The organism is Vibrio sp. Hep-1b-8 (assembly GCF_006124995.1).
Classification (GTDB): Bacteria; Pseudomonadota; Gammaproteobacteria; order Enterobacterales; family Vibrionaceae; genus Vibrio.
Window position 1 is genome coordinate 1 of the sequence record NZ_QEWN01000088.1, and the last position, 54,346, is coordinate 54,346.

At 44.6% G+C, this 54,346-nt stretch carries 53 protein-coding genes and 2 pseudogenes; 31 read left to right on the forward strand and 24 right to left on the reverse strand.

Annotation, left to right across the window (positions count from 1 at the left end; translation table 11 throughout):
- On the reverse strand, positions 1 to 768 hold a 768-nt coding region (locus tag DA100_RS09265), incomplete at its 3' end, for an IS110 family transposase (protein WP_138971880.1).
- A gap of 234 nt (positions 769 to 1,002) precedes the next feature.
- On the reverse strand, positions 1,003 to 1,377 hold the full coding sequence (locus tag DA100_RS09270) for a hypothetical protein (RefSeq protein ID WP_138971881.1): 375 nt from the start codon (positions 1,375 to 1,377) through the stop codon (positions 1,003 to 1,005).
- Positions 1,378 to 1,580: 203 nt separating this feature from the next.
- Between DA100_RS09270 and DA100_RS09275 the strand changes: the two genes are divergently transcribed.
- The 4 genes from DA100_RS09275 to DA100_RS21500 all read left to right on the forward strand — a co-directional run bounded on the left by DA100_RS09275 (position 1,581) and on the right by DA100_RS21500 (position 3,446).
- The gene (locus tag DA100_RS09275) at positions 1,581 to 1,913 is read left to right on the forward strand and encodes a type II toxin-antitoxin system RelE/ParE family toxin (RefSeq protein ID WP_138971882.1); all 333 of its coding nucleotides are present in this window, start codon (positions 1,581 to 1,583) and stop codon (positions 1,911 to 1,913) included.
- Complete coding sequence (locus DA100_RS09280) at positions 1,900 to 2,214, forward strand: DNA-binding transcriptional regulator (protein ID WP_138971883.1); 315 nt, start codon at positions 1,900 to 1,902, stop codon at positions 2,212 to 2,214. Before DA100_RS09275 ends, DA100_RS09280 begins: the two co-directional genes overlap by 14 nt.
- A gap of 619 nt (positions 2,215 to 2,833) precedes the next feature.
- On the forward strand, positions 2,834 to 3,355 hold the full coding sequence (locus DA100_RS09290; protein ID WP_138971884.1) for a hypothetical protein: 522 nt from the start codon (positions 2,834 to 2,836) through the stop codon (positions 3,353 to 3,355).
- On the forward strand, positions 3,315 to 3,446 hold the full coding sequence (locus DA100_RS21500) for a hypothetical protein (protein WP_275660970.1): 132 nt from the start codon (positions 3,315 to 3,317) through the stop codon (positions 3,444 to 3,446). Before DA100_RS09290 ends, DA100_RS21500 begins: the two co-directional genes overlap by 41 nt.
- Before the next feature lie 68 nt (positions 3,447 to 3,514).
- On the opposite strand, the pseudogene DA100_RS09295 reads toward DA100_RS21500, so the two are convergent.
- From DA100_RS09295 to DA100_RS09305, 3 genes and pseudogenes are all read right to left on the reverse strand, one after another.
- Positions 3,515 to 3,621 (reverse strand): annotated as a pseudogene (locus tag DA100_RS09295) (type II toxin-antitoxin system mRNA interferase toxin, RelE/StbE family); the annotation flags it as partial.
- Entirely contained in the window at positions 3,611 to 4,021 is a 411-nt protein-coding gene (locus tag DA100_RS09300) for a helix-turn-helix domain-containing protein (protein WP_138971885.1), read from the reverse strand. The gene DA100_RS09300 and the pseudogene DA100_RS09295, both read right to left, overlap by 11 nt.
- A gap of 377 nt (positions 4,022 to 4,398) precedes the next feature.
- Positions 4,399 to 4,755, reverse strand: a complete 357-nt coding sequence (locus DA100_RS09305) for a hypothetical protein (protein WP_138971886.1) — start codon at positions 4,753 to 4,755, stop codon at positions 4,399 to 4,401.
- Between the two features lie 255 nt (positions 4,756 to 5,010).
- Here DA100_RS09305 and ccoN point away from each other — a divergent pair, with 255 nt between their 5' ends.
- The 11 genes from ccoN (at position 5,011) to ttcA (ending at position 15,034) form a co-directional block, all read left to right on the forward strand.
- Positions 5,011 to 6,438 (forward strand): cytochrome-c oxidase, cbb3-type subunit I, encoded by a 1,428-nt coding sequence (ccoN, locus tag DA100_RS09310; RefSeq protein ID WP_171052191.1) that lies wholly within the window; start codon positions 5,011 to 5,013, stop codon positions 6,436 to 6,438.
- Positions 6,439 to 6,451: 13 nt separating this feature from the next.
- Positions 6,452 to 7,072 (forward strand): cytochrome-c oxidase, cbb3-type subunit II, encoded by a 621-nt coding sequence (gene ccoO / locus DA100_RS09315; protein ID WP_006878897.1) that lies wholly within the window; start codon positions 6,452 to 6,454, stop codon positions 7,070 to 7,072.
- A gap of 14 nt (positions 7,073 to 7,086) precedes the next feature.
- Entirely contained in the window at positions 7,087 to 7,263 is a 177-nt protein-coding gene (locus tag DA100_RS09320; RefSeq protein WP_006878898.1) for a CcoQ/FixQ family Cbb3-type cytochrome c oxidase assembly chaperone, read from the forward strand.
- Positions 7,260 to 8,237 carry a cytochrome-c oxidase, cbb3-type subunit III gene (gene ccoP / locus DA100_RS09325; protein WP_138971888.1) on the forward strand — a complete coding sequence of 326 codons (978 nt, stop codon included), beginning with the start codon at positions 7,260 to 7,262 and terminating at the stop codon, positions 8,235 to 8,237. The genes DA100_RS09320 and ccoP overlap by 4 nt, the downstream gene beginning before the upstream one ends.
- Positions 8,238 to 8,344: 107 nt before the next feature.
- Positions 8,345 to 8,824, forward strand: a complete 480-nt coding sequence (locus DA100_RS09330; RefSeq protein WP_006878900.1) for a FixH family protein — start codon at positions 8,345 to 8,347, stop codon at positions 8,822 to 8,824.
- A 6-nt stretch (positions 8,825 to 8,830) separates the two neighbouring features.
- Positions 8,831 to 11,203, forward strand: coding sequence for a heavy metal translocating P-type ATPase (locus tag DA100_RS09335; protein ID WP_138971889.1), 2,373 nt, complete (start codon positions 8,831 to 8,833; stop codon positions 11,201 to 11,203).
- Positions 11,204 to 11,368: a cbb3-type cytochrome oxidase assembly protein CcoS gene (gene ccoS / locus DA100_RS09340; RefSeq protein ID WP_138971890.1), complete on the forward strand. Its 165-nt coding sequence runs from the start codon at positions 11,204 to 11,206 to the stop codon at positions 11,366 to 11,368.
- Positions 11,365 to 12,039: a sulfite exporter TauE/SafE family protein gene (locus DA100_RS09345; protein ID WP_138971891.1), complete on the forward strand. Its 675-nt coding sequence runs from the start codon at positions 11,365 to 11,367 to the stop codon at positions 12,037 to 12,039. The genes ccoS and DA100_RS09345 overlap by 4 nt, the downstream gene beginning before the upstream one ends.
- A gap of 88 nt (positions 12,040 to 12,127) precedes the next feature.
- Positions 12,128 to 12,877, forward strand: coding sequence for an FNR family transcription factor (locus DA100_RS09350; protein WP_138971892.1), 750 nt, complete (start codon positions 12,128 to 12,130; stop codon positions 12,875 to 12,877).
- A 142-nt stretch (positions 12,878 to 13,019) separates the two neighbouring features.
- Positions 13,020 to 13,967 (forward strand): universal stress protein UspE, encoded by a 948-nt coding sequence (gene uspE, locus DA100_RS09355; protein WP_138971893.1) that lies wholly within the window; start codon positions 13,020 to 13,022, stop codon positions 13,965 to 13,967.
- Between the two features lie 134 nt (positions 13,968 to 14,101).
- On the forward strand, positions 14,102 to 15,034 hold the full coding sequence (gene ttcA, locus DA100_RS09360; protein ID WP_138971894.1) for a tRNA 2-thiocytidine(32) synthetase TtcA: 933 nt from the start codon (positions 14,102 to 14,104) through the stop codon (positions 15,032 to 15,034).
- Between the two features lie 50 nt (positions 15,035 to 15,084).
- On the opposite strand, the gene DA100_RS09365 is transcribed toward ttcA, so the two are convergent.
- From DA100_RS09365 to DA100_RS09375, 3 genes are read right to left on the reverse strand one after another with little or no spacing between them, the layout of a single operon-like run.
- The gene (locus tag DA100_RS09365) at positions 15,085 to 15,744 is read right to left on the reverse strand and encodes a DUF2987 domain-containing protein (protein WP_138971895.1); all 660 of its coding nucleotides are present in this window, start codon (positions 15,742 to 15,744) and stop codon (positions 15,085 to 15,087) included.
- A 12-nt stretch (positions 15,745 to 15,756) separates the two neighbouring features.
- Positions 15,757 to 16,602, reverse strand: a complete 846-nt coding sequence (locus tag DA100_RS09370; protein WP_138971925.1) for a glucosaminidase domain-containing protein — start codon at positions 16,600 to 16,602, stop codon at positions 15,757 to 15,759.
- Positions 16,595 to 17,398: a hypothetical protein gene (locus DA100_RS09375; protein ID WP_138971896.1), complete on the reverse strand. Its 804-nt coding sequence runs from the start codon at positions 17,396 to 17,398 to the stop codon at positions 16,595 to 16,597. Before DA100_RS09375 ends, DA100_RS09370 begins: the two co-directional genes overlap by 8 nt.
- 379 nt (positions 17,399 to 17,777) lie before the next feature.
- Here DA100_RS09375 and potA point away from each other — a divergent pair, with 379 nt between their 5' ends.
- The 6 genes from potA to DA100_RS09405 all read left to right on the forward strand — a co-directional run bounded on the left by potA (position 17,778) and on the right by DA100_RS09405 (position 23,734).
- Positions 17,778 to 18,911, forward strand: coding sequence for a spermidine/putrescine ABC transporter ATP-binding protein PotA (gene potA, locus DA100_RS09380; RefSeq protein WP_138971926.1), 1,134 nt, complete (start codon positions 17,778 to 17,780; stop codon positions 18,909 to 18,911).
- A complete protein-coding gene (gene potB / locus DA100_RS09385) occupies positions 18,892 to 19,752 on the forward strand; it encodes a spermidine/putrescine ABC transporter permease PotB (RefSeq protein WP_138971897.1) in 861 nt (286 codons plus the stop codon). The genes potA and potB overlap by 20 nt, the downstream gene beginning before the upstream one ends.
- Complete coding sequence (gene potC, locus DA100_RS09390) at positions 19,752 to 20,522, forward strand: spermidine/putrescine ABC transporter permease PotC (RefSeq protein ID WP_138971898.1); 771 nt, start codon at positions 19,752 to 19,754, stop codon at positions 20,520 to 20,522. Before potB ends, potC begins: the two co-directional genes overlap by 1 nt.
- A 76-nt stretch (positions 20,523 to 20,598) precedes the next feature.
- Positions 20,599 to 21,633, forward strand: coding sequence for an extracellular solute-binding protein (locus DA100_RS09395; protein ID WP_138971899.1), 1,035 nt, complete (start codon positions 20,599 to 20,601; stop codon positions 21,631 to 21,633).
- 173 nt (positions 21,634 to 21,806) lie between these two features.
- Complete coding sequence (locus tag DA100_RS09400) at positions 21,807 to 22,844, forward strand: extracellular solute-binding protein (protein ID WP_138971900.1); 1,038 nt, start codon at positions 21,807 to 21,809, stop codon at positions 22,842 to 22,844.
- A gap of 98 nt (positions 22,845 to 22,942) precedes the next feature.
- Positions 22,943 to 23,734 (forward strand): GGDEF domain-containing protein, encoded by a 792-nt coding sequence (locus DA100_RS09405; RefSeq protein ID WP_240800900.1) that lies wholly within the window; start codon positions 22,943 to 22,945, stop codon positions 23,732 to 23,734.
- Positions 23,735 to 23,755: 21 nt separating this feature from the next.
- Here the strand turns inward: DA100_RS09405 and cobB are convergent, their stop codons facing one another.
- The 11 genes and pseudogenes from cobB to DA100_RS09460 form a co-directional block, all read right to left on the reverse strand.
- On the reverse strand, positions 23,756 to 24,493 hold the full coding sequence (gene cobB, locus DA100_RS09410) for a Sir2 family NAD+-dependent deacetylase (RefSeq protein ID WP_138971901.1): 738 nt from the start codon (positions 24,491 to 24,493) through the stop codon (positions 23,756 to 23,758).
- Positions 24,494 to 24,662: 169 nt separating this feature from the next.
- Positions 24,663 to 25,640, reverse strand: a pseudogene (locus tag DA100_RS09415) (ammonium transporter); the annotation flags it as partial.
- Between the two features lie 27 nt (positions 25,641 to 25,667).
- Complete coding sequence (locus tag DA100_RS09420; protein ID WP_138971902.1) at positions 25,668 to 26,084, reverse strand: hypothetical protein; 417 nt, start codon at positions 26,082 to 26,084, stop codon at positions 25,668 to 25,670.
- Positions 26,071 to 27,117 (reverse strand): formate dehydrogenase subunit gamma, encoded by a 1,047-nt coding sequence (locus DA100_RS09425; RefSeq protein ID WP_138971903.1) that lies wholly within the window; start codon positions 27,115 to 27,117, stop codon positions 26,071 to 26,073. Before DA100_RS09425 ends, DA100_RS09420 begins: the two co-directional genes overlap by 14 nt.
- A gap of 14 nt (positions 27,118 to 27,131) precedes the next feature.
- Positions 27,132 to 27,740, reverse strand: coding sequence for a formate dehydrogenase FDH3 subunit beta (fdh3B, locus tag DA100_RS09430; protein ID WP_006878919.1), 609 nt, complete (start codon positions 27,738 to 27,740; stop codon positions 27,132 to 27,134).
- Positions 27,741 to 27,751: 11 nt separating this feature from the next.
- Positions 27,752 to 30,607, reverse strand: coding sequence for a formate dehydrogenase subunit alpha (locus DA100_RS09435; protein ID WP_138971904.1), 2,856 nt, complete (start codon positions 30,605 to 30,607; stop codon positions 27,752 to 27,754).
- 11 nt (positions 30,608 to 30,618) lie between these two features.
- On the reverse strand, positions 30,619 to 30,816 hold the full coding sequence (locus DA100_RS09440) for a twin-arginine translocation signal domain-containing protein (RefSeq protein ID WP_138971905.1): 198 nt from the start codon (positions 30,814 to 30,816) through the stop codon (positions 30,619 to 30,621).
- 46 nt (positions 30,817 to 30,862) lie between these two features.
- Positions 30,863 to 31,498: a molecular chaperone gene (locus DA100_RS09445; RefSeq protein WP_138971906.1), complete on the reverse strand. Its 636-nt coding sequence runs from the start codon at positions 31,496 to 31,498 to the stop codon at positions 30,863 to 30,865.
- Between the two features lie 11 nt (positions 31,499 to 31,509).
- Entirely contained in the window at positions 31,510 to 33,174 is a 1,665-nt protein-coding gene (locus DA100_RS09450) for a 4Fe-4S dicluster domain-containing protein (RefSeq protein WP_138971907.1), read from the reverse strand.
- Positions 33,175 to 33,352: 178 nt separating this feature from the next.
- Positions 33,353 to 33,859, reverse strand: coding sequence for a DUF3306 domain-containing protein (locus DA100_RS09455; protein ID WP_138971908.1), 507 nt, complete (start codon positions 33,857 to 33,859; stop codon positions 33,353 to 33,355).
- A complete protein-coding gene (locus DA100_RS09460) occupies positions 33,849 to 34,295 on the reverse strand; it encodes a DUF3305 domain-containing protein (RefSeq protein WP_171052192.1) in 447 nt (148 codons plus the stop codon). Before DA100_RS09460 ends, DA100_RS09455 begins: the two co-directional genes overlap by 11 nt.
- Positions 34,296 to 34,497: 202 nt before the next feature.
- On the opposite strand from DA100_RS09460, the gene fdhD reads away from it, so the two are divergent.
- Entirely contained in the window at positions 34,498 to 35,328 is an 831-nt protein-coding gene (fdhD, locus tag DA100_RS09465; RefSeq protein ID WP_138971910.1) for a formate dehydrogenase accessory sulfurtransferase FdhD, read from the forward strand.
- A 227-nt stretch (positions 35,329 to 35,555) separates the two neighbouring features.
- On the opposite strand, the gene DA100_RS09470 is transcribed toward fdhD, so the two are convergent.
- Positions 35,556 to 37,148 carry an ABC-F family ATPase gene (locus DA100_RS09470; RefSeq protein ID WP_138971911.1) on the reverse strand — a complete coding sequence of 531 codons (1,593 nt, stop codon included), beginning with the start codon at positions 37,146 to 37,148 and terminating at the stop codon, positions 35,556 to 35,558.
- A gap of 190 nt (positions 37,149 to 37,338) precedes the next feature.
- Positions 37,339 to 37,893: an outer membrane beta-barrel protein gene (locus DA100_RS09475; protein WP_138971912.1), complete on the reverse strand. Its 555-nt coding sequence runs from the start codon at positions 37,891 to 37,893 to the stop codon at positions 37,339 to 37,341.
- 369 nt (positions 37,894 to 38,262) lie between these two features.
- Here DA100_RS09475 and DA100_RS09480 point away from each other — a divergent pair, with 369 nt between their 5' ends.
- Both DA100_RS09480 and DA100_RS09485 read left to right on the forward strand, forming a co-directional pair.
- A complete protein-coding gene (locus tag DA100_RS09480) occupies positions 38,263 to 40,608 on the forward strand; it encodes an ATP-binding protein (RefSeq protein WP_138971913.1) in 2,346 nt (781 codons plus the stop codon).
- 1 nt (position 40,609) lies between these two features.
- Positions 40,610 to 41,488, forward strand: coding sequence for a mechanosensitive ion channel domain-containing protein (locus tag DA100_RS09485; protein ID WP_138971914.1), 879 nt, complete (start codon positions 40,610 to 40,612; stop codon positions 41,486 to 41,488).
- 45 nt (positions 41,489 to 41,533) lie between these two features.
- On the opposite strand, the gene DA100_RS09490 is transcribed toward DA100_RS09485, so the two are convergent.
- Together DA100_RS09490 and DA100_RS09495 are read right to left on the reverse strand one after the other, a co-directional pair.
- The gene (locus DA100_RS09490) at positions 41,534 to 43,573 is read right to left on the reverse strand and encodes a cache domain-containing protein (RefSeq protein ID WP_138971915.1); all 2,040 of its coding nucleotides are present in this window, start codon (positions 43,571 to 43,573) and stop codon (positions 41,534 to 41,536) included.
- Positions 43,563 to 45,011 carry a sigma-54 dependent transcriptional regulator gene (locus DA100_RS09495; RefSeq protein ID WP_138971916.1) on the reverse strand — a complete coding sequence of 483 codons (1,449 nt, stop codon included), beginning with the start codon at positions 45,009 to 45,011 and terminating at the stop codon, positions 43,563 to 43,565. Before DA100_RS09495 ends, DA100_RS09490 begins: the two co-directional genes overlap by 11 nt.
- Before the next feature lie 257 nt (positions 45,012 to 45,268).
- Here DA100_RS09495 and DA100_RS09500 point away from each other — a divergent pair, with 257 nt between their 5' ends.
- The 7 genes from DA100_RS09500 to DA100_RS09530 all read left to right on the forward strand — a co-directional run bounded on the left by DA100_RS09500 (position 45,269) and on the right by DA100_RS09530 (position 52,970).
- Entirely contained in the window at positions 45,269 to 46,087 is an 819-nt protein-coding gene (locus DA100_RS09500) for a substrate-binding domain-containing protein (protein WP_138971917.1), read from the forward strand.
- 6 nt (positions 46,088 to 46,093) lie between these two features.
- Positions 46,094 to 46,792, forward strand: coding sequence for an ABC transporter permease (locus DA100_RS09505; RefSeq protein ID WP_138971918.1), 699 nt, complete (start codon positions 46,094 to 46,096; stop codon positions 46,790 to 46,792).
- 9 nt (positions 46,793 to 46,801) lie between these two features.
- Positions 46,802 to 47,518: an energy-coupling factor ABC transporter ATP-binding protein gene (locus DA100_RS09510; RefSeq protein WP_138971919.1), complete on the forward strand. Its 717-nt coding sequence runs from the start codon at positions 46,802 to 46,804 to the stop codon at positions 47,516 to 47,518.
- On the forward strand, positions 47,496 to 48,080 hold the full coding sequence (gene mobA / locus DA100_RS09515) for a molybdenum cofactor guanylyltransferase MobA (protein WP_138971920.1): 585 nt from the start codon (positions 47,496 to 47,498) through the stop codon (positions 48,078 to 48,080). The genes DA100_RS09510 and mobA overlap by 23 nt, the downstream gene beginning before the upstream one ends.
- A complete protein-coding gene (locus tag DA100_RS09520; RefSeq protein WP_138971921.1) occupies positions 48,080 to 49,849 on the forward strand; it encodes a bifunctional molybdopterin-guanine dinucleotide biosynthesis adaptor protein MobB/molybdopterin molybdotransferase MoeA in 1,770 nt (589 codons plus the stop codon). The genes mobA and DA100_RS09520 overlap by 1 nt, the downstream gene beginning before the upstream one ends.
- A gap of 58 nt (positions 49,850 to 49,907) precedes the next feature.
- Complete coding sequence (locus DA100_RS09525; protein ID WP_138971922.1) at positions 49,908 to 50,174, forward strand: DUF2960 domain-containing protein; 267 nt, start codon at positions 49,908 to 49,910, stop codon at positions 50,172 to 50,174.
- A gap of 303 nt (positions 50,175 to 50,477) precedes the next feature.
- Entirely contained in the window at positions 50,478 to 52,970 is a 2,493-nt protein-coding gene (locus tag DA100_RS09530) for an EAL domain-containing protein (RefSeq protein ID WP_138971923.1), read from the forward strand.
- A gap of 43 nt (positions 52,971 to 53,013) precedes the next feature.
- On the opposite strand, the gene DA100_RS09535 is transcribed toward DA100_RS09530, so the two are convergent.
- A complete protein-coding gene (locus tag DA100_RS09535) occupies positions 53,014 to 54,327 on the reverse strand; it encodes an IS4 family transposase (RefSeq protein ID WP_138971924.1) in 1,314 nt (437 codons plus the stop codon).
- Positions 54,328 to 54,346: the final 19 nt, after the last annotated feature.

The following is a 54,346-nucleotide window of genomic DNA, read 5'->3' on the forward strand; positions in this document are numbered from 1 at the left end:
ATGTTGAACAGGAGTTAATCCCAGACAGGCAGAAGCATGTCGTCCTTTTGAAAAATGGTCTTTTTGGCTGAGGGCAATTTTCAATAAAGCCGCACAAATAGGGCCGACACCTTCTAATGCTTGTAGGCGTTTGCACAATAGGTCTTGAGATGTAGTGACTTTCAGTTTTTGTGTAATGTTATCGATTTGGTGAACTAAATCGACGAATCGGTCATACATCATTGCTAGGGTTTCCCTGAATGTCCAGGTGAGACTATTTTCAGCCTCTTCGAGTATGAGGGGGATTTCGGTCCTAAGCGCAAAATCGCCTTTGTTGATAGGGAAGCCAAACTCAAGTAACAGCGCTCTTAATTGATTTGCGGAGCTGACTTTCTGTCGGACAAGCAATTCGCGAATATGAACAATAGATTGTTGGCACTGGTCTTCAATATTAAGTATTCGGCAAGCTTTCACGTTAGGTTGCATAGCGGCGATAGCGATGGCTAAAGCATCATTAGCATCTGTTTTTTGACCTTGCCGGAATGCAGAGACTCGTTTAGGAGCGATGGCTTTTACTTTATGACCGAGTTTAATAGCTAGTCGTCCCCAGTGATGAGCGGTCGCGCAAGATTCCATGGCAATGAGCGATGCTTTTTCTTTGATAAGAAGCTCTGTAAGTTTTTTTCGAGAGACTTCTTTGTTGAAAATAATTCTTCCATGTCGATCCATCTTACAAACTTGGAAAACGTTTTTTGCTAAGTCGATAGCGAGCACCGTAGAATGAGTCATGTGTTGGCTTCCTTGTAAAAGTGTCGTTACTTATTACGTTACTCCCGAGGGAGATAGGGAGTCCATACATCTTGGCATTTTTGATGTCATTGCTGGTATGGTAGCGTTGCTTTCCTCAGAGAAGCCAGGCCACAAGGGCTGGCTTTTTTATCGGCGAGGGTCGGGGAGTGATGGGTTGCTTTCAATGCACTTAAACTTCGTATGCACAAGCGTGTCTCAGCACTTATAAAACGGTTATGACTTCTTAGGTAATTGACCCACGTTGTTGTAAGAGCGCTTTGGACCTTTAGGCTCGTAGGTAAAGGCTTTGGGTAAGCCGTCGTATAACACGATGTAATGCTCATCCCAGACACGAACACCGACGAGATAGAAGTTAGGTTTAAGCGCTATCCAGGTATTGCCATCATCAAGGCTATAACTCGTGAAACCAACCAATTTTACCCGTTGGTAGTTATCGCATTCACTTGCCTTAATCGTGCCTTGAAATAGCGCCTCTTTGGCATCACCGTTTTTAAGCAAGCAGGGCACTTGGATCGTTTTCCCTTGGTAATCCAAACCTTTGTCGTCAACACATTGACCGACATGACTCTTAACGTATCGAAACTGCATAATTATAATAACTGTGCATATATACAGTTATTCTGATGTATAGAGTCAACTTTGCAAACCAGATAAAAAATGAGTTACTTAAATTTAGTGGGTATCCAGGGCGCGGGTTTACGTCGATAGCCGCCACCAGAAAAGGCCTTCGTGAACCCGAAATCCTTACTAGCACCCTTGCTATCTATACGTAAACTACGTACACTTTGCGTATGAAAAGTGTATTTGTTGAATCAAGCATATTCGAAAAGTACCGAGCTCAGTACCTGAGTGACGACGAATTCCGACTGTTCCAGGCGGAACTGATGTCGAACCCCAAACAAGGGGATGTCATCCAAGGTACGGGGGGGCTACGTAAGATTCGAGTGGCGACTAAAGGCAAGGGGAAACGCGGGGGCTCTCGTGTGATCTACTATTTCCTTGATGAAAAGCGACGATTCTATTTGCTGACCATTTATGGCAAAAACGAAATGTCTGATTTAACCACGGATCAAAAGAAACAGTTAAAAGCTTTTATGGAGGCATGGCGCAATGAGCAATCGTGATCTATTTGCTGAATTAAGTTCAGCCCTTGTTGAAGCAAAAGCGCACTCAGAAGGCAAAGTGACGCTAAAAACGCATCCAGTGAGTGATCTCGCTGAACTCAACATCTCACCAGAGGAAATCATTAGCCTTCGTGAGCAGTTCAATATGTCTCGTGGTGTGTTTGCACGTTTACTGCACACCTCATCGCGTACGTTAGAAAACTGGGAGCAAGGACGCAGTGCGCCGAATGGACAAGCCGTGACGCTACTTAAGCTGGTGCAGCGTCACCCAGAAACCCTGTCGCATATTGCCGAGCTCTAACATCCTCCCCAAATTCAAAGACGTCGCATCAGCGGCGTTTTTTATGCCGGTTCGAAAATGGCTCCAACTCTTACTACTTGAACTTCGCCGGTACCCAGGGCTTAGGCGCAAGACGTCGGCCACCACGGAACGGAGGCAAATTGGGCACCGGTGGCGTAGGGCACGGATCATTCAATCGTGATGAAGTTATTTTTGACGTTTTCTACGGGTACAAGGATAAGTTGAAGTCTAATCGAATTTAAAAGATAAAAATGATGACACTTCTTTCGTTGTGAAAGCTGGAGAAAGTCGAATAATCAATTATTCAGAGAGTTTCCATGGGAAAAAGCACATTGAAAAATTTCCAGTTACTCGGCTACCCATCGACTTATTTGTAAAGGTGTTATCAAGTGAGAGCTTTGTAGAATTAAAATTGGCATACTTTGATGTTGCAACCAATCGACTGCACGTGCGCTTTCCCTCGGTGGATATTCATGATGTTACGTTCAAGATTCTAGGTGACTATAAGAAACCCTCATTCAATGGGTATGTATCGTTGTAGCTCACACAACATTAAATTCTTGGGGGCATCCCACAGAATGTACCTACAACTTAGCCACTGCTTGATACTGTTTGTAATATGTACGCCAATATAGACAAACAGGGCACGACTTTGACGAGCTGGATCCTTCAAGATTTCGATATTGGTGATATTTCATGTCAAATCATCGAATTCACCGTTGAACATCATGACTATGTCATGGTGTTTAACCTTGTGAATGCCACTCGAACCGACGACATGATCAATGAAAAAGCCGATGAGCTTGGCATTGAATATCGAGAGCACAGTTATGAAGTCAAATTCGACCTCAAAGCGAACTTTGAGTCAGATAACTTTTTTGATAAGCCTGATGTCGCGCTCTCAGTCACCGCGATGCGTGAGCTTGGTTACATCATCAAAGAGCTGCTCGATTTCCACTATCGAAACAGCAATGCTGAAGCTTATCTCTGTGTTGCTGAAAGTGACAAACTCAAGCGCTTTTATGATCGGCTTGCCAAGCTCTATAGCAAAGAGTTACACTTTGTAGTAACAAACAACTTAGGTGAGGAGGCTTTAGGTTATGAAATCACAACCCCAAGCTACAAAAGCGAAAGCCGCTAAAGTCGAAGCGATGAAGAAAATCAAAGCCGCCTATAGCCAAGCTAAGAAAGAAGGTAAGGTGAAATCCTACCAAATCTCCCCGAATCCATAAACGTCGCATAAGCGGCGTTTTTTATACTGGCTCACCAATCCCCATAGAAACATTATTCAGCGTCATCAATCATCCAGGCGTTCGACCAGCTTTTCTTGAACTGTTGCTGTACGGTCGCGCCGAGCTTCTTCCATTCTTTGAGTGCGCTCTTTTTGAAATCGAGTTTATAAGTCATTAACTTTGGTAAATAGTGACATTACAACTTTGCGCCTACAACCTCTGTCAATCTCAGCGATCATCCATTGACGCAGAGTCTCTTTAGATACAGCGAGGTTGTGTTGTTCTGAGAGTTTCTCTAGAGCGAGCGTTGGTGAGAAATCAGAATAGTAGTTGTGAATGATCTTTAGTATTTCAGCTTTAAAATCTTCAGAGTAACGCCGGTTACTAGGACGACCACGAGCAGCGTGTGCGAGACTTTGAGCTCCTAAAGTGGAGAATCGATTGAGTAAGCGCCGGATATGACGAGCAGACACATTTAGAATAACTGCAGCATCAACTTGACGTAATCGCTTTTCACGGACGTCAGATAAAACCTTAAATCGATAAATATCTTTTTCACTCATCGTAATCAACATCGGTTAAAGCCTCAAAAGCAAACATATTGTTAATCTTAGGAGGACATTTTAAAGTGGCTAAAACCGGACATTACTAAATTGCCCTAACATTGCCAGTGCGTATTATGTACGTTATGTTAAATGGCGTACATGAGACAGCTAAGCTATTGCCCCGTTTGACTTACTCTACTGCGTTTATCGCCTAAGTTATTCAACATAATTGATTTACCATAAAATACCTAATAATCAGTAAGATAATCAAAGATTAATTTACTGATTATTAGCTTCTTTGCTAATAACCAAATTCCAGTTGGTTGTTTTTAGCTTGATTGCGCCGCTTCGGTCTGAGACAACGCCTCCAAATTAAGAATGGTTTCCAAGTACACTATAAACGGTGGTTAGAATCGTATTGTGGCTATCGGTTTGTGTGTATTACCAACGATGTTTAACTCTAAATCTTCTAATTTTTCAGCTTCGATTACCCAAGTGTTTACATCTTCAAGCACCTTAACTGAATTATCAGGCGAAATAATTTTCAAATCCGTTGTTGACTTGTTAATCAATAGGCGATCTTTTGTGCGCTTGGCGGCAAATTCGTTGCCGTTAACAGTAAAAGTACAGTTTGCTTTCAATCTGCAATCGATTATTTCCCCTTCGCTGAATGTGATCGTCCGCCAAATAAACGCTGTAAATAGTAGGGTTAACATGATGATTATTTGAACAAAACGTCCGCGCGTCAGTTTTTCAGCTGCCATTTAAGGGGTTCTCCGTGTAACAAACTTCAAAGTTTTAAAATAAAAGGCCAAAACCTGACCGACTGTAAGGTTACTACTCTGTCATTGAATTGTTAAATGCAGTATAGTTGGCGGCTGAAAATGCCACTTTTTTTAAAATCGGCAAGAATATTTAACCGACTGAATAGGTTCTATTTTCTTAACGGTTTGGGTGGCATTACGACATGTGTCGTGTTGGAAGTAAAGTGTAGTTAATTAGAAATTGGAAGCATGCAAATGAGCCAAGAAAAGCAGCTTGAACAAAACTACAACTATACAGTCGTTCGTCAGTTTACCTTAGTGACTATTCTCTGGGGTATTGTTGGCATGGCTGTTGGTGTTTTGATTGCCGCTCAATTAGTTTGGCCACAGCTAAACTTTGATACGCCGTGGTTGACGTACAGTCGCTTACGTCCTCTGCATACTAATGCGGTTATTTTCGCGTTTGGTACAAGTGCCCTATTCGCAACGTCTTATTACGTTGTTCAGCGTACCTGTCAAACTCGTCTATTTGGTGGCCCTCTTGTCGCCTTCACCTTCTGGGGTTGGCAAGCCATTATTTTAGCAGCAGCAATTACTCTGCCATTAGGTTTTACCTCTGGTAAAGAATACGCTGAGCTAGAATGGCCAATCGATATTGCCATCGCAGTTGTCTGGGTTTCTTATGCGATCGTGTTCTTCGGAACATTGATTACCCGTAAGACCTCTCACATCTACGTAGCAAACTGGTTTTTCGGTGCCTTTATTATCACTGTTGCGGTACTTCACATCGTAAACAGCATGGCAATCCCTGTCTCGATGGGTAAATCGTACTCGATTTATTCGGGCGCAGTGGATGCGATGGTACAGTGGTGGTACGGTCACAACGCAGTAGGTTTCCTACTGACGGCTGGTTTCCTAGGTATGATGTATTACTTCGTACCTAAGCAAGCTGAACGTCCAGTTTATTCCTACCGTCTGTCTATCGTTCACTTCTGGGCATTGGTTTCCCTGTACATTTGGGCAGGTCCTCACCACCTACATTACACTGCACTTCCGGACTGGACTCAGTCATTAGGTATGGTGATGTCACTTGTTCTATTCGCTCCTTCTTGGGGTGGTATGATTAACGGTATCATGACACTGTCAGGAGCATGGCACAAACTACGTTATGACCCTATCCTACGTTTCCTAATCGTGTCTCTATCGTTCTACGGCATGTCTACGTTCGAAGGTCCAATGATGTCTATTAAGACAGTTAACGCACTGTCTCACTACACAGACTGGACTGTCGGCCACGTACACTCTGGTGCATTAGGTTGGGTTGCTATGGTATCTATCGGTTCGGTATACCACCTAGTTCCTCGCCTATTCGGTCAAGAGCGCATGTACTCTGTTAGCCTAATCAATACGCACTTCTGGTTGGCAACTATCGGTACTGTACTGTACATCGTTGCAATGTGGATTTCGGGTGTTATGCAAGGTCTGATGTGGCGTGCAGTTAACTCTGACGGTACATTGACTTACAGCTTCGTTGAGTCAGTTCAAGCGTCTTACCCATTCTACTTCGTACGTTTCTTAGGTGGTTTCATCTTCCTAGCTGGTATGTTCCTAATGGCATACAACACGTACAAGACGGTAACAGCGCCAAAAGATAGCCTAAAAGCTATCCCACAGCCGGCATAAGGAGATTTAAAGAATGAGTTCTAATTCTAACAATCGCCACGAAATTGTTGAACGCAATGTCGGTTTACTCGCGATTCTTATCGTTTTTGCAATTAGTTTGGGTGCGCTTGTAGAAATCACACCACTAATTTTCCAAAAGCAAACTACCGAGCCTGTTGAGAACCTGCGTCCTTATACAGCGCTTGAAATGGAAGGTCGTGACGTTTACATCCGTGAAGGTTGTAACGTTTGTCACAGCCAGATGATTCGTCCATTCCGTTCTGAAACAGAGCGTTACGGTCACTACTCTGTTGCTGGTGAAAGTGTGTATGAGCACCCATTCCTATGGGGTTCTAAGCGTACAGGTCCAGACCTAGCACGCGTGGGCGGTCGTTACTCTGACGAGTGGCACCGTGTACACCTAATTGATCCTCGTGAGTTGGTTCCTGAGTCAAACATGCCTGGTTTCCCATGGCTTGAAGAGAACGTTCTTGATGGTAAGGATACTCAGAAGAAACTGACTATTTTCCGTGATCAATTTGGTGTTCCATACACTGACGAGCAGATCGCAAATGCGTCTAAAGATGTAGAAGGTAAAACTGAGATGGATGCCATCATCGCTTACCTTCAGTCTCTTGGTCACGCAATGAAGTAATTAAGGTGGTAAATATGGACATTGGTACTATTCACAGTATTTGGACCATAGTGCTTTTCGTGAGCTTCCTTGGTGTGGTTTGGTGGGCTTACGGTAAAAGCCGCAAGTCTCGTTTTGACGAAGCCGCTAATCTTGTATTCGCTGATGAAGAGCAAGCACCTTCAAAAGAACAAGGAGTGACTAAGCAATGACTACATTTTGGAGTCTTTGGATAATCATCATTACAGTCGGTACACTGCTCGGCTGTGCTGCAGTCCTTTATTGGTGCCTTAAAGATAAAATGGGCGTTGAAGAAGGTGCAGATATGGGGCACGAATACGATGGTATTCGTGAGTTGAACAACCCACTACCTAAGTGGTGGACCTATCTATTTGTTGGTACGTTTGTGTTTGCAGCGATTTACCTGACTCTTTACCCGGGTCTAGGTAACTTCAAGGGCGTCCTAGGTTGGCAGAGTTCTGACCAGACTGTTCGCTCTATCGAAGAGTCAAAAGCGTCTATCGCCGCTTCTCAACAGAACAAACATCTAGTTCAGTACGCTAAAGAGCTGGACGATGCAGAAGCCTACTTTGGCGAAGCATTCAAAAAGCTTGCGTACGTAGATGGTTCATCTGAACTGCGCTCTATCCCAGAAATTGCTGCGGATAACGAAGCAGTTAAAGTTGGTCAACGTCTGTTCCTGCAAAACTGTTCACAGTGTCACGGTTCTGATGCACGTGGTCAGAAAGGTTTCCCTAACCTGACTGATGATGCATGGCTATACGGTGGTGAGCCGCAAGCTATCGTGACGACAGTAATGCAAGGTCGTATCGGTCAAATGCCATCATGGAAAGACGCTCTGGGTGAGCAAGGTGTACAAGAAGTTGTTAGCTACACTCTTAGCCTATCTGGTCGTTCTGTGAATGCGCGTGAAGCTGAAGCTGGTAAAGCACGCTTTGTAGTGTGTGCAGCTTGTCACGGTACTGACGGTAAAGGTAACCCTGCTGTAGGTGCACCTGACCTAACAGACCAAAACTGGTTATTCGGTGGTTCTCGCGCTGATGTAACTGAAACAGTATTGAACGGTCGTTCTGGCGTAATGCCGGCTTGGAAAGACATTCTAGGCGAAGACAAAGTTCAGTTAGTTTCAGCTTACGTTTGGAGCCTGAGCAACTCGGAACAATAAGTTACATTTCAATAACAGCCCCTTACTTTCTATAGATGGTAATGGGGCTGTCTTTCCTTTACAGTTAAAACCCTAATTTCTTTCACTTTTTCATTGAGAACTTTTTTATGGTAAAGCCTTGGTATAAGCAGTTCTGGCCGTGGTTCCTAATCATTCTGCCGCTCACCGTTGTTGTATGGACAATTATCACAGTCATCGTCTTTTCGCAGAACTCTGTTTCGCTTGTGACTGAGGATTACTATAAAAAAGGTAAAGGGATTAATATCGACATTTCTAAGCAGAACGTAGCTAAAGACCTTGGTCTGAGCGCTGCAGCCTTCTCAGAAGGTAATGATGTCGTTATTCAATTTAATAAAGGTCAACTAGAGCACTATCCTGCAATCACTGTGATGTTTGCTCACCGTACTCTGCCTGACCGAGACTTCTCTAAGCTGCTGACATCTGATGCCAGTGGACAGTACCGCCTGAAATTGGACGATGAGCTACAAGGTCCTTGGTTTATCGAACTTACGCCACATGATAGCCAGTGGTTGCTTCAAGGTCGTGTTACCTTCCCTTCTTCTGCCCCTGTACAACTAGCGAATTAGTAGCTTATGTGTAAATCGTGTTATCACTGTGGTGAAGATGTACCAGCCAACACGGATTTTAAAGTAGAGATTCTCGGCGACATCAGGGAGATGTGTTGCCCGGGCTGTGAAACGGTCGCTCAGACAATCGTTGATAGCGGTCTGGTCTCTTACTACCAGTACAGAACCGCGCCTGCCGAAAAGGCGGATTTAGTTCCAGAACAACTTCAGGCATTGATTCATTATGATAATGATGATGTCCAATCGGAGTTTGTGCGTAATAGTGAACACTGCTCCGAAGTTACCTTGTCACTTGAAGGTGTCTCTTGTGCAGCGTGTGCCTGGCTGATCGAGAAACAAGTTTCTAATAAGTCAGGTGTTGTTTCGATTCGAGTCAACACCACTACCAACCGAGCGCTATTAGCGTGGGACAAGACGCAAGTTCGTCTCAGTGAATTGCTTTCGTTGATTCATCAACTTGGGTATAAAGCAGCGCCATTTGAAGCCGATAAGCAAGAAGCCGCTTATCACCAGCAAATGAAGCAGTATCTATATCGTTTGGGTATCGCAGGCCTGGCAACTATGCAGGTGATGATGCTGGCAGTGGCGCTCTATTTGGAAGTGTTTGGGGATTTAGAGCCTGAGTTTAAAAACTACCTCCGCTGGGTGAGCCTAATCTTTGCCACTCCAGTAATGCTCTACTCTGCTCTGCCGTTTTATATCAACGCGTGGCGAAGTATTCGCAGCCGTACACTCGGTATGGATGTCCCTGTATCCATTGCCATGATCTTCGCCTATTTCGCCAGCTTAGTCGCCACAGTGACGGAAAAAGGAGAAGTGTTCTTCGAATCTATTTCGATGTTTGCATTCTTCTTATTGGTTGGCCGTTTCTTGGAAATGCGCGCACGTCGTAAGGCTGCGGCTGCGAGTGGAAACTTGTTGAAGTTAATCCCTGCGATTGCGAACAAGTTAAATGGTGACCAAGTACCGGTGAAAACGTTGAAAGTCAGTGACCAGATCCGTGTTCTCCCCGGTGAACATATTCCTGCAGACGGTAAGATCATTTCTGGACGCGTCCACATCGACGAATCCATGCTTACAGGTGAGTCTTTACCTGTGGTCAAGCAAGTGGACGACTATGTGTTTGCAGGGACATTAAACGGTGAAGAATCGTTCGAACTTGAGGTGACCTCTTCAAAAGCCGATTCAATGATTTCGAATATTGTTCGTCTTCAGGATGAAGCGCAGCTATCTAAGCCAAAAATTGCAGAGATCGCTGATATTGTTGCACGCTATTTTGTAGCGGTGATCCTCATTATTGCCGCAGGCACTTGGTTTTTCTGGCACTCAAGTCGCCCAGATGACGCGTTCTGGATCATGCTGTCGGTACTTGTAGCGACCTGCCCATGTGCTTTGTCTCTGGCCACACCGACTGCACTAACTTGTGCGACGTCACGAATGGGTAACCTCGGTATCTTACTGCGTAAGAGTCATGTATTTGAGACCTTATGTAAGGTCAATCACCTGATTGTCGATAAGACTGGAACCTTAACTCTCGGTGATATTGAGATTAACGATGTTGAGCTGTTTGGTGAATGGGATAAACAACAAGCGCTCGCGATTGCTGCGTCGCTGGAATCCCATGCGAATCACCCTATCGCTCGTGCATTCAAACTTTATTCAGATGCAAATGTTAGCGTCGAAGACGTAGAAAACGTCATTGGCTCTGGTATTAAAGGTCGTTATAACGGCGCTGAAGTTAAGATTGGTAGTGCCCAGTTTGTACTTGGTGAACAGCAAACAGCGCAAGCTAACTCAGTGTACCTCTCGATTGATGCCGTTCATGTTGCAACCTTTAGCTACCGTGATCCGATTCGAGCGGAAGCGAAAGAGTTTGTGGAGAAGTTCCAGCGCTCGGGTGTCAAAATTACGCTTTTGACTGGCGATACCAGTGAAAACGCGCACCTTGTCGCGAGTAAAATTGGTATTCAAGACGTGGTTGCAGGTGCAAAACCACAAGATAAGCTGAATTATCTCAATAATGTTGACGCCAAAGACATTACCATGATGATTGGTGACGGCATTAATGATGCTCCTACGCTTGCCGGCGCTCATCTATCGGTGGCAATGGGCGGTGGTGCTGACGTCGCCAAAGCTTCCGCAGACATGGTGTTACTCGGTGACAGGCTTGACCGAATTTTGGCAGCTCGTGAACTGGCTTTGCAAACACGTAAGATCATTCGCGAAAACCTGGCTTGGTCGCTTGGTTACAACCTTTTGATCCTGCCACTTGCAGTTGCGGGATTTGTTGCCCCCTATTTTGCAGTTATCGGTATGTCTGCGAGCTCAATTATTGTAGTATCTAACTCTCTACGCTTGCTCAAAGAAAAAGGTAAATAGATGGAAAGCCTTTATATCCTCATCCCTATTGCTATCGTGCTGGTCTGTGTCGCTGTTGCGGTCTTTCTGTGGGCGGTAAGAAGTGAGCAATTTGAAGATCTTGAACGTCAAGGTCATAACATTTTGTTTGATGAAGACGAACGTAAAGAGAACCCGCCTAAGTGAGCATTGATTGGTTAGGTGCTTTTTTCATTGGCCTTGTGGGCGCTGGCCACTGCATGGGAATGTGTGGAGGTATCGCGTCCATGCTGACAATGGGACAATCGCAACCATCGAAATGGGTTCCGTTGTTCTATAACAGTGGTCGCTTAATTAGCTACGCTGTCATTGGCGCCATCGTAGGTGGCGCCTTTTCGACAATTTCACAAGTTAGCCAACTTAACGATGCATTGATTTGGTTAAGACTTGCCGCTGCGCTATTTATGGTTCTATTGGCCTGCTACATTGGTCGTTGGTGGCAAGGCTTACTTCACATCGAAAAACTTGGCCAAGTTATCTGGCGATTTATATCCCCCGCAGGTAAATCCTTGTTGCCACTGAAATCTTCACTCCATGCGCTTCCATTTGGATTTGTTTGGGGTTGGCTTCCATGTGGACTCGTGTATTCAACGTTAACATGGTCAGCCGTATCCGGAAGTGCACTCAACGGTGCGTTAGTCATGCTAGCATTTGGGGCCGGAACCCTACCCGCGATGCTACTTGTAGGACATGCAGCGACCTCACTCCATAAGCTGCAAAACTCTGATATATTTCGTCACATTGTTGCATTTACTATCTTAATCTATGGCCTATATACAGGCTATGGTGCACTCTCTTTACTTAACATTAGTTTTTAGTCGGCTGTTTTTATGCGCTTTTTTCCACTATCCTTTAGTCGTAATGGGTGCTAAAATATTGATGTATATCAAATAGTGAAAGGTTGTTATGATTTCTGAAAAGCCTGCAACAAAGCGCATTCAATCTGGTGGTTGTGCAATCCACTGTCAAGACTGTAGTATCAGTCAGCTTTGTATTCCGTTTACGCTCAATGAATCTGAACTCGATCAACTCGATCAGATCATCGAACGTAAAAAGCCAATCCAGAAAGGACAGGAATTGTTTAAAGCAGGAGATGACCTTAAATCTCTTTATGCAATCCGTTCAGGTACGATCAAAAGTTACACCATCACAGAACAAGGAGATGAGCAGATTACTGCTTTCCACCTAGCGGGTGACCTAGTAGGTTTTGATGCAATTACTGGTGATTTGCACCCTAGCTTTGCTCAAGCGCTAGAAACCTCGATGGTTTGTGAAATTCCGTACGAGATCCTTGATGACCTTTCAGGTAAAATGCCGAAATTACGTCAGCAAATCATGCGTTTGATGAGTAACGAAATCAAAGGCGATCAGGAGATGATTCTTCTGCTATCGAAAAAGAATGCCGAAGAGCGTTTAGCTGCATTCTTGTACAACCTTTCTACTCGTTTCTCTCAACGTGGTTTTAGTCCACGTGAATTCCGTCTAACCATGACTCGTGGTGATATCGGTAACTATCTAGGACTTACCGTCGAAACGATTTCTCGTCTCTTGGGCCGTTTCCAAAAGTCGGAAATTCTAAGTGTTAAGGGTAAATACATTACTATCCTTAACCACGATGCGCTTATGGAATTGGCGGGCGTTTCAAAAGAATCATAATAATTTTCAATGATGTAGCTCGTTTTTCAGCATGATGATGAGCTACATCAAACTTCTCTTACATTCCTCCAATTATTTCTAAAACTCTACGTCCAACTAAGCTACATTAATCATATGCCCTCCTCGTCTCTAAGGAGTCAATATGAGTATCTACAATAAGATTTTGGTCGTTGCTGACATAAATAAAGATGAACAGCCAGCCTTAGCTCGTGCTATGCAACTTGCAGCGAAAAGTCGATCTCCAAGCCGGGTAACCTTCTTTCTTTCTATCTACGATTTTTCCTATGACATGACGTCCATGTTATCTGTCGATGAACGCGACGCAATGCGTCGTGGAGTCATTCAGCAACGCAAACAATGGATGCGTAAAATCGCCAAAGATTACATTAATGACGACGTCGACTTCGATGTTCGCGTGGTATGGCACAACCGCCCTTATGAGGCGATTATTGCTGAGGTATTTGCCGGCGAACACGACATTGTTATTAAGGGGACACGTAAACACGATGTGCTGGAGTCTGTAATTTTTACTCCCACCGACTGGCATCTATTACGTAAATGTCCATGCCCAGTTCTGCTAGTGAAGAACGCTGATTGGCCCGAAGATTCTAGCATCTTGGCTTCAGTTCACGTTGGTTCAGAGAACGATACCCACCTTGGTCTAAACGATACCATGGTAGAACAGCTCAATAGTCTGACTGAGCGGTTAGGCGCGAAGCCTTATCTGGTCAATGCGTACCCTGTTACTCCAGCAAACATTACGATTGAGTTACCAGAATTCGATCCAGCGACCTATACCGACGCGGTACGTGGACATCACCTTACTGCGATGAAAGCTCTGCGTCAGAAACACGGTTATGACGAAGAACAAACCGTTGTAGAACAAGGATTGCCTGAAGACATCATTCCTGAGGCCGCTGAGCGACTCAATGCTGCGATGGTTATCATTGGCACAACGGGCAGAACAGGATTGTCAGCCGTCTTTATTGGTAACACGGCAGAGCACGTGATCGATAAGATTAATTGTGATGTGATGGCGTTGAAACCACAAGGTTATATCAGCCCGCTCGATCCAAAAACCGCTATCTAGTGCAAAGCCTCTCTCCGTCCCCTCTTTGAGGGGACTTTTTTTTGTTCTCCGCTGAATAGATCTAGCATCTGTTCCATTTATCCGTATCATACGCACTTCATTTTGTTTTGAAGATTGATGAAGACTGCAAGCTAATGACCGAGCCAACTCAAGAGCGTACTAAAGCTCAACAATATAATTTTAACAAGCTACAAAAGCGTATTCGCCGTAACACAGGCCAAGCGATCCAAGACTTCAATATGATTGAAGATGGAGACCGTATTATGGTGTGTCTGTCAGGCGGTAAAGACAGCTTCACTATGCTTGATATTCTGATGAGCTTGCAAAAGAGCGCGCCGATTTCATTCTCGCTTGTTGCCGTTAACCTCGATCAGAAACAACCGGGGTTCCCTGGTCACATTCTTCCTGAATACATTGAATCACTAGGCGTTGAGTACAAGATTGTTGAAGAAGACACTTACTCAATCGTTCAGGACAAGATTCCAGAAGGTAAAACGACCTGTTCGCTATGTTCTCGTTTACGCCGTGGTATTCTTTACCGCACGGCTAACGAGCTAGGTGCTACTAAAATTGCCCTCGGCCACCACCGTGACGACATTCTTGAGACACTGTTCCTCAACATGTTCCATGGCGGTAAAATGAAAGCGATGCCACCTAAGCTGGTTTCAGATAATGGCGAGCACGTGGTTATTCGTCCATTAGCGTACTGCCGCGAAAAAGATATCATTAAGTATTCTGAAATGCGTGAGTACCCGATCATCCCTTGTAACCTGTGTGGCTCTCAGCCGAACCTACAGCGTCAGAACATCAAACAGATGCTAAATGACTGGGATAAACGCTTCCCTGGCCGTATCGAGACGATGTTCCGTGCGATGCAAAATGTCGTACCAAGCCACCTTGCTGACTTCGAATTATTTGATTTCAAATCGATCGACAAAAACTCTGGTGTAATCAACGGTGGTGATATTGGTTTCGATAAAGAAGAAATGCCAACTCAGACTGTTCAAGACCCAGATATGGTTCACGAGTTTGATCCAAGCCTTAAGTTAGATGTAACTAACATCTAATTATCTGAAAGAATTAAAAAAGGGTCGCGATGCGACCCTTTTTGTTAAGTTTATTTTGCTCTTGGCAAGTAAGGCAGCACTCGGGCCGTTTCCTGCGGCAAAGTCATATAACCGCCCTCACCGATCTCATCAACTGATACCTGCGCTTTACCATCGACAATCGGCTTAGTCTTGCCGTTGGAGAAGGTAATTTCAGAGTTAAGCTTGTTAGGGAACTCAAGCGTTACCCCTTCGACGTCTGGCGTAAACCAGCTGGCAAACATCCCGCCTAACTGCTCAAGAATCGCCTGCATCTGAGGTAGTAATACTTTCACCTGATCGTAAGTGACACTGTCGCGCATCGGCTCTTTGGTCATGACTACCATAGAAAAATCACAACGCATGTCCATTGGCGTATGAACGAAGACCAATGGGTTTGCTGAGCGAAGGTTGTTGTCTAACGGGACAATCACCTCATTATAAGGCGAGACCTTTAACTCTTCGTAGTGCTCTTCTTTTTCCATCCACGCTTTCTCGATATTACACAACTGTTTTGTGTCTGCGTTGAGGAAGAAAAAACCTACTTTTACATCATCATGTCCCTGTTTCGCATTCTGCTTCATGTGTGAGTAGAGCTTTGAGTAGGTGAACATGTATTCTTGAGCTTGAGCAGGTAAAACAGCCGCACCCGTTAGCGCTGCGGCCAAAAACATTGACGTTACTTTCTTCATGAAATTATATACTTATTGTTTGACGATCGGATTTTCCCAGAAGCTCTGATTGTGCCTGATCATGCTTTGTAAATCGTTGACGTAGGCCTCACCTCGTTCAGAGTACTTCAGTAATCCATTGGACAGCGCCATTGCAGCCTCAGTATCAGTCAAGCTTTGTCCGGCAAGATGTCGTTGATAACGAATTTCTCTCAGCTCTTCATAAGCGTTATTGCGATTGACGTTCATAAAATAGCCGTAAATCGACTGCTGAACCGAACTGAACTTAGCCACTTCATGGGTCATGCCGTCGCCACGTTGAAGAGGGACAAGCCCACAACCTGACTGATAACACCATTGTCCAAAGTAGTTATTGGCTTCGGTGGCAAAACGCGAAGTGCCCCACGCCGATTCATTTGCGCCTTGAACCAAAACCAGTGCTTCAGGTATGACGTCGACACGGTGAAGCATATCGTCGAGCCACTGTTGCGATATTCCATCAGCAGGCATTTCAACATTGTAGAGCTTGCCTAAACGCTGCGCGTAAGACTTATCCGCATCGTCGAGCGATTGTTGCAAGTAGTTCTGCTGAATTGAATCTAAGCGCAGACGCTCGTTTCTCACTCTCTGGTTTTCGAGTGCGATACCAGGTCGAAGGTAGTCAAAGAATACCTGCTTCTTTTGTTTTACATCGGTGATGGCAGCAAAATTAGGCGCGCTACCTACAGCTGACGGCTTAACCTTCTGCTGCATCTCTGTTGCAACCGCTGCCACTCTCTTTTTTTCGCGCTCTTCTGCGGCATTTCGTTCGTACCCATAAAGAGAGCAGCCAGCAATAATACTCGCAGCAGCAATCGCTATAAATTCACTTTTACGCATTGAACACTTGTGGATCGTTGTCATTATCGTCTTCATCTTTTGGTCGGTCAGAGGCAATGATTTTTAGTTTGATGCCAAACATGTTGCGGTAAACAATCCCCTTAACATGGAAGAAAAACGGCAACACAAATATTAGACCTAAGCCGTAAAACATCATGCCGAGCACAAACATAATCGACACAACAATATAGATTCCCGCCAGAGCAAATATCTTTTTGTTCACCGCACGCAGAGAAAGCAGCAGTGATTGCATTGGGGGAACTTGTTTCTCACAGATTAAAAGCATCGAGTTACTGAATGCCAGCGACAAATACAAAGATAGGAACGGAAATATCATTCCTGCGATACCTTGTAGCAATAAGCTAAACAGTGTCGCCAGAATAACTGGAACTGTGTACTGCAGTCCCTTACCAATGTGGCGAGGTTTAGTCGTCAACCCTGCTGCATGACTCATCGCCATAAGACTGATACCTGCATAAATAGGCGCGCTAATCACTTCATAACTGAAGTTGGCGACCATGATAGCGTTGAAGATGCTCGGATCAAATGCGTCAGGATTGGTGAAAGCATTAAGGATAATACCAGGGTTACCCAGTTGAAGTTTTAACGCCACGTAGAAGATAGCTAACTGTATCGCTATCAAAATAATGATCGAAGGAGAAAATGAAAGGAAGTTCTTAACGGTATGCTGCCACGCTTCTTTAAACACATCCCCTGCTTTAAGGTCGTAGTCACCAGACAAAGCACGCTCTACGCTACCGCCCAAATTGAAGTCTTTTTCAATATCGTTATTCATTCTTGGATCCAGTGGTTGGTTGTACACAAACCGAACCAACTTGTTGATAAAAAATTAAGGCTATTATACTGCAACACTAAGCTGTCTAAAATCGAATCTCATTGATGAGCTTGCTTTCTCACATATTTGGATGATAATTAACCACTAATGTGCCATCTAATTGCATTTATCTTACTCTAAGGTAAAGAAAAATAACGCTCTTCTGCAGCCTTTAATCCATGTACAGAGAGTATGGTAAGGAATGTTTACTTTTACCTGCAAAATTTTTTCTGTTTCAGGATAAGAAAATGCTTTGAATTCACACTTTTGGTGATTATGATGCGCGCCTCTAATTTGTGTAACTACGGGTCATTAAGTTAAGTCACTTTAAATGACCAATGTGGGAGAAAAACAGACGTTGAACGCTAAACAAAATGCAGGACAACCAGTAGTTCGTCTTACTGGAATTAGCAAAAGTTTCGATGGTAAGGAAATCATCGCAAATCTTAACCTTGATGTTAATCATGGTGAGTTTCTAACGATTTTGGGCCCTTCTGGTTGTGGTAAAACAACCGTATTAAGAATGATCGCTGGTTTTGAAAGTGCTGACAATGGTCAGATCATTCTAGACAACCAAAATGTAACTCAAGTTCCTGCTGAGCAAAGGCACGTAAACACTGTTTTCCAGAGTTATGCACTATTTCCCCATATGACGGTGTTTGAAAACGTCGCTTTCGGTCTCCGCATGCAGAAAGTCAATGCAGCTGAAATCGAGCCTCGAGTGATGGATGCGTTACGTATGGTTCGCCTAGAAAAAATGGCTCAGCGTAAACCTCATCAGCTTTCAGGTGGTCAACAGCAACGTATCGCTATCGCTCGCGCCGTAGTGAACAAGCCAAAAGTACTCTTGCTTGACGAATCCCTATCTGCACTTGATTACAAACTGCGTAAACAGATGCAAATTGAGTTAAAACAATTACAGCGTCAGTTAGGTATTACCTTTATTTTCGTTACTCACGACCAAGAAGAAGCCTTATCGATGTCAGATCGCATCATCGTTATGCGCGACGGTGTTATCGAGCAAGACGGTTCACCACGTGAGATTTACGAAGAACCTAAGAATCTATTCGTTGCACGCTTTATCGGCGAGATCAACGTGTTCCACGCCACCATGATTGAGCGCATTGACGAAAAACGCGTTCGAGCTGAAATTGAAGGCGTAGAGTCCGTTGTATACTACGAAAAAGAAGCGTCAGCTGGTGACAAACTAACAGTACTACTTCGCCCAGAAGATTTACGTATCGAAGAGATTAAAGAATCAGAACAAGAAGGTATCGTTGGTCACGTTACTGAGCGTACCTACAAAGGTATGACGTTAGATTCTGTCATTGAACTGGAATCTGGCATGCGTGTGATGGTCAGCGAGTTCTTCAATGAAGATGATCCAGATGTGGATCACTCATTAGGTCAAAAAGTCGCTATCACTTGGGTTGAAAGCTGGGAGGTAGTACTCGATGAAAGCCAAGAAGCTTAGCCTTCAGAACGCAATCATTGCCTTAATTGTTGGTTGGCTAACACTGTTTGTGCTTGTGCCAAACGTAATGATTATTGGCACCAGTTTTCTGACTCGCGACGAAGCAAATCTGATCGAGATGACGTTTACTCTCGATAACTATTTCCGATTGCTTGATCCGTTGTACGCCAAAGTGCTATTGCACTCATTTTACATGGCTATTATTGCGACGTTACTGTGTTTAGTCATTGGTTATCCATTTGCTTACATCGTCGCTAAGATGCCAGAGAAATGGCGTCCATTTATGCTGTTTCTAGTGATTGTTCCATTTTGGACTAACTCACTTATCCGTACCTACGGACTTAAAATTGTGTTGGGTACTCAAGGTATTCTAAACCAATCGCTCATGGCGCTGGACATTATTGATAAACCACTTCGTCTTATGTACACAGAGACGGCAGTGATGATTGGTTTAGTCTATATCCTATTACCTTTTATGATTTTGCCCCTCTACTCGGCTATTGAGAAGTTGGACAACACATACATTGAAGCAGCGAAAGATTTAGGTGCGAACAAGTTTCAGACCATCACAAAAGTTATTCTACCACTAACAATGCCTGGCATTATCGGGGGTTGTTTGTTGGTGCTGTTGCCAGCTCTCGGTATGTTCTACATATCGGATCTACTGGGTGGAGCGAAGAATCTACTGATTGGTAACGTGATTAAGAGCCAAGTGCTTAACGCTCGTGATTGGCCGTTTGGCGCAGCCACAAGTATTGCACTGACCATTGCGATGGCAATCATGCTCTACGCCTACTACAGAGCAGGTAAATTATTGAATAAGAAAGTGGAGCTAGACTGATGGGACGTACTGTTCGATTTAGCTTTATGACATTGGTGTATGCATTTTTGTATTTGCCAATCGTGGTGTTGATTGTTAACTCATTCAATGCCAACAAATTTGGAATGAAATGGGGTGGCTTTACCACTAAATGGTATGAGACGCTGATCAACAATGACAGTTTAATGCAGGCTGCTTGGCATTCACTAAATGTCGCCATCTTTTCTGCTACAGCTGCTACAATTATCGGCAGTTTGACTGCCGTTGCCCTATTCCGTTACTCGTTTAAGGGTAAAGGCGCAGTTAATGGCATGCTGTTTGTTGTTATGATGTCTCCAGATATCGTCATGGCAATCTCGTTACTGGCCTTGTTTTTGGTGCTTGGCGCTCAATTGGGCTTTTTCACCCTGTTGATTGCTCACATTACATTCTGTCTGCCATTCGTGGTAGTCACCGTCTACAGTCGCTTGAACGGCTTTGACGTAAAAATGCTTGAAGCGGCGAAAGATCTGGGTGCCAGTGAATGGACCATTTTAAAACAGATCATTTTGCCACTGGCTAAACCGGCCGTTGCGGCGGGTTGGCTATTGAGTTTCACCCTTTCACTAGACGACGTGATCATCAGCTCGTTTGTGACAGGACCAACTTATGAAATTTTGCCACTGAAAATTTATTCAATGGTAAAAGTCGGCATATCACCGGAAGTGAATGCCTTAGCAACAGTAATGCTGATTGTCTCACTTGTTCTAGTCGTAGCATCACAGCTATTGGCTAGAGAAAAAGTGAAGTAATTCAGTATTTAAAACGAGACAGAATGGGTTAAGCCATTCTGTTTTTCTATCTACGTTTGGTTTGGAGCTAACGTCAATGAAGAAATGGGCTACTCTATTAGCTGGTAGTGCATGTGCGCTTTCTCTGTTCTCTGGTTCAGTGGCAGCGGACGAAAACAAAGAACTGGTATTTATGAACTGGGGTCCTTACATCAACAGTAATATCCTAGAGCAATTTACCAAAGAAACGGGTATCAAAGTTATCTACTCGACTTACGAGTCAAACGAGACTTTGTACGCGAAGCTAAAAACTCATAATCAAGGTTACGACCTAGTCGTACCTTCGACGTATTTCGTAGCAAAAATGCGCGACGAAGGTATGTTGCAGAAGATTGACAAATCTAAGCTGTCAAACTTCGACAACCTTGATAAAAATTACCTAGATAAGCCATACGATCCTAACAACGACTACTCTATTCCACACGTTGTTGCGATTACTGGTCTTGCGGTAAACACAGACATGTACGACGCGAACGATTTTCAAAGCTGGGCGGATCTATGGAACCCTGAGCTTGAAGGTCAGCTAATGCTAATGGATGACACTCGTGAAGTGTTCCACATCGCTCTGCGCAAGTTAGGTTACTCTGGTAACTCAACTGACCCTAAACAGATTGATGAAGCGTACGCGGAACTCCAAAAGTTAATGCCAAACGTATTGGTCTTTAACTCTGATAACCCAGGTGCTCCTTACATGTCAGGTGAAGTTGGCGTTGGTATGCTTTGGAATGGCAGCGCAGCGACAGCTCAAAACGAAGGTATGAACCTTAAACTTGTCTTCCCTAAAGAAGGCGGTATCGGTTGGGTTGATAACTTTGCTATTTCTTCTGGTGCGAAAAACGTAGATGCGGCACATAAGATGATCGACTTCTTACTACGTCCAGAAATCGCTGAGCAGATTTCTCGTGACACAGGTTATCTGACAGCCGTTGCTGAGTCTAACGCGAAGTTCAAAGACATCGCTCCACTATTCCCTTCTCAAGAAGATCTTGACCGCGTAGAGTGGCAAGATTCAGTGGGTGACTTGACGGTTAAGTACGAGGAATACTTCCTTAAACTTAAAGCTGGTCAATAAGTCAGCGAAAATTATGAAAATAGGCAGCCTTGGCTGCCTATTTTGGTCTTGGGCTGATATAATTCCGTTTTGTATCTCTTGTTGTCCTAACAAGAAAGTTAACTCACTGCTTAATCATAGTATTTGGCTTGGATGGGTCTTATGCTGATTAAGCAAAGAAAAACGGAAACATAATGAAAAGTAAATTCTATGCAAGCGCACTGTGCGCAGCGACTTTGATCGCTACTCCTGCAATGGCTGCTGATCAAGAACTCTACTTCTACAACTGGTCTGAATACATTCCAAATGAAGTTCTTGAAGACTTTACAAAAGAAACTGGGATCAAAGTTATCTACTCGACTTACGAGTCTAACGAAAGCATGTATGCCAAGCTTAAGACCCAGGGTTCTGGTTACGATCTAGTAGTACCGTCTACTTACTTCGTGTCAAAAATGCGCAAAGAAGACATGCTTCAACAAATCGACAAAACTAAGCTGTCTCATTTCAGTGATCTAGACACTAACTTCCTTAACAAGCCGTTCGATCCAAACAACAATTACTCTATCCCTTATATCTGGGGCGCAACGGGCATTGGCATCAACTCAGATATGCTAGACAAGTCGTCAGTCACAAAATGGGACGATTTCTGGGACAGTAAGTGGGAAGGCCAATTAATGTTAATGGATGACTCTCGCGAAGTGTTCCATATTGCCCTAACCAAACTCGGTTATTCACCAAACACAACCGATCCAAAAGAGATCGAAGCTGCTTACCAAGAACTGAAAAAGCTAATGCCAAACGTATTAGTTTTTAACTCTGATTTTCCTGCAAACCCATACCTAGCAGGTGAAGTATCACTTGGCATGCTTTGGAACGGCAGTGCATACATGGCGCGTGAAGAAGGCGCTTCAATCGATATCATCTGGCCAGAAAAAGGCACCGTTTTCTGGATGGATAGCTTAGCGATTCCAGCTGGCGCTAAAAACGTTGATGCTGCACACAAAATGATCGATTTCCTACTTCGTCCAGAGAACGCCGCTAAGATTGCACTACAGATTGGTTACCCTACTCCTGTAGCGACAGCGCATGACCTACTACCAAAAGAATTTGCTAACGATCCAAGCATCTTCCCTCCACAAGAAGTGATGGACAGCGGTACATGGCAAGATGAAGTTGGCGAAGCGAGCGTGCTTTACGACGAATATTTCCAGAAACTTAAAGTGAATAACTAATCCAAAAGTTAGTTTTCAGTTATATACTTAAAAAGCGGCTCCGGCCGCTTTATTTGTATTTGCAGCCCATAGACGCCGATCTAGCAAAGGAGCAGCTATTGAGTATAAATACCAAATATTATCTAGTGTTACTCTCCTCCGCCTTTATTGGGGCCATGACCTTTATTACTGCTTACTTCGGCCAGACATTGAATATCGAGTCACGTAATGACTTACTGTTTGAGTCGAACACACTGTTCATTCTACTGTTTATCTACTTTATCCTGGCGCGAAAAGTGGTGACCAACAGATTGGTCAAAATCGGTTTCCTGCTGCTCATTCTTAATCAGGCTTACGACGTCATCACAGAGATAGACGAGCTTGATAGGTGGGCCGATAACAATGACTTCCTTCATACTCTGATTGAAGATGGCAGCCTACAAATTGCCTATCTAATGATCGCATTTGGTATCACTCGTTTAGTGTACGACATGCACAATAGAGCGACCATCGATGAGTTGACGGGTTTATATAACCGTAAAAGACTTTCAGAAATAGAATTAGACACTTTTGATTTAATTTATTTCGACCTTGACGGTCTTAAACTGGTCAATGACAGTAAGGGGCATTCTGCAGGTGATCTGTTAATCATACGCTTTGCGCGAGGGTTAAAATCTTCACTACCCAGCCGGGGAAGCGCGTACCGAATTGGTGGCGATGAGTTCGTCGCTGTTGTGCCTGTTGGTCACAGTGATGAACTGATTAAGAATCTGGATAAACAGCTTGAGGAGCACTCTATCAGTTACAGCTATGGCATAGAGCCACAAACCAGACGGGAAAAATTTAAAGAAGCGTTGATCAAGACCGATCAAGCGATGTACCTAATGAAAAACTCCCAGCGCAATGGCTGAGAGTCTATAGCAAAGATTATCTTAAGCGTGTTTTGCATCCGCTTGCTGCAGTGCAAGGATCTCTTCTACCAATTTAGGTACTTCAATACTCGCCTTTCCGTAACGCTTCTCTTCAAACTCACTTTCTACTGCACTCGGTTCCAAGTTGATTTCAATCGTGTGTGCGCCATGCATTTTAGCGTCATGCACGAATCCAGCGGCAGGATAAACGACCCCAGACGTGCCGATAGAAACAAACAAGTCAGCGGCTTCTAATGAGGCATAAATATCGCCCATTTTTAAAGGCATCTCACCAAACCAAACCACATGAGGCCTCATTTGAGCAGGGATCTGACAGCAATGGCAAAGATCGCCGGTATGGATTTCACCCTTCTCTTCAACAACCTGATTTGATTCACTGCAACGCGCTTTTAATAGCTCGCCGTGCATATGGATGACATTATTACTCCCACCGCGTTCATGGAGATTGTCAATGTTTTGGGTAATAACGGTGACAGTACCTTCCAGCTCCTGCTCGAGTTTGCCCAAAGCAATGTGAGCAGGATTTGGTTTGATTGTCGGATTTTGTAGCCCTAAGCGACGTTTATTATAAAAGTCTTGCACTAAATCTGGATTACGCTCAAAGCCTTCCGGCGTTGCCACATCTTCTATACGGTGGTTTTCCCACAGCCCATCCTGTGTGCGAAACGTTTCAATACCAGACTCAGCAGAGATTCCAGCGCCGGTTAATACAACGACATTACGATACGGGAGCTTCATACCACATCCTCTTTAGTGCTCATTGAGTTAGCTTAGCATTGTCTGATTCTCGGTATAAGCCAACAAGATTAGACCATGGTCGAAGTTACCGTAGTTTTACCCATTTTTTGTGAGGTTAAACAAAAAGGCAGCCACTTGACTGCCTTCCGAAACACCAATCTTCACGCATTTAATCTTCGTTTGTTGACGAAATTTTGTGAATAGCCAAATCTGCACCGTTAAACTCATCTTCTTCAGAAAGGCGCAGGCCCGTTAGTTTATTGATGACACCATAGACGAGCACGGCACCGACTAAAGCAATAGAAATGCCCGCCAAGGTCCCTAGAACTTGCACTGTTAAACTGACGCCTCCAAGACCGCCGAGAGCACTCTGGCCGAAAATACCTGCCGCTACACCGCCCCACGCGCTACATACCCCATGCAAAGGCCAATCACCCAGTACATCGTCAATTTTTGTCTTGTTCTGTAGGTAGGTAAATAAGTAAACAAATAGAGCGCCAGCGAGTGAACCTGTGACCAACGCACCAATCGGATGCATCAGGTCTGAACCCGCACAAACCGCGACAAGTCCTGCTAAAGGACCATTGTGGATAAAGCCTGGGTCGTTTTTGCCTGCAATTAGCGCTGCTACAATGCCGCCCACCATCGCCATCAAAGAGTTCATGGCCACAAGACCACTGATGCCATTCAGTGTCTGAGCTGACATGACGTTAAAGCCAAACCATCCGACGCATAGAATCCACGCACCTAACGCCAGAAACGGAATATTGGATGGGGCAAAGTTTGTGTGTTTACCCGCACGGACACGACCTTTACGCATGCCGAGGAAGATAACCGCAACCAGAGCAATCCAACCTCCGACACCATGAACGACTACAGAACCTGCAAAGTCGTGGAAGCCATAGCCAAACTGAGCTTCAAACCACCCTTGTAAGCCATAGTTGCCGTTCCAGATCATACCTTCAAACACCGGGTAGACCAGACCTACAGTAAAAAACGTTGCAATAAGGATTGGGTAGAAACGGGCACGCTCAGCAATACCACCGGATACAATAGCAGGAATCGCAGCGGCGAACGTTAGTAAGAAAAAGAACTTCACTAGCTCGTAACCGTTGCCTTGCGATAAGATTTCTGCATCGGCAAAAAAGCCCTGTTAAACAGGGCTTTGAATTAATTATAGATTTGGACCTTTGACCATACTAAATGGCTGGTTGGCCTTAAGCTTCTGCATCCCTTGATACATACGCACAAACCAAAGCAAAATCGCTACCGAGCCAAACAACATACCCACGTATGGAATGTAGTAAGCAATCTCATCAATCACATGGCTGTTGTACCAGTAGTCATTGACACCAATCAGCACACCATTTGAGGTAGCGACAGTGATGATCAGAACAACAAAGAAGGTCAGATTAAGGAAGAAGGTACGAATTAACCCGTAGTAATGGGAATCAACAAGAGCGCCATCTTCTCCTTTATCAAGACGATACCCTGCGTAAACAATCGCGATAACACCTGAGATCAAGCAAGTGAAAGGCGTGAAGATACTAAGGATATACGCAATCCAGATACCATTATTAGGCTTGTTCATCTGCTCGGACTCCTTTTACTTCTTCAGTGCTCGCTGTCGTTTGCTGTTGCTCTTTCTCCATCATCTCCTGATACCAGAGATCGTGGTGCTCTTTCGCCCAGGTCTCATCGACTTCGCCAGTCACCATACCTTCCAGTGCCCCTTCCATACCAAACAAACCAATGTAGATATGGAAAACGAAACCACAGATTAGGATCAGTGCCGCTAGCATATGAACTAGGTTCGACAGTTCCATATCTCTGCGTGTCTGGCCAAAGATTGGGAAATCAAGTACTAATCCACTTAAAGCAACAACACTACCCACTACGATCAGTAGCCAGAATAGCGCTTTTTCACCAGCGTTTGAGAACTCAGCAGACGGGTGAGAACCTTTGTGCTTACCAACCATGCCGCCCAGTTTCATAAACCATGTGATATCGACCTTCTTAAAGGTAGATTTTCGCCACCACTTAACCAGTACGCAAAGTAACAGCACATAGAAAATAGGACCTATGTAGTTGTGGTACTGCTTAGCCAGCATAATGATGAATCCCCAAAGGTCAGTCGGGATATACGGTTTAAGGAAATGCTTACCATAAACCAGCATCAAGCCACTAAAGGCCAGTGTCAGGAAGGTAAAAGCCATACTCCAGTGCAGTGCACGATCAAGACGGGACCAGCGTTTGATCTTTTTGCCCGTCCGAGGCGCACTTAACATTAGCGGCCCAATCACGATATACATCATGGTCACTAATGCGATACTACCGAAAATCGCCACAGCTCCCGCAGGAGACATCCATTTTTCTTTTAAAATGTACCAAGCTTGACCTGGGGTACTAATTAGCATTCCGTGCTCTGGGAACTGAGACGTCGTGTAGCCCACTTCGCCCTGACGAACTTGACGCCAATAATCGGCACCAGCTAATTGCGTCATTTCACGTTGTGCAACATCAGACTCTTTTTGCTCAGCATGCGCAGGCAACGACAAAGCAAAAAGCAATGCTGCCATCAGTGACAGCATCGCAAGAGATGCACGTTTAAACATTGAAAACATGAATCTCTCCACCGTTAGCTTTTCGTTGCGTCATAAGACAGATCATTGCCATCTGTCCAGCCCGCGCCCTTGGCTCCACGTTCAACAACGCGTTGACGGAAGATGTCAGAGACCTTTTCTGCATCACCGGCAAGCAGCGCTTTTGTCGAGCATAGAGAAGCACACATTGGGAGCTTACCTTCTGCAATGCGGTTGGCACCGTATTTTTGGCGTTCTTCTACCGAACCTGGTTCAGTTTCAGGACCGCCAGCACAGAATGTACACTTGTCCATTTTACCGCGTTCACCAAACGAAGCTTGTTTAGGGAACTGAGGAGCACCAAACGGGCACGCGAATAAGCAGTAACCACAACCGATGCAAAGATCTTTGTTGTGTAACACGATGCCATCTTCGGTGTGCTCGAAGCAGTCAGCAGGACACACGGCTTTACATGGCGCATCGGTACAGTGCATACACGCAACCGAAATCGAGTTTTCACCTGGTTCGCCATCATTGAGTGTGACTACGCGACGACGTTGAATACCCCACTCAAGCGCATCGTCATTTTCGTTCTTACATGCAGTGACACAGCCGTTACATTCGATACAGCGTTTGGTGTCACAAAGGAATTTCATTCTAGCCATCAGTGGACTCCTTACGCTTTGCGAATGTTACATAGGGTGACTTTAGTTTCCTGCATCTGAGTAACAGGATCATAGCCATAAGTGGTGGCAATATTTGCTGATTCACCAATGACATATGGGTCACAACCTTCTGGGTACTTAGAGCGAAGATCTTCACCTTGGAATTTTCCGCCGAAGTGGAACGGAATGAAGGCAAGGCCTGGTTTCACTCGACGAGTCACCATTGCTTTTACGTGAATGCGGCCTTTCTCAGCACCTTCTACCCACACCATATCGCCATCTTTAAAACCAAGGTCATTCGCATCTTTCGGGTTAACTTCTACAAACATCTCTTGTTGAAGTTCAGCAAGCCATGGGTTTGAACGTGTCTCTTCACCACCACCTTCATATTCAACCAAACGACCAGACGTTAATATAATTGGGTACTCAGCAGAGACATCTTTGTCTTGGATCGACTTGTACATGGTCGGTAGACGGTAGATTGACTCACTGTCATCCCATGTTGGGTAATCAGCAACAAGGTCGCGGCGAGGTGTGTACAGTGGCTCACGGTGCAGCGGAACACGGTCTGGGAATGTCCAAACCACAGCACGCGCTTTCGCGTTACCAAATGGAATACAACCATGTTTAATAGCTACTCGCTGAATACCGCCAGAGAGATCCGTTTTCCAGTTTTTGCCTTCTGCCGCGGCTTTCTCTTCTGCTGTGAGGTCATCCCACCATCCGAGTGCTTTGATCAGTTTGTCGGTAAATTCTGGATATCCATCTTCAAGCTCACAGCCTTTAGAATAACTATCTTCAGCAAGAATATTATTGCCTTCAAATTCCACACCAAAGCGAGCACGGAAGTTACCACCGCCTTGAGCAACTGGCTTAGACGTATCATAAAGAATATGTGTACCCGGATGTTTCATCTCAGGCGTACCCCAACACGGCCATGGTAGACCATAGGTTTCACCATGAGCAGGGCCACCTTCACCTTCTAACGACGTCTTGTGGAAGGTGTGCCAATTTTGTTGGTGCGTTTTCAAACGCTCTGGGCTTTGACCCGTGTAGCCAATTGTCCACATACCACGGTTAAATTCACGCGTGATGTCTTCGATAAGTGGTTGGTTGTTTTCAACTTTTACGTTTTTAAACAGTTGATCGGAGAAACCAAGCTTCTTAGTCAGAAGGTACATGATTTCATGATCAGGTTTTGACTCGAACAACGGCTCAACCACTTTGTCACGCCATTGAATAGAACGGTTTGACGCTGTCACACTACCGTAGGTTTCAAACTGAGTGGTCGCTGGAAGAAGGTAAATGCCATCTGTACGGTCGTTCATTACCGCAGCAACTGTTGGATATGGATCGACGATCACCATCATATCCAATTTTTGCATTGCCTTACGCATCTCGACGCCACGAGTTTGCGAGTTAACCGCGTGTCCCCAGTAGAACATCGCGCGAATATTGTCATTCTGCTCGATATTTTCTTTGTTCTCTAAAACGCCATCGATCCAACGAGAAACCGGAATACCCATATTGTTCATCGGTTTCTTACCACGGTATTCATTTTGGTCGAATCGATTTTTAACCCACTCGTAGTCAAGATCCCACACTTTCGCCCAGTGTTTCCAAGATCCATCTGCAAGGCCGTAGTAACCTGGAAGCGTATGAGAAAGTACGCCTAAGTCTGTCGCGCCTTGCACGTTATCGTGACCACGGAAGATGTTCGCACCGCCACCTGACTTACCCATGTTACCTAGCGCAAGTTCCAGTACACAGTATGCACGGGTATTGTTGTTACCTGTGGTGTGCTGAGTACCACCCATACACCAAACAACACATCCAGGACGGTTTTCAGAAAGAAGTTTCGCCGTTTTGTATACATCGGCTTCAGAGACGCCTGTTACGCGCTCAACTTCAGCAGGAGTCCACTTTGCGACTTCCTGACGAATTTCATCCATACCAAACACACGTTGACGGATAAACTCTTTGTCTTCCCACTGGTTAGCAAAAACATGCCATAAAATACCCCAGATAAACGCAACATCTGACCCTGGGCGAAGCGAAACATAGTGATCAGATTTTGCTGCGGTACGTGTACGACGAGGGTCAGCAACAACGATCTTACAGTTGTTTTTCTCTTTCGCGATTAAGATATGCTGCATTGCCACTGGGTGCGCTTCAGCAGGGTTCGAACCGATAAACAGCATCGACTTACAGTTGTGCATATCGTTGAACGAGTTCGTCATTGCACCGTAGCCCCAAGTATTTGCTACCCCAGCTACTGTTGTTGAGTGACAGATACGCGCCTGATGGTCTACGTTATTGGTTCCCCAAAGTGATGCCATTTTACGGAACATGTACGCTTGTTCGTTGTTGTGCTTTGCACTGCCTAACCAGTAAACGGAATCTGGACCAGATTCTTTACGAATATCGAGAACCTTGTTACCAATTTCTTCGATAGCTTGATCCCAGCTCAGTTTGACCCATTTGCCATTTTCGAGCTTCATTGGGTATTTGAGACGGCGTTCACCATGGCCATGTTCACGCAGCGCTGCACCTTTTGCACAATGTCCACCAGCATTGAACGGGTGGTCAAAAGCAGGCTCTTGGCCTGTCCAAACACCATTTTGTACTTCGGCGTAGATACCACAACCTACAGAACAGTGAGAACAAATCGTTCTTTTGATCTCAGTCTTCGCTGAAGGATCAACAGACTTAGCTTGCGCTTTTTTGATCATTCCTGGTGCGAACAGGCTTGCCCCTACTACGGCCCCGCCTGCTGCAAGGGTACTGTTTTTCATAAAGGCACGGCGTGAAACGCCGAGTTGGTGTTGCTCTTTGCTCACACTATCGGAGCGTTTAACTAGTTTCATTGGTTAGGCTCCTATAGCGTATCGTAGTAGTCACGAATATGCTGAGTTTCGTGATAGCCAGTTTTCTTCACGTCTTGTTTTGGCAATACAGATTCTGAAGCACTAGCCACTTTAGTGGTTCCAGCGACTACCGCTCCAGCAACTGCTGCCGTAGTTAAGCCTTTGAGAAGATCCCTGCGGCTTTGATTTAACTTATTATCGTCTTTCATTATTGCTTCCTTACCCTTATTAGTAGGTATTGCATCGATGTGACGCTTATTGCTGAGCTTGCTCGTACTCAGTCACGTTCTTAACATCAATTTTTAATTTGTTTTTTCCACTTTGTAGATTTTCACTAAAACGCACTTGCTCAAGGGTCATAAATGCGTCAGTTAATTCGGCAACAGCCACGTAGAAATTGGCGTGCTGAGCAGCCTTGATCTGTTTCGTTAACGCGTTAAACCACGTTGCTAAGTGCTTATTGAAAAATACCTGTTGCAGCTCTTCATCTTCAGCGGTAAGTACAGACATCACTTCACAAAGTGCAGAGAAGTGATCTTCTGGCTCTTTGACCTGCTCTTCGCGCTCTAGACCAAGAATTGCAAGATCGTGACGAATCGAAGCCAATGGTTTTTCCATCAGTGAACCCGTAAGATGCCAAGAGGCGAAAGGCATCACTTCACCACGACCAATACCAATGAATAATTCTTGGTACTCATCGTTTAACGCTTCTTGGTTAGATTCTCGGGCTGCGTTTTGCAAACCGATCCAAGCGGACTGCATTGCGCTTGCACTCTGTTCAATCTCCAACTCACTGAGAAAACTCACCATCTCTTCTGATGGCGCCCGACGGAAAAGTGCTGATAGCACAAGGTAAATTTCAGCGCGTAGAGTTTGTTGTTGATTTTCCATTGCTTTCTACCCTAGTAATTCAGTTGTTTAGTTGGGTCTTCCACCATCGATTCGAACATATCGACAACACGACAGTCTTCACACATCGCAATTCTGTTTAGCGAAGCTTGGTCTGAAAAATGAGAGTGACCGCGTAACTTATTTTGAAGCATGTCAATCATTGACTGTGGGGCAAACGGCTTTTGACAACGAATGCATTCCGCGGCTTTTTCTTGATGGATTACCGTCGCTTGCTGACGACTCGCCTTGTCCCAGTTCATACGTGTCGTCATCGTAAGCGCCTGCTCTGGACACGCTTTAGTACATAAACCACACTGGATACAGTCTTGTTCGACGAACTTGAGCGACGGAGAGTCACCGTCAGTATGCAACGCACGAGTTGGACACACGGCCACACAACTCATGCACAGAGTACAATCACTCGATTTGCATGAAATATTGCCGTAAGGGGCATTGGCCGGAAGTTCAACAATGTTTTCGACCGGAATTCTTGACTGAGCAAGCGCATCGAGAGCAGTAAACAGTCGTTGACGCTTATTACCCGGCAAATCACCCAGTGCGAGGTCAAATGAATCCGTGCATAAAATCGGAGCACCTTCGCGTAATGACTCTAGGTATACGATGTCGATGGTTTCTTTCGCGATACCGATTTGAGCCAGCAGTTCTTGTGCGACTGCAACTTCATTGTTGAGGACTCGTTGAATCGTTTCAGGCATGAAACGGCTCGCGGCGAACAGCACTTGCGTTGCGCCATTTACTAATGCAGCAAACCAAGAATCGACGCCAACAGACGGCAACTCTTCAACAACGATAGGGATTACGTTATCAGGTAGCGCCTTAAGTGCTATCACGTTGTATTGCTCGTGACGAGAACTACAAATCAGTACGATCGGATCAACACCACCTTCTGATTCATAATTTGCTAAGGTTCGTTCGATGAATTTTTGTGTATCTTGTGGATTCGGTAACGCATAGTGAATTGCTTCTGTCGGACAAGCAGTGGCACAAGTACCGACGCCTTGACATAAGTAAGGGTTAATCTCAATGCGATGACCGGTTTTATCACTGCCTTCGCTCGATAACGCACCAGCAGGGCAGGCGTCAACACATCGCTCGCAACCTTTTACACCACGAGAGCTATGCGCACATTTGTCTGTATCCAGACGGAAAAATTTGGGTTTATCAAATGTCCCCATCAGCGTCGGAATTTCTTCTAATGCTTCAGCCAGTTTTGGATAACCTCTGCCAACTGGGTAATAACCAGGGACAGGAACCTCTTCACTCATGCAACTGTTGAGGCACAGATCCAAAACGATATCAAAACAATCATGATTTAACGCGACCTTAGCCAGATTGCTCTCTAGGCCGTTGTTTTCGATTAGCACTGAAAAGGTGCCCAGGAATCCTGATACTTGAACTGTGTTAGCGTAATACAGATTCGCGTGTTGACCTTGTTCGCCATCAGTAGAAAGCAAGGTTAGGCTATTCATTTGACCCAATTGAGCAGCAGCGCTTTCGATGATTGAAGTCGGACCGACGATAAGCGTATTACCACCACTCTCGTAACTTACCGTGGGAGGAATTAAGTTCGTTAGTTCAACCGTGTTCTCAAATGCATAAAGACGCGCTTTACCATTGGATGTTGACGATGATTCTTGTAGTAGTTGTTTTAGCATTGCTCAGTTCCAGTTAGAACGGAATATTCACCTGCACTCCTAATTGCAAATGCTGTACCAACTTTTATTTACATTAAAATCAATGAATTAGAATATTTCCTTATCTTTATTGGTGACAAAAAAACAGAGTGAGACAAATTGTCCCACTCTGTTAATTGATGGTTTAGTCAAAATGTACCTATTTATTGTGTGGTATATTTTGTCCCATCGATTCTCGCTCAAGTTCTGACTCTTGTTCAACGTCTTCGGGTTGAATCAAGGAATCTTGATCGGTTAGCTGGTAATTATTATCCAGTTCAGAAGACGGTTTCGGTTCTTCTTCGCGTGCATTGACCCATTCGCGAAGTTTGCTGGCGACTTCTGAAGAGAGATTCTTAACCGCTTTATAGTCATGATCGTAATCATTGAGCCCGTCAATTTCACTGAATTGCCCTGATAAAAAGAGTTTGCGTAACGCGGCCTTTTTGACTGCTGACTCGACCTCTGAAGTCAACAAAGACGCGACGCTGAGCTCAGATTCACTCGCTTCTGCACTCTGTTGTTCAGGGATGTCTGGCGCAAGTTCCAGTGAAGAATCAGCGTTATCTGGCAAATTTGCACTTTCACCTGATTCAACCAACTCAGGCTCAGAACCTTGCGCATCGAGTTTACGTTGTGACCAGCGACTTAGGAAACTAGTTGCCACTTGCTCTACCCGCCCCTTTACGCTTTTTACGTCTTTCTTCTAGCAGTTCACCATGACGACCAATATACGCCTCCATCCATGCTTGTACCGCAAGCGGCATGTCATTAGAAAGCACTAGGTAATCGCCATCCATGTATTGGCCAGCAACACTTTGCGAGGCTGTGAGTATGACAATATTAGGATCGTCTTCGGACTCCATAGTATCAAGAACCAAAAATAGCTTAGGTTGTTGAGAACTCAAGTTAAAACGGTAATCCGTTCTTTCATCCCGATGCAGTTGCAGAGCAATGACTCTCTGGTGCGACTCATCTGGCTGTAGATCAAAGCTTGAAAGTTGCCACTGCGTCGTCGTCCATAGTCCGGTACTAATTTCATGTGCGATTAAGTTGCACCCGATTGACCATAAATCTTCGGACTTTTCTGCTTTAACGGACATAGTTTGCTGTTCTGGCATAGTTCACCAACTTGTACACTGTTGTTTGTCAGGTTTGGATTGTGTAATTGATACAATCTGGGTTTTACTTTGCAATATTTGTACCTAGTCCTAAACAATGCAATTCCCTACCCTTATTATAGAGGCGGAACATTATTTGCAAGCAGCACTCCGCGAATGCGGATAGATCGAATAGGATAACTCTGTGGTTAAACCAAACATTATTAAAACTAGTGAAAACCCAATGCAGACACTTGAAGTTGAAGTGTTTGATGAATACGGTGAAAAGCTCACCAAACAGATAGCTTGCGAACGTCCTTTAACCGTCATGCTTAACTGGAAAGAAGTGGTTACCTTGATGACATTAGGATCACGCCCTGAGTCACTCGTGCTTGGCTATTTAAAAAACCAGAGTTTTATTTCCGATCCACAGGCATTGGAATCTGTGATTATTGACTGGGAAACGCATACTTCAGCGGTAATCACCAGTGAAGACACTCAACAAGTCGAGGGCGCACTGAAGAAAAAAACCGTCACATCAGGTTGTGGTCAAGGCACCATGTACGGCAATGTGATGAAACAACTAGAAAACTATCAAGTTCCTCAAGTCAAAATTAAGCAATCAGAAATATACTCCGCGCTCGAAGCCCTGACTCACTACAACGACACCTATAAAAAAGCCGGCGCCGTTCACGGTTGTGCGGTATGTAAAGCCAATGAGGTTCTTTCTTTTGTTGAAGATGTAGGCCGTCATAACGCAGTTGATACGCTAGCCGGTGAAATGTGGCTCAATGAGCAAAGCGGTGATGACAAAATTTTCTACACCACAGGTCGCTTAACCTCAGAAATGGTGATTAAAGTTGCTCAAATGGGAATTCCCGTGCTTTTGTCCCGTTCAGGAGTGACGCAAATGGGGTTAGATTTGGCACAAAAATTTGGAATTACCACCATAGCTCGAGCCAAAGGTTTGAGGTTCCAGGTATTTACCGGCGCAGATAAAATGGAGTTTGACGTAAAAGGCAATCCAGCAAGTTAACCGATACTGGCAAAACACCTCCCATGCGCCCTTAATTTTATATTTCCCGACATAAAAAGAGTTGCGGGCAATGCGAGAGCAAGTGAAGCGTTATATTCTGCCAGAACGAAAAAACGGCCCAAATCAAGGGCCGTTCCTATAAGTAAAACTCTACCCTGTTCGTTCCAAACACGTTAAGTGATAGGAGTTATCCGCAAGGAGGCTTTTACTTGTCTGGCTGGAGAGAACTATCCCTCGATACCACGAGCTTTAAGGAATTCTGAATACGTTCCTTTGAAATCGGTAATTTTGTTGTTCTTGATTTCAATAATTCGAGTAGCCAGTGAGTCTACAAATACTCGGTCGTGCGAGACGAAGAATAGTGTGCCTTTGTACTGCTCAAGCGCGTTGTTAAGCGATTCGATCGACTCCATATCCATGTGGTTGGTCGGCTCGTCCATTAACAGCATATTCGGTTTGTGCATCATGATTTTGCCAAGCAACATACGACCCTGTTCACCACCAGAGAGTACTTTCACTGACTTTTTGATGTCATCTTGAGAGAACAGCATACGACCAAGGAAGCTACGGATAACTTGTTCATCATCTCCTGCTTGACGCCACTGGCCCATCCAGTCCATCAGATTCATATCTTCTTCAAAGTCATGCGCATGATCTTGAGCGTAGTAACTGATGTTAGCGTTTTCTGACCACTTAAATTCACCTGTGCGAGGCTCTAGTACACCCGCTAATGTATTAAGTAGTGTGGTTTTACCGACCCCGTTCTCACCGATGATTGCGACACGCTCACCGACTTCGAATATAGCGTTGAAATCACTAAACAGATCGTCTTCAAAACCTTGGCTCAGATTTTCAACAATCAGTGCATTACGAAACAACTCTTTCGATTGCTCAAAACGAATAAATGGGTTCTGACGGCTTGATGCTTTAACTTCTGCCAGTTGGATCTTGTCGATCTGCTTAGCACGAGATGTTGCTTGTTTAGCTTTAGATGCGTTAGCCGAGAAACGTGCAACGAATGTCTGTAGTTCAGCGATCTGAGCTTTCTTCTTCGCATTATCAGACAGTAGACGATCACGTGCTTGTGAAGCCGCGGTCATGTACTCATCGTAGTTACCCGGATAGATTCGTAATTCGCCGTAATCCAGATCCGCCATATGCGTACATACAGAATTTAGGAAGTGACGGTCGTGCGAGATAATGATCATCGTACAGTTGCGTTGGTTTAGCGTATCTTCTAACCAACGGATAGTGTCCATATCCAAGTTGTTGGTTGGTTCGTCAAGCAGCATGATATGCGGGTCTGCAAACAGAACCTGAGCAAGAAGAACACGTAGCTTCCAACCAGGTGCGACTTCGCTCATCAATCCGTAGTGCTGTTCTTCTGGAATACCCACAGCAAGAAGCAATTCACCCGCCTTAGAATCAGCCATGTAGCCATCCATTTCAGCGAACTGAACTTCCAAATCCGCAACTAACATGCCCTCTTCTTCGCTCATTTCTGGCAATGAATAGATGCGGTCACGTTCTTGCTTAACTTTCCAAAGTTCTTTATAGCCCATGATAACCGTATCGATTACCGTGAACTCTTCATAAGCGAACTGGTCCTGATTCAGCTTTGCCACACGTTCGTTAGGATCGTAACTTACGTTACCACCAGTCGGCTCAAGTTCTCCGCTAAGGATTTTCATAAAGGTTGACTTACCACATCCATTGGCACCAATCAGGCCGTAGCGGTTACCTTCACCGAATTTTACCGAAATGTTTTCAAACAGCGGCTTTGCGCCAAATTGCTGAGTGATATTAGCTGTACTTATAATAGGACTATCCCCCTAATGAATTAGCTTTAAAAATCAATTAGATATAGCTAATTACTAAATGTATTGATGTAAATTTGGCGCTATTGTAACAGGTAAGAAGTGTGAACTACATAACATGTTGCAGATATATCAAAAAGGAGCCGCTAATCGCTTAACAGCTCCTTCGATCTATTGGTAATACACAGTGGGTTTAGAAGGTAACTCGGCCACCAACTGAAACTCGCGCATTGGTCAATGTTGTGTCGATTCCAATTATCTTGCCAGTAAGGGCTGTGTACTCGACACCGACATACCCGTACTTGAAGATTGTCGCTCGCGCACCGATACCCGCAGTCAGACCAGACATCGACGCGTCAAAACTGAATTGCGAGTTATCTTTGATGTTTGCCTTCTCCCAACCAATAGAGCCGTATGGCTTGATTGAAAACTCTTTTTCATCATCAAAGAAGAAGGTATAGCCAAATTCACCTGCCGCTCGAATATCGTCGTAGTCAGAGCCGTTATCATCCCCTTTGCTGTATGAGAAGGTGGTACCGAATACTCGGTTAAAATCGAAGCCAACTTCTACCCCATCCATATCACCTTTGACCGTCGTGTCCTGAATGTTATTGCCTGAGAATTCAAGCTCTGAGTTAACCGTCTGGAAACCGAAACGCGGTCCTGCGACATCTAAGTTTATAAAGTCTGAAGCGAACGTTGAACCAGTGACTGCCATCAATGCAGTCGTTAGAATTATCTTTTTCATGCTGAGTCATCCATTTTATATATAAGTTATTTTGAGACTCAAAATTACAAAATTTCTCTATCTATGTATTTACATTAATCAGTAAAGTGACATTTCAAATTTGAGCATTTACTCTACTCGCGCACTAGTGTACTAGCTCACGTTGTAGGAGTGTTCTCAACTGAGCTAAATTATTGAATCAACGCCGGTAATTAACTGCATTGTAAAGATTGTCTCAATTAGCGGATCACTATTATTAATGACATCGGTATGACACTTGACGCAAAGTTAAGAATATAGTTTTGCAGCTTAAATAAGTGGGTGTTTCACTCGCTTTCATTTCTAAAACTACTAAACTAACTCTAACCTCATAAGTTATAAGAGATTTTTATGCGTTTAATCGTACGCTTTTTATGTATGGCTAGCTTGATTACTGCGCTTCCTGCTTTGGCAGCTTGGCAGTATGATCTCCAGGCAATTCCTCAGGTGGACAGTGTCAGCAGTGACATTGAACAAGAAATAGCGAACCTTCCTGAAGCTTTGTTTATGACGGCTCAAGATAGAAGAAAGGTCAATCAGCTACTTGATGCCGTTCTTACTGAGCAACAAAAACAGATTGATCATTTCCAGAAAAGCCTTGCGACTTTCCGAAAACATGGGGGGGACGATGCGTGGTTTGACACAGAATCCAGTTATCTGACGTTAACCAGTCTTGGCAAAAGTAAGGAGCAACTGCTTGTCCTGACCGATTCAGTTAACCGTGACAAGCTGACGGGGTTTGGTCCTTACGGGGTAACTCAGTTTAAACAGGAATGGCATCAAACCCAGCTTAATCTTGAATATTGGATCTATTTTCAGCTGCGCAGTTTTAAATCACTGCTTGGCGAAGTCCTGATCTCACCGATTCCTGTCATTTGGGCTGGGTTGAAAGTACTGTTTATCTATTTTGGTCTGGTCTGGTGGCTAGCAAACAGCAAGCGCTTGATTCGCCTTTTCAAAGAAACTCAGCTTGAGTCGAATGCTAAGCCTGCATTGTGGGTTCGCCTTATCTGGTACATCAGTCGCGCTAACAGAGCGATCGCTTTCTTGATCGCGATTACCTTATCACTGCGTGTACTTTCTGGTATTCCAAGTCTTCAGCACCTGATTATCTTAGAGATATTTACTTGGTGGGTGCTCGGTGGCTCGATAGCGATTAGCTTTATTCTCGAGTTTGCGTATCGCAATAGTCGCTCATCTAATCCAGAAATTGTTGCCTTGAGGCTATCGACCATTCGACGCTATGTCTGGAGCGCCATTGTCGCTGGTGTGATCTTACAAATCTCTATGCGCACCCTCGGTAAAGGAACCATTTACTATTGGATATATAGCGCCCTTTACGCTTGGTTTGTCTTGGTGACCTTATCGATTTTGCGTTTGTGGCGTAGCAAAGTATTCGCAACGGTTGAGCCCTTAACCGACCGACCAGTATGGGTTAACTGGGCAGTAAGCCGTAAAGATGCCTTGCTGCTGAGTATTCCTGCGACAGCGATGGCAATGGTGTGGTTAATCATTCACCACTTCAAACATAGGCTCGTCTCTGCGCTTTCAAATTACAGTTTTTTCAGTCAAGCACTCGCCTACCTGTTCCGTATTGAGGTCGCTAAGCAAACTGGAAACAGCAACGGCCAAAGCAACTTAGTGCGTGTTAAAGGTAACGACACGTTTGAGTACGTTTCACCTGGGAGCTTTGACAGCACCATCATCGACTATGCGGGTGATGAAATTAAGCAGTTGTCTAAGTATTTGATGAGCGACAGTCCGGCGATATGCGTAGTGTCGGGTGAACGTGGCGTTGGAACCACAACACTCCTGCGTGGGCTTCTTATGAAAGTGAAAAATGCCGAGCCAATGTATCTAAGTTGTCCTTACTCTGGGTACAGCGAATTGCTCGCGCATTTGGCCGTTAGCCTTGGTTTAGAAGAAGACGCGACAGAGATCCAAATCTTGTCCCAATTGCGAAAAAGTGACACCACTTACTTAATTGCCGTGGACAACGCTCAACGACTGGTGAAACCAATGGTCGGTGGGCTAACTGACCTGATTCGTCTTACTAACCTCTTGCGCCGTTCAAAAAAGAACCATCGCGTTGTTATCGCAATTGAGAAAGCCAGCTGGCGTTTTGTCGATCGCGCTCGTGGTGAACGTCTGCTGTTTGATTTGGTCTCTTTTCTGCCTCGTTGGACAGAGAAACAGATCCATCTGTTACTCGATACCCGAATCAACCAACCTGAACAGAAACAGATTTCATTTGAGGGCTTAGTGGTTCCAAAACAGTGGGATCAGGAAGAAGTCACTGAAGAAGAGCGTGCTAAACAAGGGTTCTATCGAATTCTATGGCATTACTCTGATGGCAACCCTACCGTCGCGCTGCGCTTTTTCAGGTTGTCATTAAACCGCGATAAAGAGACGGAGCAGGTTTATATTCGCCTATTCCGCGCACCTGAATCACAAGAGTTGGAGAAAATGCCCAAACCTATGTTGGCTGTGCTGCGCTCTATTGTTCAATTGGAGATCGCTTCTCCAGAAATCCTGTCCGAATGTACTCAGTTGAGCATTGCCGAGATCACCGGCACACTGCGTTACTTCCAGAGCCGTGGTTATATTGAGTGGCTAGAAGACAAAGCGCGTGTTTCCGATCACTGGTTCCGTCATATAACCAATGTTCTCGATCGTCAGCATTTATTGGTGAAGTAACATGAAAAAAATTCTAATTGTCTTGCTTGGTTTGCTGGTCATCCACCCTGCTTTTGCCACTGAGGAAGTGGCCAGTGTCGAAAACATCGGTCAAATTGCCAGTCTGATTCGTTGGAGCGGTGTGTTCTTCTCGCTGCTGATCATTATCGCCACCTGGTTATTGCTTAAGTTCATCAATTCCATGGTTGAAAGCATTGGTGGTCAGTTTGCTCAGTACAGAATGCTGCTGCAAAAACTCCAGTCGTTCATGCAGTTCTTTATCTACATGAGCGCGGGTATCTTGGTGTTTATGATGAGTTTCCGCATCAATGACCAAATACTCGCATTGATTGGCGGTACACTTGCTGTATCCGTGGGCTTTGCGCTTAAAGACCTTGCAGCGTCGTTTATCGCGGGCATGACTGTGATGGTCGATCGTCCGTTTCAGGTTGGTGACCGCGTCACATTTGAAGGTAACTACGGAGACATTATTGCGATTGGATTACGTTCCGTTCGTATGCGTACTCTCAATGACGACATCATCACCATTCCGAACAACAAGTTCCTCAATGAAGTGACGGTGAGCGGGAACTACGGTGCTCTTGATATGCAGGTTGTTATCCCATTCTATGTTGGGCTTGATGAAGACATTACGCTCGCTCGAGACCTGATTCAAGAAGCAGCGTCATCAAGTCGCTACATCCACTTACCTAAGCCTGTAACGGTACTGGTCAAACAAACCATCACTGATAACTACTTAGCCATTCAGTTGACGTGTAAGGCGTACGTGGTTGATACCGCTTACGAAAAGCTGTTTGAAACCGACATTACTCTGCGCGTGATGAAAGAGTTTAAAAAGCACGGTATTTGCCCGCCGAAAATTGCAGTTAACGCCAGTTAACAACACCGATAAAAACGGCCAGTACGATAGTCGCACTGGCCTTTTTTATAGATTGGTAATCTTTAGTTTGGGTTCGGCACGTTCGGGTAAATAGACACTAAAACAACTCCCTTTGCCCCACTCAGAAGTGACTTTTAGTTCACCACCAGATTGGCTCAGGATACTCTGCGATACGGAAAGCCCCAACCCTGTTCCATCGCGCTTGGTGGTGTAAAACGGCGAGAAGATTCGCTTCAGATTCTCCTCTTTGATTCCACACCCTTCATCTCTAACATGAATAATAGCGCCGACGGATTTGTCGCCTTCCATCCAGTCTTGTGTAGATATGATCAGTCGCCCAGTCCCCTTCATTGCATGGATACCATTCATCTGCAAGTTGACCAGTATCTGCAACAGTTGGTGACGGTTAACCTCAACAGAGGTATGAGCAGAGAGATGTGTCTCAAACTCAACGCCGCGTTTTTTAGTTCCCGTCTTAACCAGAGTGATGCTCTCCTCAACAATGGGGTTGACATGTTGCCATGTAATTTCATCCTGAACTCCCCCTTGACGGCTGTATTGCAGCAAACTGCGAGTAATGTTTCGGATGCGATCTATCTGAGCATGAATGGCTTCAATCTCTTCTTTGACTCGATTAGATTCATTACCGAGTTCAAACTGCATTAACTCGACATTTCCCAGAATCACCGCTGTTGGATTATTGATTTCATGCGCAATACCCGCCGTCAATTCGCCAAGCGCGGCTAATTTCTCATTGACCACCAACTTGTCTCGAGTTTGGTTGAGTAGCTTGATATGAAGTTCCAGATCCTCCGTTTTCTCTTTCAAACTGGCGGTGCGATCTTGGACTTTACACTCAAGTTCATTTGCCGCTCGCAACAATTCATTTTTGCGCTGCTTGAGCAGATCAAGCATGTTGTCGAATTGCTTAGCTAATTGCGCCAGTTCATGGTTCTCATCCAAACCGAGCGGGCCAATACGCGTCTCCTTACCTAACTGGATCATTTTGACGACGCGGTGAATGTGCTCAATAGGAATAAACAGATCTCTCGAACCGCGATAGACCAATAAGCTGGAAATGAGCAGTAGGAACAAGGTCGTTATCGAGATCTCAGCGATGTTGGTCATATAGGTGGTGACAAACGGCCATAACAGGTATCCGGTATAAAGCATACCAATCACATTGTCATATTGATCATGTAGTGGCTGATAAGCCGTGATATACCAAGCGTCGTATACAAAGGCTAAGTCAACCCACTCCTCACCATTGATGAGTACGGTGCGTTTGACTTCGTCGGAAACGCGCGTACCGATGGCGCGTCCCAAGCGGTCATCACTGTCTAAAGGAACGTTGGTACTGATTCGCAGATCGTCCAAGAAGACCGTGAGTGTTCCCACGGGACGCAAGCTATCTTGTATCGACGGATAGATTAAATCACGAATGGTATCAACCAAAGCAGTGCTGTTGTTAAGCAGCAATCCACCATCCAAAAAACCAATAATATCACTGCTCTTGTTGTGAATAGGGATCACGGTTCGACTAACTAAGCCACGTCCTTCTATCTCGCTACTATTTAGAATCGGCGTCTGAGCTCGTTTTACAAGATCCGACCCTAATGCATTGAGCTCCTGCTGAGTAAGTACATCGAAGAAGGATTCACGGCGAGTGAGATCCATAAAGCGAAATTTATTGACTAGGTTATCTACGCGATGAAACCGTAAGAAATCCAACTTATATTCGATACGCTGGTCAGACACCCATTGTTGCAAATCTGCTTCTGGCATCTCACTGTTGGCCACTCTGGTTACAAAGTCGTAAGAGTTCGCAAATGCTTTGACGTGATTCGCTTGACGTTCCTGAATCAGTTCAATGCTGTTCTCTGCCACGCCTAAACGTTCAGAAACATCAATCAACGCGCTTTGCCAAGTATAATGAATCGACCAGTAGATGGTTATTCCAATCAGAGCGAGCAGAGTCAAAAAAATCGGCGCAGAGGTGAGGATCATCAGCCTATATCGCACCATGGTTTTAAAGCGATAGCGCCATTTTGACCACAGAGACCAACGTGATGCTCTACTCGGCATGCGTTGACTCCTCACCATCCCACTCTTTGTATTTGCGCTCTAATGTCTTACGAGCTACGCCCAAATCACGTGCGGCGGCGGATTTATTACCATCATGGTAATCAACCAACTGCATGATATGTGCTTTTTCAACATCCTTTAGCGCCCAGCTGTTTGGATAGCCAACCCCCTTGTTGGTATCGCCAGCCAGCTCGATTAATTCAACACCACTCGAAACCTTCATCGAAACAGAAGGTTTGTAAGCATCGCCATGTATCTCACGCCAGTAATGAGCAGGTGGTTTCCCTAGCAGAATACAACGTTCAATCAGGTTCTTGAGTTCACGGATGTTACCTGGCCAATCATACTCATTCATCGCCAGAACATCTTCATGCGCCCACTTAGGGTCGGGCATTGCCAACTCTGCGACGAGCTTTTTAGTAAAGAACGGTACCAACTCAATCAAGTCCGTCTTACGTTCTCTCAGCGGTGCGACATCAATTTTTAGTACGTTAAGGCGATAATAGAGATCCGATCGAAAATGCCCTTTGTTGACTTCTTGTTGAAGATTACGGTTCGTCGCGGCCACCACTCTCACGTCGACCGTCACTTCCTTCTCACTTCCCACTGGGCGGATTGTTCTCTGTTCCAACACCCTTAGTAACGCCGACTGCATTGGAAGCGGCATCTCGCCAATTTCATCTAAAAACAGAGTCCCCCCATTGGCGACACGGAATAAGCCTTCACGACTGCGTTTCGCCCCTGTAAAAGCGCCCGCGGTATGACCAAACAGTTCACTCTCTAATAATTCAGGGGCAATAGCGCCACAGTTGATGGGAACAAAAGGCCCATTACGCTGACTCGCATCATGTACACCCCTAGCGACCAGTTCTTTACCCGTTCCAGATTCGCCTTCAATGAGAACGGACGCACGTGAAGGCGCAAATTGGGTAATGAGTTGTTTCAGTTGTTTGGTTTTGTCGGAACCACCAACGATATCAGTCGCGATATGGCGCTTGAAGTCATGACGAAGCGCAAACTGATGGCGTTGTTCAAGACGTTTGTCCATACAACGTTGAACGGCATTAAGCATTTGCTCCAAATTAAACGGCTTAAGAATAAAGTCCGTCGCGCCGAGTTTGATCGCCGAAATAGCGGTATCTAAGTCGGCATATCCTGTCATAAATATCACGTCGGCTTTTTTATCATCGTCGTAAAACGCCTCTTCCCACTCAATACCAGAGCGACCCGGTAAATTGATATCCAAGATGATCAAATCATAATGATTAGCACATCTGAGCGTCTCTGCCTCTTCGATACTTCCAGAGCAATCCACTTTTGAAAACCATTTACTTAGTGCTTTGTTTAATATCGCTTGCATTCCCACTTCGTCGTCAACGACAAGAACGGAAAATGCTTGATATTGTGAAGCTTTATTAGGGTCGAATGAAGGAGGCATTGTATTCCACTATTACTGTGTGACTATTGGGACAGAGTGTACCAAGTTTCCAAAGCTTGGTTATATTTAATGTGAGACATTTTGTCCCTCATCAAACTTTTTCCTTCTAACTTATTGATAATTCATTTGAAAAAGATCGCATTTTTTTGGCATCAAGATTGCTTTATATGCATGCCAAATTATAACACGTCAGAGTTGGCAGCGATTAGGTATCAAAATACCTAGCAAATAATAAATAGAATGGATTAATAAACACGATGAAAGCAATCTCTTTTACATTAGCAACAGCGTCTTTAGCCCTAGTCAGTTACTCCGCGTCATCTGCCGATGAAGTTCCTCATGTTCGTCTCGCGACTACTACTAGCACGTATCACTCAGGCCTACTTGACTACCTATTACCTAAATTTGAACAAGATACCGGTTATAAAGTCGACGTTATTTCTGCCGGAACGGGTAAAGCACTTAAAATGGGTGAGAACGGTGACGTAGATTTGGTTATGACTCACGCACCAAAAGCAGAAGCAAACTTCGTAGAAAAAGGCTATGGCGTACTGCCTCGCAAGCTGATGTATAATGATTTCGTTATTGTTGGTCCTCATTCAGATCCTGCAAAAATTGCTCAGCAGAAAGACATTGCTGAAGTGTTCAAAAGTATTGCAAACATGAACGCTACTTTTGTATCTCGTGGTGATGATTCTGGAACACATAAAAAAGAAAAAGGCATTTGGCAACAAACAAAAATGGAACCCAACTTTGGCGGCTACCGCAGCGTGGGCCAAGGTATGGGGCCAACGCTAAATATGGCCAATGAGATGCAAGGTTACACGATGACCGACCGTGGTACTTGGTTAGCCTACAACAACAAACTTGATCTAGAAGTGTTGTTCCAAGGCGATAAAAAACTGTTTAACCCATACCAAGTTATTCTTGTTAACCCTGAGCGCTACCCTAGCATCAATTACCAAGGTGCCAAGGAGTTCAGTGACTGGCTTGTCAATCCAAAAGGACAACAACTGATCAATGAATTCAAACTCAATGGTAAACAACTGTTTGTCGCCAACGCTAACGAGAAATAATTTTCGATGAGCCTATGGCAAACCACCCTCGATGCGCTCGCCTTATTGGTGAGCCTCGATAGAGAACTTTGGGAGATCGTCGCGGTCTCCTTTAGTGTTTCATTGTCAGCGACTTCGATCGTGCTGTTGCCAGCAATCATTTTCTCTTTTGTTCTCGCGTACACAGAGTTCAGGGGAAAATGGCTTTTTCTTTCGCTGGTCAATACGCTTCAGGCTATCCCAACCGTTGTGATTGGATTACTGCTCTACATGCTACTGTCACGTGCAGGTCCTCTCGGGGACTGGCAGATGCTATTCACTCAGAAAGCGATGATTGTTGGTCAGATGCTTATCGGTTTTCCGGTACTGGTCTCAATGATGCATGGCGCGCTTCAATCTAGTGACCGAAGAGCGATTGAAACATCAATCACGCTCGGAGCTTCGATACCTCGCATCGTTGGAACAATGATTTGGGAAACACGGTTCCCGCTTCTTGCAGCCACTATTGCCGCCTTCTCGCGCATCGTGACCGAGGTGGGTTGCTCGACTATGGTTGGTGGCAACATTATGGGCATCACTCGCAACATACCGACAGCGATTGCTATGGAAAGCCACAAGGGTGCCTTTGCGCAAGGTGTCGCATTAGGCATAGTGTTACTGACTCTAGCCTTAGTATTAAACTTCTTGCTTACCAGTATGCGTGGCAAAGGCTACCTCAGAACTTAAGGACGCTGTATGACTATAAAAATAACGGCACAGCAACTTTCTATGCGCTTCAAAGAGCGCGTGCTATTTCACGTCCCTACTTTGAATATTGGTCCAAACGACGCCATTTATCTAAAAGGAGATAATGGTGTCGGTAAAACTACCCTGCTAAAAATCCTTTCTGGGTTGATCAAACCCACCACCGGTAAAGTTATCGCCCCCAGTGACTCGTGGCGCAACAGACTCTTTTCGCGATCGGGACGAAAAAATGTTATCTACCTCCATCAGTCTCCCTATTTATTTGATGGCACGGTATACCAGAATGTTGCATACGGTATTCGCTATCAAAAAGAAACAGCAAAAGATAAGCGAGCTCAAGTTATTACGGCACTGCGCATGGTAGGCTTAGAAACTCTTGCAGACGAACACATCTCAGTGCTTTCGGGGGGCGAAAAGCAGCGCGTTGCAATGGCACGAGCGTGGATTCTAAAGCCTTCGATTTTGCTGATGGACGAACCCAGTGCTTCTTTAGATCAAGAATCGATCGACCGTTTAGTGATTATGGCGCAAGACCTTCTCGAACGTGGGTCAAGTTTGGTGATAACCAGTCATCAGCAAAACGCCTTGACCGCTTTATGCCGTAAACAATGGTGGATAAAAGAAGCCACTTTGGTAGAGTCTCCTCTGCTTCAAGTAATAACCGACAAAGAGTTACAAACTAATTATGCTTCCTCCAATGCAAACTAGCTGGGTCATTTTAGCTGGTGGACAAGCAACCCGTATGGGCGGACAAGACAAAGGGCTTGTCCAACTGAATGACAAACCACTCATTCAACACGTTATCGAGCGTCTCACTCCACAGACTGAGCGCATCATGATTAACGCTAACCGAAATCAGAGTATTTATACTCAGTTCGGCGAAGTATTTAGTGATCAATTTAAAGACTATCCTGGGCCAATGGGCGGTATCCATGCGGGACTGCTCAACGCACCAACAGACTGGGTAGGATTCGTCCCTTGTGACAGTCCACTGATCAATAACGATCTCGTCGAGCGTTTTTGCGCTTCTGTCACCGACGAGACGGATATTCTCGTTGCTCACGATGGTGACCACCAACAGCCGGTTTTCACCCTTTATCACAAAAGAGTTCTTCCCAAATTAACCGCTTTCTTAGAGCGCGGTGATCGCAAAATCATCCTACTTTATAAAGAGTGCCATACCCAGTATGTCGACTTTAGCGATTCACCAAACTGTTTTGTTAATTTGAACACACCAGAAGAGCTCGCTCAATTCGGTACCATTGACTGATGATTGAACAAACACCCATTCCTATTCTAGGTTTTGCTGCCTATTCGGGCACAGGTAAAACGACGCTCCTTGAAGCACTATTGCCAAAGCTAACAACCACTGGTCTGCGCATTGGTATGCTGAAACACGCTCACCACAATTTTGACGTCGATAAAGAAGGAAAAGATAGTTATCGTCTTCGTAAAGCTGGCGCATCGCAAATGCTGATTTCTTCTCGTAATCGTTACGCACTGATGACGGAGACACCTGAGGAAGAATCACAATTTCAATATCTACTGACACGTTTTGATACCGATAAACTCGATATCATTTTGGTTGAAGGCTGTAAAAACATCGCGTTTCCTAAGATTGAATTGCATCGCGAAGTTGTGGGTAAACCTTGGTTGTATCCAAATGACACTAACATCATTGCCATTGCGTCGGATACGCCAGTCAAGGATAGCGAACTGCCACAAATGGATATCAATGACCTTGATGCGATTGCTCAGTTTGTCATTCAGTACGCACAAAATGGTATCCAACCAAACCATGTGGCGCCATGTTGTGACACCCTCTCCCCTGCGTATCTTTCTGTCACACAAGGACAAGAAAAAATTCTGTCACTTGTCAATACCGTCACTGAGAATGAGCCGTGCGCTGTGGCATCTTGTTTTGGTCGAGTTTTATCGAACAACATCATTTCACCAGTCAATGTGCCGCAATACACCAATTCGGCAATGGACGGTTACGCGATTCGTGGTGATGACCTCGATCGTCAGCACTACCACGTCGTGGCTGAAGTACTCGCAGGTCATGCTTACCAACAACCTTTACAAAAAGGTCAAGCGGTAAAAATCATGACAGGTGCGCCGACGCCACAATTTGCCGACACAGTTGTCATGCGTGAACAAGCCACTGAAAACAGTGACAGCGTCACTTTCCCTAATGCTTCAATAAAACAAGGTCAGAATGTACGTCTTGCAGGTGAAGACCTAGCGGCAGGAAGTGATGTGTTTTCTCGTGGTCAGCGCCTCTCTTCTGCTGAGATGGGAATGATCGCCTCTCTTGGTTACGGTGAATGCCAAGTCTACCGTAAGCTTAAAGTTGCTGTTTTCTCAACAGGTGATGAAGTTCAAGCCCCAGGGAATGAGCAAAAAGCGCACTCTATATTCGATTCAAATCGTTTCACCATTATGGGGTTACTGCAAAATCTTGGTTGTGAAATTTTGGATTTTGGCATTGTTGAGGACAACCAACAGACGATGGTTGAAGCACTGGAACGCGCAGCTCAGCAAGCAGACGTGATCATTACTTCTGGTGGCGTCTCTGTTGGCGATGCCGATTACATTAAACTTGCCCTTGAGCAGCTAGGTAGTATCGATTTTTGGCGTATAAATATGCGTCCGGGTCGCCCACTCGCTTTCGGTAACATTAGCGAGAAACCTTTCTTTGGTTTACCAGGTAATCCAGTGGCGGTTATGGTGTCATTCATTAATTTCGTCGAACCAGCGATACGCAAGATGCAAGGTGAACTTGATTGGCAGCCATTAAAGATTAAGGCAATCGCCACTGAACCCTTGCGTTCTCGCCAAGGACGCACAGAATTTAGTCGCGGCATCTATCAATTTGATTCTCGCGGCCATTTAACCGTCGCAACAACGGGCAAGCAAGGTTCAGGTATTCTTCGCTCAATGAGTGAAGCCAACTGCTTAATCGAAATATCCCCTGCTGTTGACACGGTTAAAGTTGGAGAAAGCGTGACAATCATCCCACTTCAAGGCAGAATCTAGCAATCCATTCAGGGGCCAGCTTAGCTGGCCTCTTTATTTTATAGACGGTTGAATATTTATGGCTCGTACAATCCTATATACCTACAAAGACCAAGACAAAACACTGGCTTTTTCTTACGAGAAACACAGAAACATTCACGAGGCAGTGGCAGAAGCTGAAGGTATTGATATTTCGGCATACCTAAAAATGGAGCAGCAAATCGAAGCGATTTCAGACACCAAAGCCGTTCGCAATTATCGTGATAATCACTTTAAAAAACTTGGCTTTAGTAAAATCACTTTGGCTCAAAAAGAAAACCTCGGTGTAGGAAAGAAGAATTCGTAATCCCCTCGTTTCAAAGGCTGGCTTTCCAGCCTTTGTTCTTTCTTAGACAAGGCAAATTAACTCAACATAAGGTCGTTGTTTAAAACAAAGTGGAGTAATTACACTAGAATTATTAGACCTTAATGTTCAGGCAGCGACGCTCCATCCAGCTGAATTAACTGATAATTTTATATTTTGACAATATTCCCCTCACAAAACCGTACATTGTACATATACAATTAATAGCACCTGTGTGAATATTTATGCCAACCCTATAAACCATAAAAATAGAACATAATACTTAACAAGGATTGGCCCCTTCCAATGGAATCGCTCATTACAAAAGTCATCGATTCAAGAAATGAACAAGAGCTTTACCACCATTGTCTAAAAGACGTCTATTTACGCTATAAACCACAACACTGTTTGATTGCTGAGTATGATCTGGAGCAGAACATCGCTCATTCTCACTGCTACTTGCACCACGGCGAGCTAGCGGAAAACATCACCTATTCTTTAGGTGGTACGCCGTGTGAACTGGTGCTGGATAACCGAGAAATCTGTGTCTACAAAGAGAAAATTCAACAACTTTTCCCTGATGATGCCATCTTACAGATAATCAATGCGCACAGTTATCTCGGCATTCCTATTCAGTCGCGCAGTGGCAAAGTGGTTGGCGTTATCGCACTCATGTATAACACCGATTTACCCGATATATCTTTTGATAAGACTTGGCTAGAAACCATCGGTTTTCTCATCGGTAAGTCAATCACTCAGCGACGCCTTGCAGATCAAAAAAATAAACTATTGGAACAATTTGAACGTTCAGAGCAATTAACGCAAAGTGGTTCATGGACATGGGATATCACTCATAACCATTTTAGCTATTCTAAAAATCTCGCCAATATGACGGGCATGGCACCGAATCAACGACTACAATTTTCTGATTTTTTCCGACTCTATATCTTTAAGAGTAAAATCAGCTTAGATCGCTTCATGCTTGATGTAAGCTCTGGGGGGCAAGCTAAGACTCTCACTGTTTATCGAGAAATGTGCCCGATCAATAAGCAATTCGAAATTAGCTACAATAAAAAATTCAATGAGTTAGGCGAATTGACCAAGGTGGTAGGCAACATACGAAATACGACAGATATTTCTCAATTAGAAGCGGACTTTACCATTGCGCAAAAGATCGTTGACCTCTCGAGCAACGGCGTATTAATTACCGACAAACACAACCGTATTATCAGTACCAACTCAAAAGTGAAAGATATTACTGGCTATACTTTTGCTGAGCTAGAGGGTGAATCGCCTTCTATCTTGAGCTCTAGTCTCCATCCGGCGAGTTTTTATCAAAAGATGTGGGCAGAGCTTCATGAACAGGGGCACTGGAGCGGTGAGGTCTGGAATCAAACGAAGTTTGGCGCCGTTTATCCCGAAAAACTCAGTATCTATGTGTTACGAAACCGAGTTGGCGAGATACAAAACTACATCGCGACATTTGAAGATCTTAGTAAGCTAAAATCAATTGAAAGTGAACTCAACAACTACAAAAACGAACACGATTTTACGGGGCTACAAACTCGAGAAAACTTTATTAATGCCTTATCAAACACCGACAATCAAACAGTCATCATTCTCGATCTTAAACGTTTCTCGTCAATCAATAATATGTACGGAGAATCCGTTGGTAATAAGGTTCTCGTCCATGTTGGTCATACTCTGGCGACCAATTTTGATACCAATCAGATTAACATCTGTCGATATGGCCCAGATCAGTTTGCACTGAGCTTTACTCAAGACACCCTCGAGGGGGTCAATAAATTCGTTAGCTTTGTTCGCGCCAAGATCGAAACAAGCGTCGTGATAGATAATCATGAAATTGAACTCGCGGTGAACATCGGTTGCTCAAATGTCAGTGAGTTTGAAAGTAAAACACATCCGATAAAGCAGGCCTACTATGCGCTACGAGAGGCCAAGAGCGACCCTGCTCCATCGACCTCTATCTATTCCACTCAGTTGGAAAAACGAGTGGCAAGACAGTATTCGCTTGGTGCACGTCTCAAGAAAGCCATCGACGAAAAACGCATTGATGTTCACTATCAGCCAATTTACGATTTGAACAGTAACAAGGTAGTCAAACTCGAAGCTCTTGCGCGCTGGAACGAAGACGGTGAGATTATCTCTCCATTCGAGTTCATCCCTATCGCTGAAAATCTTGGCTATATTTTCCAGCTTGGCGAAATTGTGTTGGAGAAGTCCTGTCAGGATCTGCAACGTTTAAAATCTCGCGGCTATGAAAATATTTTGATGTCGATTAACCGATCTATCGATGAACTAAGCGAAGAAGACCCATCCAACTGTTCGATCTTGAACATCATTGGTCAGTCAGGTTTGTCTGAGAAGGACATCATTATCGAGGTCACCGAGTCAATCCCTCTTGAAGATAAACCACATGTTCAGGATCTACTCAGTGTGTTACGCATGAAAGGCGTTAAAGTCGCGTTGGATGACTTTGGTACTGGCTACGCATCATTCTCTAACTTAATGAAGAATTCGATTGATATCCTAAAAATCGATCGCTCTTTTGTCCGAGATATTTCAACCAATCTCAACAACGCGGTGTTAATTAAATCGGTAAACCTGTTAGCGCGCCAACTTGGGCTAGAAGTGATCGCGGAAGGTGTTGAAGATGAACAACAACTGACTCTGCTTCAAGAATTAGGATGTCGCTACATTCAGGGCTACTTAATCAGTAAACCTCAACCGTTTGAGGAGATTGAAGCAGAGATCAAACGGATTAACCAAGGCGAATAACAAACGGGACCAAATGGTCTAATGCTTGTCAGTTAAGAAGCATTTAATACCTTTTTGAAGGCCTAGTCGCGTAGCGACTGGGCCTTCTTTTTACCACTCTTGGGTAGCTCCTATCTCGCCTTTCTGGCAGCGTAAAACTCTCAGCCATATCGAGTATGTAGTTCATTACCTCAGGGATTCTACCTGGCGCAACAGCAGGAAGGAGTTGTAACTGACCTATTAAGAACAACGACGCTTGCTTAAAGCCTATTTGATAAGGCATTACTTTATTCTGGTCGTAAGCCATTTGGCACATTAAGAAGCGAAGTAAGTTGTAGGCTAGCAACATCCCCCACAACTCTTGTATAACGAGTTCTGGTTTTTTGCTTCGTAGAGTAAGGCTGTTTTGAAGCATATATTGCTTCATCTCTCGATAGCCTAACTCTATCTCCCACCGATGACTGTAAAGCTCCGCAATATCTTTTCCTGGGTAACGTAAAGGGTCTGTCATTGACGTTAACAGTCGTATTTCTTTCCCCTTAACTACCTTAGTTATTAGGCGAGCCTCTAGTATTTCCGGGGCATCACACCATTTCTTTTTTGCTTGTGGAGAGAGCTTCAGCTCAACTAATTCTTCTCCACGTCCCAGTTTGCGAACCGTTGTATATTGAGCCCCTTTGCGCATAGGAATAAGCCAATGCCTTTCGCTTCCGGTCGTTTGCCAACGATGTAAAAGCCCTAGAGCGTAAAAACCTCTATCAAAGATGGTCAGGCTTTGGTCTGGAGAGTGTTCAATAAGCTTTGTTGTCAAATCTACTTCACTTATCGATGTTGAGTCGAATGATGCGCTATTAAGAAGATGGCTTGTCAGTTCCATATGGCAGACCATTCGAACTTGAGGATACTCAGATAAGCACTTTTGATTTCGAGTACGACTGAAGCGCTCATCGTTCTCTTTAGTATCTGGGGTTCGCCAGACCACACCATCTACAGCATGAAGAGTTAAACCATGCCAATCTGGGTGTGGCGTTTTGTCATTCCATAATTTCTGCGTTTGAGTAAAAACGGATTTCATGACATCAGAACCTAGCCTTTGCCTTGCTTGGATTACTGCGCTTGGAGCAACAAACGGTTTTTTGCCAGGAAGAAGAATATCTAGCTTGGAGACAACTTTCTCCATAGATAAATGGCGATATAGGGACATCCCAACAACACTCCAAACCATCATCTCCATGGGCAATCTGCGTCTACGCATGGTTGTGATACCCGTATCTTCCATACATTGAGCAATGAGTTCAGGAGAGAGAAGGTCAGATAAACCTGAGAGTTGCTCAACAGAGAATTGATGAACTTGGTTAAGTGCTTGTCTTAGAAACATAAAAAAATCCGAGTGTCTG

Bases quoted from the DNA above. Each gene is read 5' to 3' on its own strand.
- DA100_RS09395 (WP_138971899.1), top strand. From the start codon at position 20,599: ATGAAGAAATGGGCTACTCTATTAGCTGGTAGTGCATGTGCGCTTTCT.
- cobB (WP_138971901.1), bottom strand. From the start codon at position 24,493: ATGAAGCTCCCGTATCGTAATGTCGTTGTATTAACCGGCGCTGGAATC.
- potB (WP_138971897.1), top strand. From the start codon at position 18,892: ATGAAAGCCAAGAAGCTTAGCCTTCAGAACGCAATCATTGCCTTAATT.
- DA100_RS09320 (WP_006878898.1), top strand. From the start codon at position 7,087: ATGGACATTGGTACTATTCACAGTATTTGGACCATAGTGCTTTTCGTG.
- DA100_RS09335 (WP_138971889.1), top strand. From the start codon at position 8,831: ATGTGTAAATCGTGTTATCACTGTGGTGAAGATGTACCAGCCAACACG.
- DA100_RS09400 (WP_138971900.1), top strand. From the start codon at position 21,807: ATGAAAAGTAAATTCTATGCAAGCGCACTGTGCGCAGCGACTTTGATC.
- DA100_RS09350 (WP_138971892.1), top strand. From the start codon at position 12,128: ATGATTTCTGAAAAGCCTGCAACAAAGCGCATTCAATCTGGTGGTTGT.
- DA100_RS09370 (WP_138971925.1), bottom strand. From the start codon at position 16,602: ATGCGTAAAAGTGAATTTATAGCGATTGCTGCTGCGAGTATTATTGCT.
- DA100_RS09480 (WP_138971913.1), top strand. From the start codon at position 38,263: ATGCGTTTAATCGTACGCTTTTTATGTATGGCTAGCTTGATTACTGCG.
- DA100_RS09365 (WP_138971895.1), bottom strand. From the start codon at position 15,744: ATGAAGAAAGTAACGTCAATGTTTTTGGCCGCAGCGCTAACGGGTGCG.
- DA100_RS09375 (WP_138971896.1), bottom strand. From the start codon at position 17,398: ATGAATAACGATATTGAAAAAGACTTCAATTTGGGCGGTAGCGTAGAG.
- DA100_RS09535 (WP_138971924.1), bottom strand. From the start codon at position 54,327: ATGTTTCTAAGACAAGCACTTAACCAAGTTCATCAATTCTCTGTTGAG.
- DA100_RS09290 (WP_138971884.1), top strand. From the start codon at position 2,834: ATGTACGCCAATATAGACAAACAGGGCACGACTTTGACGAGCTGGATC.
- uspE (WP_138971893.1), top strand. From the start codon at position 13,020: ATGAGTATCTACAATAAGATTTTGGTCGTTGCTGACATAAATAAAGAT.
- ccoS (WP_138971890.1), top strand. From the start codon at position 11,204: ATGGAAAGCCTTTATATCCTCATCCCTATTGCTATCGTGCTGGTCTGT.
- DA100_RS09300 (WP_138971885.1), bottom strand. From the start codon at position 4,021: ATGTTGATTACGATGAGTGAAAAAGATATTTATCGATTTAAGGTTTTA.
- DA100_RS09495 (WP_138971916.1), bottom strand. From the start codon at position 45,011: ATGCCTCCTTCATTCGACCCTAATAAAGCTTCACAATATCAAGCATTT.
- DA100_RS09305 (WP_138971886.1), bottom strand. From the start codon at position 4,755: ATGGCAGCTGAAAAACTGACGCGCGGACGTTTTGTTCAAATAATCATC.
- DA100_RS09520 (WP_138971921.1), top strand. From the start codon at position 48,080: ATGATTGAACAAACACCCATTCCTATTCTAGGTTTTGCTGCCTATTCG.
- DA100_RS09525 (WP_138971922.1), top strand. From the start codon at position 49,908: ATGGCTCGTACAATCCTATATACCTACAAAGACCAAGACAAAACACTG.
- DA100_RS09330 (WP_006878900.1), top strand. From the start codon at position 8,345: ATGGTAAAGCCTTGGTATAAGCAGTTCTGGCCGTGGTTCCTAATCATT.
- DA100_RS09450 (WP_138971907.1), bottom strand. From the start codon at position 33,174: ATGCTAAAACAACTACTACAAGAATCATCGTCAACATCCAATGGTAAA.
- DA100_RS09445 (WP_138971906.1), bottom strand. From the start codon at position 31,498: ATGGAAAATCAACAACAAACTCTACGCGCTGAAATTTACCTTGTGCTA.
- DA100_RS09435 (WP_138971904.1), bottom strand. From the start codon at position 30,607: ATGAAACTAGTTAAACGCTCCGATAGTGTGAGCAAAGAGCAACACCAA.
- DA100_RS09275 (WP_138971882.1), top strand. From the start codon at position 1,581: ATGAAAAGTGTATTTGTTGAATCAAGCATATTCGAAAAGTACCGAGCT.
- DA100_RS09530 (WP_138971923.1), top strand. From the start codon at position 50,478: ATGGAATCGCTCATTACAAAAGTCATCGATTCAAGAAATGAACAAGAG.
- ccoN (WP_171052191.1), top strand. From the start codon at position 5,011: ATGAGCCAAGAAAAGCAGCTTGAACAAAACTACAACTATACAGTCGTT.
- DA100_RS09270 (WP_138971881.1), bottom strand. From the start codon at position 1,377: ATGCAGTTTCGATACGTTAAGAGTCATGTCGGTCAATGTGTTGACGAC.
- fdh3B (WP_006878919.1), bottom strand. From the start codon at position 27,740: ATGGCTAGAATGAAATTCCTTTGTGACACCAAACGCTGTATCGAATGT.
- DA100_RS09510 (WP_138971919.1), top strand. From the start codon at position 46,802: ATGACTATAAAAATAACGGCACAGCAACTTTCTATGCGCTTCAAAGAG.
- DA100_RS09505 (WP_138971918.1), top strand. From the start codon at position 46,094: ATGAGCCTATGGCAAACCACCCTCGATGCGCTCGCCTTATTGGTGAGC.
- DA100_RS09425 (WP_138971903.1), bottom strand. From the start codon at position 27,117: ATGTTTTCAATGTTTAAACGTGCATCTCTTGCGATGCTGTCACTGATG.
- DA100_RS09490 (WP_138971915.1), bottom strand. From the start codon at position 43,573: ATGCCGAGTAGAGCATCACGTTGGTCTCTGTGGTCAAAATGGCGCTAT.
- ccoP (WP_138971888.1), top strand. From the start codon at position 7,260: ATGACTACATTTTGGAGTCTTTGGATAATCATCATTACAGTCGGTACA.
- potC (WP_138971898.1), top strand. From the start codon at position 19,752: ATGGGACGTACTGTTCGATTTAGCTTTATGACATTGGTGTATGCATTT.
- DA100_RS21500 (WP_275660970.1), top strand. From the start codon at position 3,315: ATGAAATCACAACCCCAAGCTACAAAAGCGAAAGCCGCTAAAGTCGAA.
- ccoO (WP_006878897.1), top strand. From the start codon at position 6,452: ATGAGTTCTAATTCTAACAATCGCCACGAAATTGTTGAACGCAATGTC.
- DA100_RS09420 (WP_138971902.1), bottom strand. From the start codon at position 26,084: ATGAACAAGCCTAATAATGGTATCTGGATTGCGTATATCCTTAGTATC.
- DA100_RS09485 (WP_138971914.1), top strand. From the start codon at position 40,610: ATGAAAAAAATTCTAATTGTCTTGCTTGGTTTGCTGGTCATCCACCCT.
- ttcA (WP_138971894.1), top strand. From the start codon at position 14,102: ATGACCGAGCCAACTCAAGAGCGTACTAAAGCTCAACAATATAATTTT.
- DA100_RS09440 (WP_138971905.1), bottom strand. From the start codon at position 30,816: ATGAAAGACGATAATAAGTTAAATCAAAGCCGCAGGGATCTTCTCAAA.
- DA100_RS09475 (WP_138971912.1), bottom strand. From the start codon at position 37,893: ATGAAAAAGATAATTCTAACGACTGCATTGATGGCAGTCACTGGTTCA.
- mobA (WP_138971920.1), top strand. From the start codon at position 47,496: ATGCTTCCTCCAATGCAAACTAGCTGGGTCATTTTAGCTGGTGGACAA.
- DA100_RS09280 (WP_138971883.1), top strand. From the start codon at position 1,900: ATGAGCAATCGTGATCTATTTGCTGAATTAAGTTCAGCCCTTGTTGAA.
- DA100_RS09460 (WP_171052192.1), bottom strand. From the start codon at position 34,295: ATGTCCGTTAAAGCAGAAAAGTCCGAAGATTTATGGTCAATCGGGTGC.
- DA100_RS09500 (WP_138971917.1), top strand. From the start codon at position 45,269: ATGAAAGCAATCTCTTTTACATTAGCAACAGCGTCTTTAGCCCTAGTC.